Origin of the sequence: Brevundimonas mediterranea, assembly GCF_014196125.1 — a bacterium.
GTDB classification, from domain to species: domain Bacteria; phylum Pseudomonadota; class Alphaproteobacteria; order Caulobacterales; family Caulobacteraceae; genus Brevundimonas; species Brevundimonas mediterranea.
Window position 1 is genome coordinate 222,375 of the sequence record NZ_JACIDA010000002.1, and the last position, 55,374, is coordinate 277,748.

Genomic DNA, 55,374 nt, shown 5'->3' on the forward strand with positions numbered 1-55,374 from the left:
GGCGTCGACCGTGGGTACGGCGTCCGTCGGCGTGATCGCCATGGCGATCGGGGTTTCGCTGGAGGCGGAGGCGGGCGTCCGGGTCGAACCCGGCAGCCCCGGCAGTTCGAGATCGGGCAGTCCCGACCCGTCGGCTAGGGTCAGAGACGCATACGCCCCGCCGGTCAGGGCCACAGCCGTGACCGAGGCCAGGAAGGCCTTCTTGACCGTCGACCCGTCCCTGGCCGCCTGCTTGTCCAGCCGCTCCTGAAGCTTGGACTTGCCGCCGCGCTTGGGCATCAGGCCGAAGCCCTGGCGGGGCGCTTCCTCGGGCGCCGCCGGCGTCGTCATGGCCGCCCGGGCGGCGTCGATGGTGCTGCGGGTCGAGGCCGCGCGACCGGCGGCGGCGGCGGCGCCCATGCTGGCGCGCAGACGGCGGGGATCGACGAATTCGGTGTCGTCGGCGAAGTCGTCGTCGCCATCCAGCAAGGCGTCGCTCCGGCCTTGAACGGGGCCTTGAACGGCGTCCTGATCCGGAGCCTGACCGTTCGGACGCGGCTCCGACCGGGTCGAGAAACCGGATGCGGTGGCCTCCAGCGCGTCATCGACGTCGGCGCCGCCGAAACCGCCGAAGGGCTGGATCCGGGCTTCGCTTTCGACCGACGCCGCAGAAACCGGAGCCGGATCAGGCTCGGGCCGGAGCGGCTCCGACGCCAGTGTAGCGGGCGTCGACGCCGTCGGCATCGACGGGAAGGGCGTCGCCATGGCCGCATCCGGCGACACCGGGTCGATCGACCAGTCATCCTCGACGTCGAAGGATTCTTCGGGGAAGACGGCGGCACGCCAGTCCGGCTCGACCGGCGCCGAGACGGCGGCGACCGCTGCGCGCTCGGCGACGGCGCGGGGCGCGGGCGCGGGCGCAGGCTCGGCCTCAGGGATGTCCAGCTGCAGGTCGCGAGCCGCGACCGGCTTGCGCGTATCCATGCTCTCGCGGGCCTCGGCCAGCAGGCGGGCGGTGCGCTCCTCGCTCATCCGCATCCGCTCGGCCAGTTCGCCGGAGGCGCGGTCGTAGCGCTGTTCGATCTTGTCCGAGCTTTCGGACAGGCGGCGGGCGATGTCGTCCAGCGCCTGCTGCGAGCGGCGTTCGGACTGGGCGATCCGGTCGCTCAGCTGGTCCGAAATCCGGGTGATCTCGCCGCCCAGCTTCTCGAGCGCCAGGGCGTGACGGTCGTCGCTGGCGGTCAGGCGTTGATCGACGCGATCGACGTGGCGCGCGAACTCCTGGTCCATTCTGGCCGCGTGACGCGACAGATCGGCCTCGACCTTGCGGCCGACCAGGTCGGTGACGCTGCGGGTGACGGCCTCGGCGCGGCCGATGGCCTCGCGTTCGACCGTCTGGACCCGGGCGTTCAGGTTCTGGGCGATCTTCAGGACTTCGCGGCCCATGGCCTCCAGCCCCTGGGCGCCCTTGCGCTCGGATGCGTTCAGCTGGTCGCCCACGCTGCGGACCGCCTGTTCGATCCGGTCGATGCGCGCGCCGGTCTCGGCGGCGTCGAGCCGCTGCATCATCTCGGCGCGGTTGAACTCGATCTGGCGCGACAGGGTCTCGGCCAGCTTCTCGAACCGGGCGGCGTCGCGCACGCCCTCGGGCTCGACCCGCCCCTCGGCCGCGCGCATGCGCTGGTCCAGCTCGGCGAAGGAGCGCTCGAGGGTCTTCAGCGCCTCGGTGGTGCGGCTCTGGGCCTGGTCCAGACGCGCGCCGACCTGGGCCAGCAGGTCCGTGCCGACGCCGGGACCGGCGGCCTTCTCGACCGCCTCCATGCGCTGACGCAGTTCCGAGACGCCCGACCTCTGGCGCTCCTCGATGTCGTACAGGCGGCCGGCCAGGGCGCCCAGCGACTGCTCGACCTTCCCGAAGGTCTCCTGGGTCTGGGGGCCGGTGTCGCGTTCGAAGGCGCGCAGGCGACGATGGCCCTCACGCAGTTCCTCGGCGATGTCGTCGATACGGCGGGCCTGCCCCTTGGTCTGGGCGTCCTGGCCGTCCAGCCGGCGCACCAGGCCGGACACGGCCTGGTCCACGCCCTGAATGGCGACAGTCGAGCGACGTTCGGCGGCCTCCAGCCGGGCGGCGATGGCGTCGATCGAGGCGCTGACCCGCTGCCAGCCTTCGTCCGAAGCGTCGTAGGCGTCGTCGAGACGGCGGCTGCGACCGCGACGTTCGAACATCTCGGGGCCGGCCGAGCGACGCGGCAGGGTGGCGTAACCCTCGTCCTCGTCTTCCATGATCATGGAGTTCAGCCATTCGCCCAGGGTCATGCCCGAGCGGCGCGCAAGATCCTTGGCGACCTCGCGGGCCTTCGGATCAATACCCTTCACGCTCCAAGGCGCCGCTGCGCTCACTGATTCGGCTCCCGACCCATGGGATGGAGGCTATAACGCCAATATCGAGGGTGTAAACGTGTGGTTAACCGCAAGATGTTGCGCCGACTCGTCAGCCTGTGGACATCTCGTCGGATGGGAGGCTTTTGGGCGCGACGTGGTTAATGACGGATTAAGATTAAGGACCTGGTAACCGGTTCGGCTTGCGTCCCTGCTCCGGCTGCGCCAACTGCGGCCCATGAGCCTGACAACCACTCTGATCCTGCTGGGCGCGGCCCTGGCCGTCATGGTCTTCGCCGGCTGGCGCGGCGCGCGGCCGCCCGACCCGTTCAAGGGGCCGCGCATGGTCCCCTGGCGCTTCATCATGCTGGGCGCCGCGGCCCTGGCCATGCTGCTGCTGATCCACCTGGCCACCCTGTTCGGCGCAGAACGGCCGCCCTGGGTGCCCGGTGTTTAGGAACCCGAGCGAGGCCTGACGGTTGATCCTGCGAACCCCAGACAGGAGACGCATCATGGCCGACAAACTGACCCCCGCCGAGGCGGAAAAGGAATTCTGGAACAGCCTGAAGGAGTCCAACACCGGCATGCTGGGCCTGGATCAGGCCGGCTATCACCATCAGCCCATGACCGGTTTCGGCGAGCCGGAGACCGGAACCATCTGGTTCTTCACCCGTGACGACACCGATTTCGCCCGCGACGTGGCGGTCGGCGGGCAGCAGGGCATGTTCTGCTATCAGGCCAAGGACCAGAAGGTTCAGGCCTGTATCCACGGCGACCTGTCGATCGACCAGGACCGCGCCCGGATCGACAAATACTGGAACCCCGTCGTCGCCGCCTGGTATCCGGACGGCAAGGACGACCCGCACCTGACCCTGATCCGCTTCAACGCCGAGGACGGCCGGGTCTGGGTCTCGGACAAGGGCGCGCTGGGCTTCGGCTATCAGGTCATGAAGGCCAATCTGACCAAAACGACGCCCGACGTCGGCGGCGTTTCGGACGTGAACCTGCAATAGGCGGGCGTCTCGACCGAGGTCATCTCCGGCGTCAGACTGAATTTGCGCGCGTCGGAGGCTCCGGCGCGCGCATTTATGCGCGCGTTTCGGCGACGGCCTGTTGTCCGTCCCTCGACGGCGTCCAGCTGTTCAGCGCCTGCTGAAACAGCCGGGCGGCCAAGGCGTCGCTCATCGGGGCGGCGGCGATGCGGGCCGCTTCGGCCGCTCTCAGGCCTTCGATCTCGCGGCTGAGGAAGCGAGCGGTTCCGGCGGGCCCGGAGGCGCGCTCGGCCCGGTCGGCCGCGATCTGTTCCGGAGAGGCCAGGGGTTCATCGTCTGCGGGGGGCGCCTGAGCGGGGTCAGAGCGGAGGCTTTCCATCAACTGTCGGATCTCGGCCTGGCGCTCGGGGGACAGGCTGGAGACCTGGGTCGGCTGAAGCGTTCGCATTCGGCCAGCGACAAAATCGTCGATGGACAGCGGCTGATCGCGATCCGAACCCAACCGGGCCATGACGACGCGGTCGCTCCTATAGCCGGCGTCATAGGCCGCCGCACGGCGCAGATCCGCCGCAGCCTCGCGTTCCGACCTCGACACCAGACCGTCGCTGTCTGTGTCGGTCTGGGCGAACCAGTCGGCAAGATATTCCTGATCGGAAATGGATTCCGACCCGGACTGGGCCTGGATCAGGGCGTTCAGGGTGTCGGCGCCGAAGGTGTCGGCGGGGGTCATCTCGGCGCGGGTGACGCGACCGTCCGCATCGGCGTCGAAGGTTTCGAAAGCCTTTGAAACCTTGGTGTTTCCAGCATCGACGGCGCTGATTTCGTCGAGGGTCAGGGCGTCGTCGCCGTCGATGTTCAGGCGGTCGAACAGCTTCTGATAGAGCTGTTGCGTGAGGGTGGAACCCGCAGCGGAAATCGTGGTCATGGCCTCAGCCTCCCCAGGGCGCGACAAGCGTGACCGTAAGGAAGCAAGAGCCGGACCGCCCGCAGGGCGGTCTCGACGACACTCAGAACAGCGGCGTCAGCCCGCGAAACACCAGGCCAGAACCGCCTTCTGGGCGTGGATGCGGTTTTCGGCCTCGTCCCAGACCAGGGAGCGGGGGCCGTCGATGACGGCGTCGGTGACTTCCTCGCCCCGGTGGGCGGGCAGACAGTGCAGGAAGACCGCATCCGGATCGGCCAGGGCCATCAGGGCCTCATCGACGGTGTAATCCTCAAACGCGGCCAGACGCGCCTCATAGTCCTGGTCGCCCATCGAGACCCAGGTGTCGGTGACGACGACGTCGGCGCCCTTGACCGCCTCGCGCGGGTCGCTGGTCAGGGTCACGGCGTTTCCGCCCTTGGCCAGGTCGCGCAGGTCGGGGTGATATTCCGCCGGACAGGCGACATTCAGGTGGAAGCTGAACCTGGGCGCCGCGTGCATGAAGCTGTGGCAGACGTTGTTGCCGTCGCCGATCCAGGCGATGGTCTTGCCCGAGACGGGGCCGGAATGTTCCTCGATCGTCTGCAGGTCAGCCAGGATCTGGCACGGATGCGACCGGTCGGTCAGGCCGTTGATCACCGGCACGGTCGAGACCCGGGCGAAGCGCTCGACGTCCTCGTGGCTATTGGCGCGGATCATGACGGCGTCGACCATGCGCGACAGGACACGGGCCGTGTCCTCGACCGGCTCGCCCCGGCCCAATTGCATGTCGGAAGCGGTGGCGATGATGGCGGCCCCGCCCAGCTGGCGGATGGCCGCGTCGAAGCTGAAGCGGGTGCGGGTCGAGTTCTTCTCGAAGATCATGGCCAGGACCCGGTCCTTGGCCGGCGCATCGGCGTCAGGACGACCCTGGGGCCAGCCCTTGCGGGCGGCCTTGCGGGCGTGGGCGTCGTCCAGGATGGCGCGCAGATCGGCGGCGTCCAACAGATGGATGTCGAGGAAGTGCCGGACCATCGCCTAACTCCGCTCCTCCCCGCGAAAGCGGGGACCTGATGCTTTGGGCGACAGGCGCCCGATGTCTGCTACGTCCGCCGGTCCCGCCTATCGCAAGGCCTGGGGCCCCGCTTCCGAGGGGATAAGCGATCTGAAGGATCAGGCCGCCAGCTTTTCGCGCGCCGCTTCACAGGCGCCTTCGAAGCGGACGATGGCCTCGCGGGCCTCGTCCAGCGTCAGGTTCAGCGGCGGCAACAGGCGCACGCAATTGTCGCCGCCGCCGGCGATCAACAGCTGTTGCGTATCGCGCGCCAGGGCCATGAACTCGCGATTGTTCGGAACCATCTTGACCCCGATCAACAGCCCCTTGCCGCGCACGTCAGCGATCACGTCCGGGAAGCGGGCCTGAAGGCCGGCCAGCTGCTGCTTCAGATAGCCGGCGATGTCGTTGACGTTGGCCAGGGTCTCTGGCGTGTTGATCAAGGACAGCGCCTTCAGACCCACAGCCATGGCCAGGGGATTGCCGCCGAAGGTCGAGCCGTGGACGCCGACCGTCATGCCCGAGGCCGCCTTGGCCGACGCCAGGCAGGCGCCGATGGGGAAGCCGCCGCCCAGGGCCTTGGCCACCGCCATGATGTCGGGCGACATGCCGGCCCATTCGTGGGCCCACAGCTTGCCGGTCCGGCCCATGCCGCACTGGACCTCGTCGAAGATGATCAGCACGCCGTGTTCGTCGCACAGCTCGCGCAGGCCGCGCAGGCACTGCTCCGGCATGGCGCGGCAGCCGCCCTCGCCCTGGACCGGTTCGACGATGATGGCGGCGGTCGTGGGATTGGCGATGGCGGCCTTGATGGCGTCGTGGTCGCCCCACTTCAGCTGGTGAAAGCCTTGCATCGGCGGGCCGAAGCCCTCGGTGTAGCTGGGGTTCGCAGCGGCGTTGATGGCGCCATAGGTGCGGCCGTGGAACGAGCCGTCAAAGCCGTAGATGTCGATCCGCTCGGGCGCGCCGTTGGCGGCGTGATATTTGCGCGCCGTCTTCAGCGCGCACTCGACCGCTTCCGTGCCCGAGTTGGTGAAGAAGACCACGTCGGCGAAGCTCGACTCGCACAGGGCGTCTGCCAGGGCTTCCTGGCCCGGGATGCGGAAGATGTTGGACACGTGCCACAGCTTCTCGGCCTGGTCCTTGACCGCCTGGACCAGTTCGGGGTGGGCGTGGCCCAGGCCGTTGGTCGAGATGCCGGCGACGCAGTCCAGATACTCGGTCCCGTCGGTCGACCACAGGCGAGCGCCTCGGCCGCGTTCCACTTCCAGCGGCGCGCGATTGTAGACACCCATCAGATGGTTCGTGGACACGGGACTAAGACCTCCAAAAGCGATACGGCCCCGTCGCACGCGCGACGGAGCCGGATTTATACGGACAAGCCTTGTCGGATGAGTGACAGGCTTAGTCAACACCGGCGCCGAGGACGCCCCGCGCGCGAACATCGGCGACGATGGCGCGCACCGTCGTGATCTGATGCGCATCCAGAACCCGCAGCGGCAGGATGAAGTTGGTGTTGGGCGAGGCGGCGAAGATCAACCGGTCTTTTTCCTCCACCACCGCGACCACGCTGCGCCAGCCGACCCGGCTGTCGAAGTCCGCGCTCGAGACTGTCACCGCCTGATTGTCGATGCGCCAATCGACGGGCCGTCGTGAAATCGGGACGGCCCGGCTCATGGCCATGACCTTGCCGTGAGCGAGGGCGGACAGGCCAATGAACCCGTACAGAGCGATCAACTGCAGGGCGAAAATCCAAGCCATGCGGTCGGACGGAACCTGCAGGCTCAACCCCGCCGTCGCCAGCATCACTACGACGAAGAACAGCATCGGCAGATTCGCCCAGCGCCGGACGGCCGGCCAAGCCTTGAAGGCGGCCCGGCCTTCCCTGGGTGTCGGCTGGACGCCGCGAACCTCGACAACGGCGGTCATTGACTTTCGGTTTCAGCCTTGAGCGCGGCTTCGGCGGCCTGGATCTCGACCAGTCGCTTGTCCAACGCCAGCCCCAGGTCGGCGAGGAACAGACCGAAGCGGGCCACATCGACGCCGTTGATGTAGGACAGCCTGTCTTCGGTCGAATGGATGCGCTGGAAGACCGGCGGGACGAAACCCTCCTTCAGGCCGTTGTCCTTGCCGCCGTTGAAGGCCAGCCACATCTGATGGGCGCCCACCGCGTCCTGTGTCCCCATCGACACGACCGGCACGCCCGCCGCCGAGAAGACGCGGTCGTCGCTGGGCGGATAGTTCGGATAGGGCATGCAGTCGAAGCCGCGCTCGGCGCACAGGCTGCGCAGGGTCTCCAGCACGAAACCGGACTGATCGCCGTTGTTCTCGCCGTACATGACCGTCTCGCCATAGGCCGCGACGTCGGCGTTGACGACAGCGGCGATCCGGTCCTTGCCGTGCTTTTCCAGGAAGGCCTTGGCCCCCAGCAGGCCCAGTTCCTCCTGATCGGTGAAAACGAAGACGAAGCGGTGGGCGACCGGCTGTCCCTCCAGCCCCATCTCCAAGGTCTTGGCCGCCTCCATCATGGCCATGACCGATCCCACATTGTCGACGACGCCCTGGGACAGGGTTCCGTCGCGCAGCTTCACCGCATCATAGTGGGCGGTCAGCACGATGTCCTTCGCGCCCTCGCCCACCGTCACGACGAGGTTCGCGCCCTCCATCGGACCGGTGGCCTGATTGCCGCCGGCGAAGACCTGGATCTCTGGCGTGAAGCCCAGGCGGGTCAGCATGTCGACCAGGACCTGGGTCCGTTCGGCGTTGGTGGGCTTGATGAACTGGGCTGCGCCGGCGGCGATGTCGGGGCGGTCGCCGGCCTGGGGCGTGGCTTCCTGGGCCAAGGCCGGGGCAAGGCCTGGAACGGCGGCGAACAGCGCCGCAGCGGCGACGAGCGAACGGAACAGCATGGCGGACCTCTCAGGGAGCGATCCCCCAGAGTTAGCCGCTGATCCAGCCGTGCGCCAGCGACGCCTGCGCCGCCAGACCGCTCCCTCGGCGACGACAGCGATCAATGATCGGCGCCGGCCATGTGACGGACCCGCACCCTCACCGCCATGATCTGGATGCGCTGAATGTCGATTCGTCCTAGGAAACGGGCATGAACGACCGTCTCCACGCCTTCGAGGCCATCGACAACTTCCGGGACTATGGCGACTACGCCACGGCGGCCGGGCGACGCGTGCGCGCGGGCCGTCTGCTGCGTTCGGGCCATCACGCCCGCGCCAGCGACGCGGATCTGGAGCGGCTGAAGGGGTTCGACCTGGGGGCGGTGATCGATCTGCGACGGCCGGGCGAGCGACGGGACCAGCCGTCGCGGCGGCCCGACGGCTTCGACGCCCTGGTGATCGAGGGCGGGATCGACGACGGGGCCGACGCGCCCCACAGCGCCTTCCTGAAGACCGAGGACCTGACGCCCGCCTCCGGCCGCCGCTTCATGGAGCGGACCTATCGGTCCCTGCCCTTCGACGCCTCGCACATCGACGTCTTCAGCCGCTACTTCCATAGCCTGGGCGACCAGGACCGGCCGGTGCTGGTCCATTGCGCGGCGGGCAAGGACCGGACGGGGTTCCTGGCCGCCCTGACCCATCATCTGCTGGGCGTGCATCGCGACGACATGGTCGAGGACTATCTGCTGACCAACACCGCCGTCGATCTGGTCGGCCGCGCCCCGTCCATCGCGCGGCAGCTGCACAAGATGACCGGCCGCGTCGCCTCTGATGACGCTGTCGTGGCCTTCCTGGGGGTCGAGCCCGCCTATCTGGAGGCCGCCTTCGCCGAGGTCGAGGCGCGGCACGGATCGCTGGACGCCTATCTGGACCAGGTCCTGGGCGTCGACGCCGCCCTGCGGGCGCGGATCGAGGCGCGGCTGTCGGCGTGAGCGACGCCCTGTCCCATGTCGCCGTCCAGGATCATCCGTGGACGGATCCTCTGGATGTGGCGGCCGGGATCGGCGGGGCTGACGGCGCCCTGGCCCTGCTGTCCGATGGAGGACCGGGCGGACGCTGGTCCCACGTGGCGACGGCGCCGGACCGTATTCACTTGGGCGCGGTCGAGGCCGATCTGTTCGACCCTTTGCGCGATCCGGCCTGGGGCGCGGGGACGGTAGGGCTGGCCGCCTATGACGCCGGGGCGCGGGCGGCGACGGGCGACCGGCCTCAGGTCTGGCCCGACCTGATCCTGGCCCGCTACCCGGCGATGCTCAGCTTCGACCATTTTCAGCGCCGGGTTTGCGCCATCGGCCGGGGGGCGACGGCATCACAAGCCGAGGCCGCCGCCGCGCGCGCCGCCGGGTGGCTGGCGGTGGCGATCACGCCCAAAACCCCCGCCGCCCCTGCCGAAGCCTTCGTGGCCGAGGCGGATGGCCAAGCCTATCGCGACGCCGTCGCCGAGGTCGTGGCCCGCATCGCCGCCGGCGAGCTGTTCCAGGCCAATATAGCCCGCGCCTGGGGCGGAGAACTCAAGCCCCAAGCGGATCCGTTCGACGTCTTCCTGCGGCTGCAACCGGGACGGGCCTCGCCCTATGGCGCCTTCTGGCGGATCGGCGACCGGGCCCTGGTGTCCAACTCGCCCGAACTGTTCCTGGCCTTCGACGGCGAAAGCCGGCGCATCGAGGCGCGGCCGATCAAGGGCACCCGCGCCCGGTCGGCCGACCCTGTCGAAGACGCGGCCCTGGCCGCCCAGCTTCAGGCCAGCGCCAAGGACCGCGCCGAGAACCTGATGATCGTCGATCTGATGCGCAACGACCTGGCCCGCGCCTCGCGCGTGGGATCGGTGGCGGTCGAGCGGCTGTTCGCGATCGAGAGCCATCCGACCGTCCATCATCTGGTCTCGACCGTCGTCGGCCGGGCCGAGCCGGGGGTGACGCCGGCCGATCTGCTGGAGGCGACCTTCCCGCCCGGTTCGATCACCGGCGCGCCCAAGCATCAGGCCATGAAGGTGATCGCCGACCTGGAGCCGCCGCGCGGCGCCTGGTGCGGGTCCCTGTTCATTCTGGAAGAAGACGGGGGCCTGACCGCCTCGGTCCTGATCCGCACGGCCGCCTTCGAACGCCGAGACGGGCGCTGGAGCTTCCGCACCCTTGCGGGGGCCGGGATCGTGGCCGACAGCGACCCGCAAGCGGAACTGGCCGAAACCGAGGTGAAGATTTCAGCGTTGAAGCGCGCCCTGGTCGGTCAGCAATCCGAACAGGTGATGACGGTCGTCTCGCGCGGGTTCAGATAGGCCCGACGGGTGAACTCCGCCGCCGGCATGAACTGCTGGAAGGGCGAAGAATATTTGTAATAGGCCTCGGCGACGATGATCGAGTCCCCGTCGGCCGGGAACATGTCGGCCGGAATACCGGCGTCGGCGATGACCAGAGGCTTGTTCATCTTCGTGCCGGCGGCGCCGTCGGGAGTCCAGCTTCGGCTCCAGTTCAACGTATATTTGTTGGCGGAAACACGGGTCACGCTGCTGACGCGCTGTTCCATGGAGGTTGAGGCGAACGGCGTCATGATCGCCGGCCCGACCTCGAAGATGCTGTTTATGTCAGCCTTGGTGATGGTTCGCGACTGGGAGACCAGGTCCGCCACGGCCGAGGCGGCGTGGCTGGTGCGCTTCAGGGCCATATAGCCTTGGCACAGGTCCACCATGCCTGCGTAGAACAGGAGCATGACGGGTGCGATCAGGGCGAACTCCACCGCCGATACGCCGCTTTCATCGCCGGCCAACCGCCGGATCAAGGATCGGGACATCAGAAGGGCTCGTTGCGGAAGGCCGTGGTCGAGGAGATCATGATCTGTCCGGGTCCCGCGCTGCTGACCGCCTGGGTCAGGGCTGGAACGATCATGGGCTGCTTGTACCAGAGCCGAACGATGATCAGATTCTGGCCGACCCCGCCCTTGAAGTCCATTTGGGACAGGTCCACCACCCCGTCCTTGTCCCTGGGCGGATCGATGTCGTCGGAAAAGCTTGTGACGACGCGCACGTCGATCGTCGCCCGATCCGCGCAGTCGCTCTTGAACACGCTCATCTGATCGCAAACGGCCTGTTTGAAGGCGGCCTTGTCGAATTTCTTGGTCTGGGCCTCGCCCGTCCGCACCAACCGGCTCGCTTCCAGCACGGCGTTTTCCGCCACCGCGTCGATCATGAACACCAGGCCCAGTTGGAAGATCGAGAACAGGAGCAGAAAGAAGGGTGTGGCCACCAGGGCGAACTCGACCGCCGCCGCGCCTTCGCGCGACCTGCGGGCCGGGCCCGCCTTGAACCGACGACGATGAGGCATGTCCACGAAGGTCAGGGCGTGGGCGTGGCGCCGGCCGTCGAGGCGGTGGCGCGGACACTGGGAGCGCAGGAGGCGCTGCAGGCCATTTCCGTCGCCTGACCGCCGCGCCAGACGCGAACCGAACCGGTCGAGCCGCCCGTGACGACGATCTCGCGCTGGAACAGGGTGCGGCCCACGCCGTCCACCGCCACCACTTCGGTGACGCCGTACCCCTTGCCGACGATGAAGAGGGTGTTGGCGTCGACCACGGTGACGTCGGCGATCTGCGGATTGCCGACGATGACGGACGAGGCCGCCCCGTTGAGCTGGACGCGGGCCGAGCGATCAATCTCGACATTAAGGGCGCCGCTCTGGGCCTGGGCCGGAGCGGCGGCGAGCGGCGCGACCATCACGGCGGCGGCCAATACGGCGATGGAAAGGCGGGACATCGGCGGCTCTGAACAACAACGCGCATGAACGCGGACGCGCGCATGATGTCCCAAGGAGTCTCAACAAAGGCTGAAGCGGTTTGAATCGAATTTTCTTTGGTAAATCCAAGGGTAACCAAAACTCGTGACTCAGCCTTAACGAGCGTCAGGCATCTTCATCCTGCGTTTGGGGGTCAAGCGGGCTACCGGCTCCCCCCGCCAAGTTGCTCGCTAGACATTTTATCAAAAGGGAACACTCCATGACCAAGTTCATCTCGCGTTTCGCCAAAGACGAATCGGGCGCCACCGCCATCGAATACGGCCTGATCGCCGCCCTGATCGCCGTCGTGATCATCACCGTGCTCGGCACCATCGGCACCAACCTGAACACCAAGCTTCAAGCCGTCGCCACCGGCCTGGAAACCAAGAAGTAAGACGGTAAACGTCTTGAAATCGGGAAAGGGCCGGAGCGCAAGCTCCGGCCCTTTTTCTTTGTCCGATGGCAACGCGGCTTTAACAGGCGATGTGCCACAGATGCCCGCATGGACCTTCTGAGCCTTATCTGCCTCGCCGTCTTTCCGATCCTGATGATCGCAACCGGCCTGCACGATCTGACGACGATGCGGATTCCGAACTGGATCTCCCTGGTCCTGCTGGCGACCTTCTTTCCGGCGGCGCTGCTGGTCGGTCTGTCGCCGGTCGAGGTCGCGATCCATGTCGGTGTCGGCTTCGCCGCCCTGATCGTGGGCATGATCATGTTCGCCCTGCGCTGGATCGGCGGCGGAGACGCGAAGGCCCTGGCGGCCGCCTGTCTGTGGATGGGCCTTACGGGTCTGGCCCCCCTGTTGCTATGGACGGCGATCGTCGGCGGCGGCTTCTGTCTGCTGCTGCTGCTCGTCCGCCAGTATTATCCGATGGTCGCGCCTGCCGCGTCCCGCATCGGGTGGCTCGCCCGGCTGATGGAGCCGAAGGGCGACATTCCCTATGGCGTCGCCATCGCCATCGGCGCCCTGATCGCCTTTCCCGAGGGGGATCTGGTGGTTCGCTTTCTGACGGCGCGGTAGAGGCGTCGGCGCGCGGCTTCCTCGACGCTTAGGAAGCATTAACCCGCCGGCCTCATGATCGTTAACGGTAGGGCGTCGAGGATCGACTCCGGGTCGTCACGCCTGCCGGAGACCTCTGGATGAAGCCCGCCCGCATCGCCGTCATCTGTATCGCCGCCGTGTCGGCCCTGGGCCTGGCGCTGGTCGTCCGCGCCATGGGGAACGGCGAGCCCGCCGCCCCCGCCGCCGCCGCGCCCGTCGAGACCCGGCCGATGGCCAAGATCCTGGTCGCGGCGAAGAATCTGGAGCCGGGCAAACGCCTGGCGGAGTCGGACCTGGCCTGGAAGGACTGGCCGGTCGACGAGGTCAATCCGGCCTTCATCACCGACGGCTCCACACCCATTCCGGCCAAGCCCGCCCCTGAAGGCGCCGGCGAAAAGGCCGGCGCCGCCGTCGAGCGCGTGGCCGAGGCCGCCGGCCAGATGGCCGGCCCCGGCGCCAAGTCCGACTATATCGGCTCGGTGGTGCGCGAACCCATCCTGGCCGGCGAGCCCATCGTCGGCCGCAAGATCGTGCGCGCCGGCGACAGCGGCTATCTGGCCGCCTATCTGGAGCCCGGCATGCGGGCCATGGCCATCGCCGTGACGGTGGAATCCGCCGCCGGCGGCTTCATCCTGCCCGGCGACCGGGTCGATGTGGTCCTGACGGTGCAGAACGAAGGCGGAAGCTCGGCCGTCGAGGGCGGCGGCGTAACGGCCAAATATTCCTCAGCCACCGTGATGCAGAACGTCAAGGTTCTGGCCATCGACCAGTCCACGCGGGCCGGCGACGACGCCCAGGCCGTGGTCGGCGCGACCGCCACCCTGGAGGTCCGCCCCCAGGACGCCGTGCTCCTGGCCCAGGCCAAGTCCGAGGGCGAACTGTCGCTGTCGCTGCGCTCCTATGCGGACACGGCCGGGCCCTCGGGCGCGACCCGTGCGCCCCGGGCCGTCGCCAGCGCTTCCCGCAGCGTCCGCGTCTATCGCGGCGGCGAACCGGAAGTGGTGAACACCCCATGAGGAAGACGCCCGTGCGCAAGACCGTCGCCCTGGCCTGCGTCCTGCTGGCCGGCCTGGGGGCCGCCCCGGTCGCCGGCCTGGCCCAGACGCGCGCCGCCGTGTCCATGGGCGCCGCGCCGCAACTGATCAATCTGCCGCGCGGGACGTCCTTCGCGGTCGATCTGCCGGCCGACGCCCGCGACGTTATCGTCGCCAATCCGCAGGTGGCCGAGGCCATGCTGCATTCCCCGCGCCGCATCACCGTGATCGGGATTGCGCCTGGCGAGACCGACGCCGTCTTTCTGGACGCCGCCGGCCGCACCATCCTGAGCCTGCGGGTGCGGGTCGATGCGGGAACCAGCGCGCTGCAGGACACGCTCAGCCGGCTGGTGCCGGGCAGCCAGATCCGCGCCGAGGCGGTCAACGACAGCGTGATCCTGAGCGGGGTCGCCGATTCTCCGGCCCAGGCCGTCCAGGCCGCTCAGGTGGCCCGCGCCTTCGTGTCCGCGCCGGAAAAGGTGCTGAACATGATCAGCATCGCCGGATCCGATCAGGTGACCCTGAAGGTCCGGGTGGTCGAGGTTCAGCGCAGCAGCCTGAAGCAACTGGGATTCAACGCCGACATCCTGAAGGGATCCGGCATCCATTCCTACGGCTTCACCCGGCCCAACACCTATGGCGTCAACGGCGCGGCGACCGGCGGCAACTCGCTTTGCTATAATCAGACTGGCGGTCGAACGACGAACGTCTCGAATTCCAATTCGGCGACGAGCAACGTCAACAACTCAAACAGCACTGTCGATGTGGTCCAAACCAATAACGGCGATGATCTGAATTTTGATCGCAGCACCACGACCAACAGTTCGGGCAGTTCGCTGTCCAACGTGATTTCCAATGTTGCATCCACGGCCTTCCGGACGATGACGGGCACCAACGCGACGGGGTGCCTGGAAGCCTTCGAACGCGTGGGCTTGGCCCGCACCCTGGCCGAGCCGAACCTGACCTCGGTCAACGGCGAATCCGCCAACTTCCTGGCGGGCGGCGAGTTTCCGCTGCCGACGGGTCGCGACAAGGACGGCAATATCACCGTCACCTACAAGCCCTACGGCGTGGGTCTGGCCTTCCGCCCGATCGTGTTGTCGGGAGGACGGATCTCGTTGCAGGTCAAGGTCGAGGTGTCGGAACTGACCGACCAGGGCGGCTTCACCATCGGCGCCGGCACCCCCTCGTCGATTACCCTGCCAGGCCTGACGGTTCGCCGCAGCGAGAATACGGTCGAACTGCCTTCGGGCGGCTCGATGATGATCGCCGGCCTGCTTCAGGAAAGCACGCGTCAGACGGTGGATTCTTTGCCCGGGGTCACCAATCTGCCGGTGCTCGGCTCGCTGTTCCGGTCGCGGGACTTCCTTAACGGCGAGACCGAGCTGGTCGTGATCGTCGAACCCTATATCGTCAGCCCGACCTCGCCCGATCGCATGCAGACGCCGGCCGACGGGCTGCGCATCGCCAGCGACTCGCAGACCATCCTGTTCGGGCAACTGAACCAGGTTTACGGATCGCCCGCCCCCTCCGCCCCGTCCGGCCCCACGTGGCAGGGCGCGGCTGGCTATGTGATCGAGTGAGCTCATGATCCGGACCCGCAAGCCGTTTCTCGCCCTGACCCTTTCGACCGCCGTGGTCGGCCTGACCGGGTGTGTGGGCGGTCCCGCCAGCCTGGGCGGGCCGGCCCCGCTGACGCCGACGTCGCGCTATTCACTTCAGGTCGAGGCCGGCCTGGACCGCATCGCCCTGGCCGTGCACGACGACGGGCTGTCGGCCAATCAGAACGCCGCCCTGCGCGACCTGGCCCAGCGGTTCGCCGCTTCCGGCGCGGGAACCGTGGTGATCGAGGCGCCGGCCGGCGGGGATCCCGTTTCCGCCCAGGCCGCCCACGAAGCCAGAACCGCCCTTGAGCGGATCGGTCTGCCTTCGGAGCGTCTTCGTCTCGTCAGCTATGTCGGGCCGGATCCGCGCGCCCCGGTGCTCGTCGGTTTTGAGACGGTCCAGGCGGCCGTGCCGCGCTGCGGCGCGGCCTGGGGCAATCTCAGCCGGACGGGCGACAACATGTCCGGGGCGAACTTCGGCTGCGCCGTCACCGCCAACCTGGCCGCCCAGATCGCCGATCCGCGCGACATCGTGGCGCCCCGGCCCATGACGCCCGTCGATGCGACGCGTCGCTCGGTGGTGTTCGACAAGTATCGCGCCGGCCAGCCTACGGCCGCGCCCCAAGAAACCCTGGTGGCAGGCGCACGCGTCTCCACGGCCGTGGATTGAGGCTCATGAGCACCGCCACGCCCCGCCCCCTCTCGAGCTTCGACGACGGCTTTGACGTCGATATGGACTTCTCGGAGCCGACCGCCTTCCCGGCCGAGCCGGAGCGGTCACCGCTGCAGTTCACCGCCCCGGCGCCCATCCAGCCGTCCGTCCAGCCTGCCCCCCCGGGGTTCAATCCCGTAGGCGAAATGGTCGCCCAGGCGCAATCCACCCTGGCGCCGGCTCCCGCGCCCGTAGCGCCGGAAGCGGCCGCCACTCCGTCCGGCGTCGTCCCGGCCGAAATGGCCGGCGGTCTCGCGGCCGTCGGATCCATCGGCGAAGTGTCGGTGCCGCGGATCGCCATCCATGTCTTCGCCGAACGCCAGGACACCCTGGCGGCGGCCGAGCGCGCCGCCCAGGACCGACGCCTGTCGCGCGCCACCACCCAGATCCGCATCGGCGGGATCATGGCCGCCGTCGAGACCTATCAGCACGAACCGACCCCGCCGCTGATCATCGTCGAATGCCTGAAGGATCCCCAGACTCTGTTGTGGGAAGTGGATCAGCTGGCCGAGGTCTGCGACGCCGGCACCAAGGTCGTCGTCGTGGGGCCGACCAACGACATCCTGCTGTTCCGCGAACTGATGCGTCGCGGGGTCAGCGAATATCTGGTGGGCCCGCTCCAGCCGCTGCAACTGATCGCGGCCATCGGCGGCCTGTTCAACGACCCGGCCCAGCCCTTCGTCGGCCGGTCCATCGCCTTCGTCGGCGCGCGGGGCGGGGCCGGAGCCTCGGCCGTGGCCCACAACACCGCCTATGCGATCTCGGAACGGATCGGCGCCAACACCGTCATCGTCGATTACGACCTGCCGTTCGGCACCGCCGGCCTGGACTTCAACCAGGATCCGCTGAGCGGCGTCGCCGACGCCCTGGGCCAGCCGGACCGACTGGACTCGACCCTGCTGGACCGGATGATGGTCCGCTGCACCGACAAGCTCAGCCTGTTCGCGGCGCCCGCCACCCTGGACACCGACTGGGACATCTCGACCGAGGCCTTCGAGGAGGTGACGACGCGCATCCGCTCGACCGCGCCCTTCGTGGTCCTGGACCTGCCGCACCTGTGGTCGCCGTGGATGCGCCGCACCCTGATCAGCGCCGACGAGGTGGTGATCGTGGCGACGCCGGACCTGGCGGCCCTGCGCAACGCCAAGAACATGATGGACCTGATCCGTTCGGGCCGCCCGAACGACGCCCCGCCGCGCCTGGTGCTGAATCAGGTCGGGGTGCCCGGTCGTCCCGAGATCCCGGCCAAGGATTTCGGCGCCGCCCTGGGCGTTCATCCCAGCCTGATCATCCCCTTCGACGCCAAGACCTTCGGCGCGGCCGCCAACAACGGCCAGATGATCCTGGACGCCGGCGCCAAGACCAAGGCGGCCGAGGCCTTCCAGACCCTGGCCCAGATCGTGTCGCGCCGGGAAATCCCCGTGATCGCCGGACCCAAGTCCAAGCCCGGGAAGGCGGCTTCGACCGAGTCGAAATCCCTTTTCGCCTCCATGTTCAAGAAGCGCTGAGGGGTGTTCGGCAAGCGCACAGGTCAGCCCGGCGTCGTTCCGGCTCCGATGCGTCCCGCCCCTGCGGGCGTCGCCGGCGCCGCGCCCGAGTTCGCCCCGCGACAGCCCGCGCCGGGCGTCCAGACCGAGGCCTTCGCCTTCGGCGGCGCGGCCGACCTCGAGCCCGCTGTCGAGGCCTTCGCCCCGGCCGCTTCGGGGCAGGCCCAGGCTCAGCCGGCCGCCAAGGCCGACCGTCTTGACGCCCTGGCGTCCCGCCCGACCCCCGAGGCCGCGCCCCCCGCCGCGCCGGGCGGCAAGCCCGCGCCCGGCCCCAAGGCTACGGCCGGGTTCGAACAGCTGAAGAAGGCCCAGGCGGTCGCCGAGATCGTCCGGGAACAGAGCGACTATTATCACGCCACGAAGACCACCATCTTCAATGCGTTGATGAACACCATCGACCTGGCCCAGCTGGCCCAGCTGGACACCAAGGCGGCGTCGGAAGAGATCCGCGACATCGTCGCCGAACTGGTGGCGATCAAGAACGTCTCCATGTCGGTCGCCGAACAGGAGCACCTGGTCCAGGACATCGTCAACGACGTCCTGGGCTACGGCCCGCTGGAGCCGCTGCTGGCCCGCGACGACATCGCCGACATCATGGTCAACGGCGCCGGCCGGGTCTTCATCGAGGTCGGGGGCAAGGTCCAGCTGACCAATGTCCGCTTCCGCGACAACGCCCAGCTGATGAACATCTGCCAGCGGATCGTCTCCCAGGTCGGCCGCCGCGTGGACGAGTCGAGCCCGATCTGCGACGCCCGCCTGCCGGACGGTTCGCGCGTCAACGTCATCGCCCCGCCCCTGGCGCTGGACGGGCCGACGCTGACGATCCGGAAGTTCAAGAAGGACAAGCTGACGATGAAGAATCTGGTGGAGTACGCCTCCATCAGTCCCGAGGGCGCACGCGTCCTGGGCGTCATCGGCGCCTCGCGATGCAATCTGGTCATTTCGGGCGGCACGGGCTCGGGCAAGACGACCCTGCTGAACACCCTGACGGCCTTCATCGACCCCACCGAACGGGTCATCACCTGCGAGGACGCGGCCGAACTGCAGCTGCAGCAGCCGCATGTGGTGCGTCTGGAGACGCGCCCGCCGAACCTCGAAGGCCAGGGCATGATCACCATGCGCGACCTGGTGAAGAACTGCCTGCGGATGCGTCCTGAACGGATCATCGTCGGCGAGGTGCGCGGACCCGAGGCCTTCGACCTGCTTCAGGCCATGAACACTGGCCACGACGGCTCCATGGGCACGCTGCACGCCAACTCCCCGCGCGAGGCCATCAGCAGGATGGAGTCGATGATCACCATGGGCGGCTACGGCCTGCCGTCCAGGACCATCCGCGAGATGATCGTCGGCTCGGTCGACGTCATCATCCAGGCGGCCCGGCTGCGCGACGGCTCGCGCCGCATCACCCACATCACCGAGGTCGTGGGCCTGGAAGGCGATGTGATCGTCACCCAGGACCTGTTCGTCTACGACATCACCGGCGAGGACGAGAACGGCAAGATCGTCGGCCGCCACCGTTCGACCGGCATCGCCCGTCCACGCTTCTGGGACCGCGCCCGCTACTATGGCCTGGAGCGCGAACTGGCGGACGCCCTGGACGCGGCGGAGTAAGGACATGTTGCCGATCCTCGCCGCCGTTCTGGCCTTCATCACCATCGGCGGCCTGGGCTGGGTCTTCGTCGGCGGCGACGATTCGTCCGGCCAGGCGGTCAAACGGGCGCAGAACCTGGGCGAGGGAAAGCGCAACGCCGCCACGGCGCGCAAGGCCGCAGCCGCCGCCAACACCCCCGAGGCGCGCCGCAAACAGATCATGGTGCAGCTCCAGGAAGCCGAGCGCCGCGAGCGCAAGGCGCGCGCCAATATGGCGGCCAAGCTGAAACAGGCCGGACTGACGATCAGTGTACGCACCTTCTACATCATCAGCGGCGGGGTGGGCCTGATCGCCGCCGTCGCCGCCCTGGCGTTCGGCCTGCATATCCTGATCGTTCTCGGCCTCGCGATCGTCGTCGGCCTGGGCCTGCCGCGGTGGATCGTCGGCTTCCTGGCCAAGGCGCGGATGAAAAAATTCTCGCTGGAGTTTCCCAATGCGGTGGACGTCATCGTTCGCGGCATCAAGTCGGGCCTGCCGGTCCACGAATGTTTCAAGATCATCGCCCGCGAAAGCCCCGCCCCACTCGGCCCGGCGTTCAAGAAGCTCGTGGAGGCGCTGGGCGTCGGCATGACCCTGGAACAGGCTCTGGACAAGATGTTCGAACAGATGCCGACCCCGGAACTGAGGTTCTTCACCATCGTCATCGCCATCCAGCAGAAGACGGGCGGCAATCTGGCTGAGGCGCTCAGCAATCTGTCGACCGTGTTGCGCGCGCGCCGGATGATGCGCGAGAAGGTCAAGGCCCTGTCTTCGGAAGCCCTGGCGTCCGCAGGCATCATCGCCTCCCTGCCGCCGGCCGTCATGACGATGGTGATGTTCACCAGCCCCGGCTACATGATGGCCCTGTTCACCGACATCCGCGGCAACGCGCTGCTGCTCCTAGCGGGCGCATTGATGGGGACGGGGGTCTTCGTCATGAAGCGCATGATCTCGTTCAAGATCTGAGGTCGGGACCGTGGACGCCTTCATTCGCTTCATCACCGACCCGCAGAACCTGCTCAGCCTCGGCGTGGGCGTGCTCGTCTTCGCCACCGTCCTGACCCTGCTGTCGTCGATGACGGGCGGGGTGAAGCTGGACCAGCGGATGAAGGCGGTGTCGGAACGCCGCGACGAACTGAAGCGCCGCTCCCGGGCCGCCATCCACGCGGGGCCGGGCGGATTGCGCCATACGGACGATGAGGGGTTCAAGAAGCGGGTCGTGGACCGGCTGAACCTGACCCAGCTGCTGGAAGATCCCAAGGTCGCCAACCAGATGGCCCAGGCCGGCTATCGCGGCCCGCGCCCTTTGACCACCTTCTACTTCTTCCGCTTCGCCTCGCCCTTCATCTTCCTGATGGTGGTCGCCTTCTACATGTTCGTGATCAAGGTCGTAGACTGGCCCACGATGCAGAAGGTCACCGCCTGCATGGCCGCCGCCGTCGCGGGCTTCTATGCGCCCAACCTGTTTCTGACCAATCGGATCACCAAGCGCCGCACCTCGATCATGCAGGCCTTCCCCGACGCCCTCGACCTGTTGCTGATCTGCGTCGAGGCAGGGATGTCGATCGAGGCGGCGATCGCCAAGGTCAGCCAGGAGATCGGCACATCGTCCATCGAACTGGCCGAGGAGCTGTCCCTGCTGTCCGCCGAACTCAGCTATCTGCCGGACCGGCGCATGGCCTACGAGAACCTGGGCAAGCGGACCAATCATCCCGGCGTCAAATCCGTCGCCGTGGCCATGACCCAGGCCGAGACCTACGGCACGCCCCTGTCCTCGGCCCTGCGGGTGATGGCCAAGGAAAACCGCGACCTGCGGCTGTCGGCGGCGGAGAAGAAGGCCGCCGCCCTGCCGGCTCAGCTGACCGTGCCGATGATCCTGTTCTTCCTGCCGGTCCTGTTCATCGTCATCCTGGGCCCGGCGATCCTGAACATCATGGACACGATGGCCAAGGGCTGATCCGGCGGCGCTTCAGGCCTCGGCTGCGGCCTTGAGATTGTCGACGATGGCCTGATGCGCGTCGCGCAGGGCGATCCGGTGCTTGTCGTGGAACAGCTCGCCCCTCAGCCCCGCGAACTTGTGAGCCGACGAGACGATGCAGCTGCCCTTTTCCAGCTCCTCGATGTCGATGTAGCGCAGGGTGCGGAACAGGAAGCCCCGGTTCTCGGTCCAGACCAGCCGCACATAGGGCCGCCAGTCGGCGATGCGGGCCACGACCGCGCGCTCCGGCTGACCGGGAAAGGCCTCGGTCAGGGTCAACTGGCCGCCGAAGGCGATGGCGCCCGAGACCTCGGTCTCGTGCGGATTCCATTCGTTCCAGCGCGACAGGTCGGAGACCAGCTCCCAGATCCGGTCGGAGGTCGCCCGCACGCCGGCGCGTTTCTCGATCTTGGTGTCGTCCATGCCGCCGATCTGGCACGACTGGGCGGCGGAAGAAAGACGTCTCAGTCGGGCGTTACCACCTTCAGCCGCCGGCCGTCGTCCAGCCCCAGCCGCGTCTTGACCTCGAACAGGTCGGCGCCGGCCGGGATGATCAGCAGTTTCTTGGGATGGGCGGCGTTGACCGCCACCACGCCGCCCTTGGGGCAGATGTCGAAACAGTCGGTCCCCGCCACCGTCAGCTCGCCCTTGCGCCCCTTCTTGCCCTTCTTCAGGTGCAGATATTTCCGCAGGGCCTTCTTCAGCGTCAGATCGCCGTCCGGCCCGAAGCCGCCGTCCAGCTTCTTCGAGCATTTGCGGCACACCAGCACGACGTCGCGCCACTCGGTCGTCGTGCTCTTGATCGGCTTGGCCATGATTCGATTTTCGCCGAGCGATGGTCGTTGCACAAGCGGCCCCGGCGCCCTCATCCTGCGGCTTCTCCGATTTCACGGGATATCCACATGCGTCGCCTGTTCGCCGTCTCCACCCTGGCGCTGCTGCTCGCGGCCGGCTCCGCCCAGGCCCAGGCCGTCGATGCGGCCAGCGTGAACGCCGCCGTCCAGCGTGTGACGCCCCGGGTGGTCGAATGGCGCCGCGACTTCCACCAGCATCCCGAACTGGGCTTCGCCGAGACCCGCTCGGCCGCCGTCATCGCCGATCACCTGCGGTCCCTGGGGCTGGAGGTCCGCACCGGCGTCGGCAAGACCGGGGTGGTCGGCGTCCTGCACGGCGCCCGTCCGGGCCGGGTCGTGGCCCTGCGCGCCGACATGGACGCCCTGCCGGTGCAGGAGGCGACGGGCCTGGCCTTCGCCTCCACCGCCACGGGCACATACATGGGCAATACGGTTCCCGTGGCCCACGCCTGCGGCCACGATATGCACATGGCCATGTTGATGGGGGCGGCCCAGGTCCTGGCCGGGATGAAGGACCAGATCGCCGGCACGGTGGTCTTCGTCTTCCAGCCGGCGGAAGAGGGCGCCCCTCCCGGCGAACCCAAGGGCGGCGCCGCCCTGATGATCGCCGAGGGCGCGCTGAACGATCCCAAGCCCGAGGCCATCTTCGGCCTGCACGTCGTGCCCGGCCGTCCGGGCAGCGTCTTCTACCGGCCAGAAGGTTTCATGGCCGCCTCGGACCGGGTGGATATCGTGCTGAAGGGCAAACAGACCCACGGCGCCTGGCCCTGGCGCGGCGTGGACGTGATCGCGGTGGCGGGCCAGGTGATCGAGACGGTCAACACCCTGACCGCCCGAACGGTCGATCCGACCACCACCCCGACGGTCTTCACCATCGCCACCCTGAGCGCCGGCGTCCGCTACAATATCATCCCCGACAGCGCGACCCTGTCGGGCACCCTGCGCACCTTCGATACAGCCCAGCGCGACGCCCTGGTCGCCCGCGCCGAGACCGCCATCGACCATGTCGCCGCCGCCTATGGCGCCACCGCCGAGTTCGGCGTCAAACAGAACGCCGCCCTGGTCTTCAACGACCCCGGCCTGTCCGCCTGGCAGGCCCCGGTCCTGACCGAGGCGGCCGGCCCCGGCAACGTCAACCCCGCCACGCCCCCGACCACGGTGGCCGAGGACTTCAGCTATTTCCAGCAGGCCATCCCCGGCGTCTTCTACCATCTGGGCGCCAGTCCCGACGGCGTGGACCCGTCACAGTCGGCGCCCAACCATTCGCCGGAGTTCTCACCGAACGAAAAGGTCTTGCCGCTGGGCGTGAAGACGCATGTCCTGACGGCGCTGCGGTTTTTGGAGCGGAGTTAGGGGGAGGTGGGCAATCGGGAGGCGTAACCCGTCACTTTGGGTGCTTGTAGTGCGCGCGTCTGTTCTTAATTCATAACCAGGTTGTCCTCGGGCCGATTCAGGCCTTTTAAAAGGTTGAACATGCCGACCCGGCCAGCGCATGCTTCACATGAGCTTAATACAACGTCAGCATTCTCAAGCTGCGCGAGGGGAGGCGAGAATGGCTGAAATCCGTGAGCAATATGCAGCGGTGGTTCTGCTCGGCCATATGAACCCTCTGATCTTCCAGCCCGAGTGGCTCCGCGCCAATAACATTATTGGTGAGTCGGAGGCCAAAGCGGCAGTGGAAAATGGCGGTGATGACGTAATTCATAAGGAAATCACACAGCTTTCGTTGGCAAAAAAGAGTATCTTAGTCGAGCAAGGCCGTTTCACGGTGACTGCACTAGAAGAGCCTTTGGTGTCAGCGAAGGATTTTGCTTTAGGTTGTTTTCGGCTTCTGCCTCATACGCCGATTTCTGCGATGGGTTTGAATTTTATAACCGTCTTTCGCCTGAGCGATCACGTGAAGTGGCATGCAATGGGCGATGGCCTTGTTCCGAAGGCGCCTTGGGATGCCCTGCTTGCTCCACCAGAGGGAAAACAAGGCGTTCGAGTAGGGGGCATGCGCAATCTAACGATTGAGCGCAGCCAGCGGCCGGACGAGCATTTAGGTTACATTCGAGTGATTGTTGAGGGGGTTGAGGGCAGCCAGCCGGACACCAAGTTTGGCGTCAACGACCACTATCAATTCGACCCCAAAAGCCCGAAGTCAGCGGGCGATGTAATGGACCTGTTGGAAGAGCAATGGGAAATCGCGCGTTTACGCGCTAAGAAAATCACAGATTCAATTATGGACTGGGCAGATGGCCTTTGACGGAACGCCACTTCAAACTGCTGTCAGAGTTGGGCGAGCCAATGTTTCCCTTCCGCAGAATCCGCTACCGACGGAGGTATACCGTACGCGCGGCGAAGAGAGGATCGCCGGCTCCTTTGAGACTGCACAGCTCGATGATGACGACCGGTTCAACTCGGCGCAGGAACATCCTGCCCTGCAGGTCCGGCTGCCTCGCGCCGATCTCGCAACGGTAAAACCGCTTTCCCTCGGCCGGCTGCAAGTGCTTCAGTCGTGGGAAGGTTTCGTAATGGAGATCAACGACACCGAAGGCACATTTGGCGCGCGGCTTGCCGATCTTACCGACGAAGAGAACACCGAAGAATACGCAGAGTTCGACCTCAGTGAAGTTGACTCTGACGATCAAGAGCTCCTGCGAGTTGGTGGCGTCTTTCGGTGGTTGATTGGTTATAGGGAGAACCAGTTCGGTCGTCGGGAGCGGGTTTCGTCTATCGTATTCCGTCGATTACCCGCGTGGACGGCTCGCGACCTAGAAGCGGCGAAGGCCGAGGGCGCTGCAGTTGCAAATGCTCTTCTCTGGGACTGATTATGACCTTGCGCCAGCCAAGGACGAAGTCGAGGTCACGATTATCGGTCCCGGCTATGGCGAAGCAATATGCATTCATATCGGCGACGGGCGCTGGATTCTCGTAGATAGCTGTCGCCCACAGGCGACAGATCTGCCATGCGCCTTGGCATATCTCGCAGATATAGGTGCCGACTTGTCGCTCGTTGCGGGAGTTGTAATTTCCCACTGGGACGATGATCACGTTCGAGGACTGGGTGATGTGATCGAAGCATGTCCGGATGCCCGGGTTATTGCTTCCAACGCGTTCAAGAAGGACGAGTTTCACGTTTACGCCGCCGCGCACAAGAACCCGCTCACTGCGAAGGTTAGGGCAGGCGTTAAAGAGTTGCGCAGAGTGTTTGAACTGCTCGGTGAGCGGCGCACTCCGCTGACCGGGGGGTATCCGGACAGGCAGATCTGGGCACCCGGAAGTATACCCCTTTCCCATGGGGCCGACTTTTCACTCTGGACGCTTTCACCCTCCGATGCGGAATACGAGAATTTCTTGACGTGGCTGTCGGAAGAAATTCCCGAGATAACCGAGACCCGTCGAGTTTCAGTTCCTCGGCTTCGCAACGATCTATCGACAGTCGTACTTCTGTCTGTGGGCGACATCGTAGTGCTCCTTGGAGGAGATCTGGAAGAACACCGAGGTAAGCCAGAATTCGGCTGGAGCGCCATCCTCTCCAGCACAGGGCGCCATCAATCTAAGGCCTCTCTATTCAAAATCGCCCATCACGGATCCCTGACTGGTCATCATGATGACATCTGGACGAAACTTCTAGAAAGCGAACCGGTAGCGGTTCTCGCTCCATGGAAGTTAGGCGGAGGGCAATTGCCCAAAAAGTCGGACGTTGAGCGCATTCTTGCTCTTACGCCGCACGCGCATTCTACTGCTACAGTGCACACAAGGGCGGCGAAGCTGCGGGACTCCATCGTCAAAAGAGAAATCAAGGCGACGACGAAATCGTTCAGGAGCGCTGCTCAGATACCCGGAATGGTGCGGTTTCGCCGGAACGTTTCGGCCAGCGCCTGGTCAACCGAGCATTTTGGAGCCGCAGTACCACTAGCGCGTGCTCACGGTTAGTCTCGGTTCGGCCGAACGTGATCGAGACGTTTGGACGTGTCTGCAGGCCAAGCCTTACCGACTTCGTCGTCCGCTCGGGAGCGTCAGGGCTGGCATCCCATCCCAATTCTTTAACGAAACCCCCACCTTTTCAACCCCCTACCGCCCGCAAACACCCCTCAATCCATCACGCCCCAAAACCGTGCGACACTTCCCGTCCGGTCTTTGACAACCCAATCCCCCACACCCCCACGCCCCGGCCTCGCCGCGCGCGAAATAGACAAATTAGACGAAATAGACTCTCTTTTTTTCGCAGTGGATCCGTCTATTTCCCCGGCCTCACAACCGCTCGAACACCGTCTCGATCACCCGCCGATAGACCGCCGTCAGGGTCTCCAGCTCCGCCGTCGGCACCCGTTCGTCGATCTGGTGCATGGTCTGGCCGACCAGGCCCAGCTCCAGCACCGGGCACAGGGCGCGGATGAAGCGGGCGTCGGAGGTGCCGCCGGTGGTCGAGGCCTCGGGCCGGCGGCCGGCGACGGCCTCGACCGCGTCCTGCACCGCTGCGACGAAGACCCCCGGCTCGGTCAGGAAGGCCTCGCCCGAACACAGGTGGTCCAGGGTGATCTGCAGCCCGGTCTCGCCCTGGATGGCGCCAGCCTCGCGGTTCAGCCAGTCGATCAGCCCGTCCCCCGTATGGCTGGGGTTGAAGCGGATGTTCAACCGCGCCTTCGCCTCGGCCGGAATGATGTTGGTCGCCGGATTGCCGATGTCGATAGTAGTGATCTCCAGGTTCGACGGGGGGAAACCTTCGTATCCGTCGTCCAGCACATGGTCGTTGAGCCGGCTCATCAGCCTGGCGATCACCGGCGCCGGATTGGCCGCCCGTTCCGGATAGGCGACGTGGCCCTGTTTGCCCGTGACCGTGATCCAGGTGTTCAGCGAGCCGCGCCGCCCGACCTTGATCATGTCGCCCAGGTGCTGCGACGACGACGGTTCCCCCACCACGCAGGCGTCGATCACTTCGCCCTCGGCCGCCAGGGTCTCGACCACCCGTTTGGTGCCGTGAAGCGCCGGGCCTTCCTCGTCCCCGGTGATCAGGAAGGAGAGGGAGCCTTCGGGTTCGCCCTCGGCGATGACCTGGGACACGGCGGCGACCCAGGCGGCGATCCCGCCCTTCATGTCCACGGCGCCGCGTCCGTACAGGACGCCGTCCTTGACCTCGGCGGTGAAGGGTTGCGACGACCACTGTTCGGACGGCCCGGTCGGCACCACGTCCGTATGGCCGGCGAAGCACAGGTTGGGCGAGGCGGTCCCGCGCCGCGCGTACAGGTTCTCGATCCGCGCATGGACCCCTTCGCCCCCCGGCCCCTCGAAGGCCAGGCGGCGGCAGTGGAAGCCCAGGGCCGTCAGATGCCGTTCCAGCACGCCCATCGCCCCCTCATCGGCGGGGGTGACGGACGGAATACGGATCAGGTCGCGGGTCAGTTCGACAGGATCGATCACAGGAGTTGATGCGCGGCTCATGCGCCTATGCTTTACGGACATCGCGTCACGGCGAGAAGGCCCATGCCCAAGATCGACATCGACGCCGCGCCCGGAGGCGACGGCACGACCTATCCGGACGAATTCGCCGGCCCCTGCCTGTCGCGCCGCCGCTGGAAGCTGGGCGATGCGGCGGGCCTGAGCCAGTTCGGCGTCAACCTGCTGCGCCTGCCCGACGGCGCCTGGTCCAGCCAGCGGCATTGGCACGAAGCCGAGGACGAGTTCGTCATGGTGGTCGAGGGCGAGGTCGTCCTGATCGAGGACGACGGCGAGACGGTGCTGCGCGCCGGCGACTGCGCCGGCTTCAAGGCCGGCGTCCCCAACGGCCACAGGATCGAGAACCGATCCGGCCGCGAGGCGGTTCTGCTCGAGGTCGGCACGCGCAGCCCGACCGTAACGGCCTGCGACTACCCCGACATCGACATGGTCCTGCCTGCGGGCGCGGACCGCTACTTCCACCGCGACGGTTCGCCCTATCCGAAACAGCCCAGACGCACGTGACCACAGACTCCCCCGACACCGCCCCCTCCAGTCCCTGGGGCATCCGCGACTTCCGCCTGCTGTGGTTCGGCCGCGTGGTCGCCGTCCTGGCGATCCAGATCCAGTCCTCGGCCCTGTTGTGGCAGGTCTATGAGATCGCCCGGCGCGACCATCCGATCGAGCAGGCCAGCCTGTATCTGGGCCTGGTCGGCCTGTGTCAGTTCCTGCCGCTGCTGGCCTTCACCCTGCCGGCCGGGGCCATGGCCGACCGGCGCGATCGCAAGCGCACGGTGTGGATCTCGATCCTGGTCGAGGCCGCTTGCGCCGGTTCCTTCCTGGCCATGGCCCTGCACGGCAACCCGCCCCTGTGGGGGCTGCTGGCGGTCGCGGCCCTGTTCGGCGCCGCGCGAGCCTTCCTGGCGCCGGCCAGCCAGGCCTTCCTGCCGATGGTGGTGGGCCGCAAGGCCCTGCCGCCCGCCATCGCCGCCCAGTCCATCGCCTTCCAGACCGGCGCCATCGCCGGCCCGGCCCTGGGCGGGGTGATCGTCGGGGTCAATGTGCCCCTGGCCTATGCCGTGTCCCTGGGCATGTTCCTGCTGGCGGTCGCGGCCTTCATCCTGATTCGCACCAGCGGCAAGCCCGCGCCCCAGGCCAATCCTCTGTCGCCGATCGACTCGGTCAAGGAGGGGCTGGCCTATGTGTGGAAGACCAAGATCGTCCTGGGCGCCATCTCCCTGGACCTGGTCGTGGTGCTGTTCGCCGGGGTGGCCCTGCTGACGCCGATCTTCGCGCGCGACATCCTCCACGTCGGCCCCCAGGGGTTCGGCCTGTTGCGGGCTTCGTTCGGGGTCGGCGCCATGGCGGTGGCCATCTATCTGAGCCGTTACCCCATCGTGCGGCACGGCGGCCGGTGGATGTTTGCGGCGGTGGCGGTGTTCGGCCTGTGCACCCTGACCTTCGGCCTGTCCAAGATCGTCTGGCTCAGCGCCCTGGCCCTGTTGATCGGCGGCGGCGCCGACATGATCAGCGTCAACATCCGCCAGACCCTGATCCAGCTGGCCACGCCCGACCATATGCGCGGACGGGTGTCGTCGGTCTCCATGCTGTTCATCGGCGCCTCGAACGAACTGGGCGAGGCCTATTCCGGGGTGATGGTCCGGCTGCTGGGCGCTGTCGGGGCGGCGGTGTTCGGCGGTTTCGGCGCGCTGGCGGCCACGGGCGCCTGGTCGGCGATGTTCCCCGGGCTGAGGAAGGCGGACAGGCTGACGTGAGCTTCTCCCTCCCCTTCATGGGGAGGGGCGGCGCAGCGCAGCGAAGCCGGGGTGGGGCAGTCAGGACCTCGCTCGCGCCCCTTCGGACCCCACCCTGATCGCTACGCGATCGTCCCTCCCCATGAAGGGGAGGGAGAGGTCACCACACCCTGAAATGCTTCGACAGCTTCAGGCCCTGGTTCTGATAATGGCTGCCGCTTTCGCCATACAGGCGGCTGGGGCGTTCGGTCAGGGGTTCGTAGACCAGGCGGGCGACGATCTGGCCGTGTTCCAGCAGGAAGGGGGTGTCGTGGGTGCGGACCTCCAGCACGCCTTTCGACCCCGCGCCATGCGCCTCGTCCGTACCGAAGCCGGGGTCGAAGAAGCCGGCGTAGTGGACGCGGAACTCGCCCACCGACGGGTCGATGGGGGTCATTTCGGCGGCTTGGTCGACCGGGATCTCGACATCGTCGGACGAGGCCAGGATGTAGAACTCGCCCGGATCCAGCAGCAGTTCGCCGCGCCGCAGGCTCAGCGGCTCCCAGAAGTCGCGCGGGTCATGGCCGTCGATATGGTCCAGATCGACCACCCCCGCATGACGCCGGCCCCGGAAGCCGACGATGTCGCCGCCCTGAAGATCGACGCCGACCGAGCGGGTCTCCAGCTTGGGCGGATCGCCGGCCTTGAGCCGCAACTGGTTCAGGCGCGTGCCGGGGCGGACCAGGATGGAGAAGGTCTGGGGCGCGACCTCCAGATAGAGGGGGCCGTCATAACCTTCGGCCACGTCGTCGAAACTGGCGCCCTGATCGGTCAGCAGGCGCACGAAGACGTCCACCCGGCCGGTCGAGGACTTGGGATTGGCCCGGGCGATCAGGCCCTTGGGCAGGTTCAGCCGCTCCTGAAGGCGCACGATATAGACGCAGCCCTTTTCCAGAACGACGCCGGCGTCGGTGATCTCGATCCGGTGCATGGCCACGTCGGCGATCCGCTCCTCGACCTTGCGGCGGCCGGGCAGGAAGGAGGCGCGCACGCGCCAGGCTTGGTCCGACAGGCGCAGGTCCAGGCTGGCCGGCTGGACCTGGTCGTGATCGAACGGGGTGTCGGACGTGATGGCGCCCGTGGCGATCAGCGTCTCGATGGACTGGGCGGGCAGGATGCCGGGACGGGGCGCTTGGAAGGAGCTCATGGCGTCTGTCTCACACGGTTTTCACGACTTGTCTCCAAGTCGCGCTTGCAGCCCGCGCGCGGCGGGGCGAGCATATAGCCCATGCACGATGGTCCTGCCTATACCGCCGAAACGAACGGCATCCTGATCCGGGTCCGGCCCAGCTATCTGGCGGGCCAGTCGGACCCCGATGAGGGGCGCTGGGTCTGGGCCTATCAGATCGAGATCGTGAACCTGAGCGGATCTACGGTGCAGCTGATGGCGCGTCGCTGGACCATCACCGACGGTCACGGCCATGTCGAGGAGGTGCGCGGACCCGGCGTGGTGGGCGAACAGCCGGTGATCGAACCGGGCGGCAGCTACGCCTACGCCTCGGGCTGTCCGCTGAGCACCGACAGCGGGTCGATGGTCGGGGCCTATTATATGACGGATGCGGACGGGCGCAGTTTCGAGGCGGAGATTCCGGCGTTTTCGCTGGACACGCCCGATGCGCGGCGGGTGTTGAACTGATCGAAAAGCGGATGGGGCTGCGTCAACCCGGATGAACCGCAGCCCCGCCCCCTGAAGTCTCGCCGGCCGCTTGCGCAGGCCGGCGAGGGGGAAGTCGGCTCCATAAGGAGCATCTTTGACGCGGGGATGACCCGCGCGAAGCGCCGCGCTCAAGTAGCGCGAAGCGCGATAGCGCCCTTAAATATATCTACGCAGACTGCGGGCCAGGTCCGAACCGCTTTCCTTGCTGCCGCGGCGGACTTGCGGCTGGTAGGCGACGCGGGCGTGTTCGACGCAATAGACGCCTTCCGAGGCGCGGCGGCCGCAGAAGCTGAACTCGCGCGACGACGGGTCGCCGATCGGCCATTTGCACATGTGCGCGCCCAGGGTCATGACCGTGGCCGTCCCCGGCAGGTCCGGGATCGGGGCGGCCGGGGGCGTCGGCGGGACCGGCTTGGACGAGACGGCTTCCAGGCGGCGCGGAGCCGAAGGCTGGGGCGCCTGGGCCGGGGTCGCGGCCGCGGCGGCCGGACGCGGGCGGGTGGTGCGGAAGCTGGTCGCGGTGCGCGCCGGCTGCGACGGAGCGGCCCGGCCCGACAGGCCCAGACGGTGCACCTTGCCGATCACGGCGTTGCGGGTGACCCCGCCGCCCAATTGTTTGGCGATCTGGCTCGCGGACTGGCCCTCGAGCCAGAGCTTCTTCAGCGCGCCTACGCGGTCGTCGGTCCAGCCTGCGGTCATGCCACCCTCAGCGAGTTTGGATTCAATATCTAGGTCCAGATTCCCCCTCCGGGGTCTTGACCTACCACTAATCGTAAACCAGCCGTTAAGAGACGCAAGATGTGCGAATCAACCGTCCACAGAAACCAGATATTGAATCATCGTTAAGGTTAAGACTGGTTCGTCAGGCATGACGCGTGAATCGTGAGTCAGCGAAGGTCACGATTCACCAATCACGGGTCACCACGCCCTTGCGAAGCCACGTCTCAAAGCGCATCTGGCGGCCCATGACCGAGACGCCCGACCTGATCTCCACCCGCCCCGCCGGCCTGCCGCAGCCGCGGCGTTATCCGGGGGTCAACTGGATCGGGGTGCAGACCCTGTATCTGCGCGAGGTGCGGCGGTTCTGGAAGGTGGGGGCTCAGACGGTGGCGGCGCCGGTGGTGACGACTCTGCTATATATGCTGGTCTTCGTAGTCGCGCTTCAGGGCGCCCGGCCGCCGCTGCACGGCACGCCCTTCGCCCTGTTCGTGGCGCCCGGCCTGATCATGATGGCGGTGCTGAACAACGCCTTCGCCAACGCCTCGTCCAGCCTGATCCAGGCCAAGATCATGGGCACAGCCACCGACTTCCTGACCCCGCCCCTCAGCCCGCTGGAGCTGACCCTGGGCTTCACCCTGGGCGCCGCCACGCGCGGGGCGGTGGTCGGTCTGGTCACGGCCCTGTGCGTCCTGCCGTTCGCGCCGCTCGGCGTGGCCAATATCTTCGCCATCGTCTGGTTCGCCCTGGCGGCCAGTTTCATCATGGGCATGACCGGGATTCTGGCGGGCCTTTGGAGCGAGAAGTTCGACCATCTGTCGGCGGTCCAGAACTTCATCGTCATGCCCATGACCTTCCTGTCGGGCACTTTCTATCTGGTCGACAATCTGCCCGAGCCGTTCCGCTCGTTCAGCCGCTACAATCCCTTCTTCTATCTGATCGACGGCTTCCGCTACGGCTTCATCGGCCATGCCGAGAGCAACCTGACGATCGGCGTGATCGGTTCGGCCGTGCTGATGGTCGTCATGGGAGTCGTCTGCTGGCTGGTGTTCCGCTCGGGCTGGCGTCTGAAGAGCTAGCGCGCCGGAAGCAGCCCCGCCATGGCGTCCAGATAGGCGACGAAGGCGGTCCGGCCCTCTTCGGTCAGCCGGGCCTCGGTCAGGGGCTTGCGGCCGACGAAGCTCTTGGTCACGGCGACGAAGCCCGCCTCCTCCAGCTTTCGCAGATGGACCGACAGATTGCCGTCGGTCGTCTGCAGCCGGGCCTTCAGCGTATTGAAATCCGCCGCCTCGGCCCCCGACAGATAGGCCATGATGCCCAGCCGGATCCGCCCGTGGATCACCTCGTCGATCCGGCTGATATCGAAATCATCCGCCATTAGACGATCTCCGACGGTTCCTGCCGCATCAGGATCAGGCCGGGGAGCAACGCGACGGCGACGAGGACGACCGTGAAGATCAGATAGATGGCCGGAGTGTCGATGAACCAGGCCACGCCGACAGCGCCCGCATAGGACAGCAGGGCGGTCAGGGACATCCAGCGCGCCCCGCTCATGGCCGCGCCGACCATCCAGGCCGAACCATAGGCCACCAGCACCACGGTCGGCATGACCGACATCCAGCCCCAGTCCCCGCTCTTCACCGAAAGCGCGACCAGTCCCAGCCAGGTGACGAAAATGCCGTAGCCCACGCCCGACCAAGCCGCGCCCACCGCGCGATTGCCGGAAGACTGGCTGCCCGGCCGACCCTTCTGTTGGCCGATCAGCACGACTAGGGCGATGGCGAAGACAATCCCCGCCCCGATCCACAGCCAGAGCTGCGCCCACGGATTGACGTCGATCACCCCAGATTGAATGGCCCACTGGCCGATGTTCGCCGTGCCGAAGATAAGAGCCGCGGCGACGAGAAACCGTCCCGCCAGCAACGGCGCGTGCCGCCCCTCGTGGGCCAAGGCCCGCATATAGGCGATGTCGTCCTGAATAGTCTGTGCGTCGCGCGCCATGGCGCCCTCCTCCTGAAATCCGATGATCACAGGATGCACAATGCACTTTGGTTTGTAAAGTTCTTTCTCGTTATTAGGCCCTTCCCCATACATGGGGAAGGGGCGCGGCGGTCCCCCTCCCCGCAAGGGCGGGGAGGAGACAAGCGGCGATCACCGGAACGGCGGCTCGTCGAAGGCGCGGAGTTTGCGGGAGTGCAGGCGCGAACCCTCATTCCGCATCAGGTCCACCGCCTGAATGCCGATCTGCAAATGCTCAGAGATCGAGCCTTCGTAGAAGCGGTTGGCCTGGCCCGGCAGTTTGATCTCGCCGTGCAGCGGCTTGTCCGAGACGCACAACAGGGTGCCGTAGGGGACACGGAACCGGTAGCCCTGGGCGGCGATGGTGGCGCTTTCCATGTCGATGGCCACGGCGCGGCTCTGGTTGAAGCGCAGGGCCGACTTGGAATAGCGCAGCTCCCAGTTCCGGTCGTCGGTGGTGACCACCGTGCCGGTCCGCAGACGCAGTTTGACCTCGTCGCCCGGCATGCCGCTGACCGACTTGGTGGCGTCGTACAGGGCGCGCTGGACCTCGGCGATGGAGGGGATGGGGATGTCCGGCGGCAGGACCGCGTCCAGCACATGGTCGTCGCGCAGATAGGCGTGGGCCAGGACATAGTCGCCGATGGTCTGGCTGGCGCGCAGGCCGCCGCAGTGCCCGATCATCAGCCAGACGTGCGGGCGGGTGACGGCGAGGTGATCGGTGATGGTCTTGGCGTTCGACGGGCCGACGCCGATATTGACCAGGGTCACGCCCTTATGGCCCGGCGCGGTCAGGTGGTAGGCCGGCATCTGGTGCTTCTTCCAGGCCGTGTCGCTGATCGCCGCTTCGGGGTTGGCCGTCTCGCGCGTGATGACGACGCCGCCGGCGCAGGACAGGGTCTCATAGGGGGTGCCCGGCGTCTGAAGCTGTTCGATGGCCCAGCGCACGAACTCGTCGACGTAGCGATTGTAGTTGGTGAACAGGACATAGGACTGAACATCATCCACCGGCGTGCCGGTGTAGTGGCGCAGTCGCGCCAGCGAGAAGTCGGTCCTCAGCCCGTCGAAATGCGACAGAGGGAAGTCGCCGCCCATGTCGAACAGGCCGTCGGCGATCTCGTCGCCGATATGGGCCAGGTCCGTGGTCGGGAACCAGCGCGCCAGGGCCGCCGTCATCGACCGGTCCAGCGCGACCTCCAGTCCGTCCGTCACATAGGGGAAGGGGATTTCCTGCTTCGAGATCCCGACCTCGAAGGTCGCGGCGTACTCCTGTTCCAGCAGGCCCAGCTGTTCGGTCAGATAGGGGCGGAACAGGTCCGGCCGCGTGATCGTGGTGGCGTAGGTTCCCTGTTTCGACAGCCGGGCGTAGGCGCGCGGCTCCAGGTCCTGGGGACGATCCCCGTCCCAGCGGATGCGAAGTTCCGGATAGGCGAACACCCCTTCGGCGCGTTTCAGCGGATCGGGCCGCGCGCCGGTGTTGACGAAATCCCGCACGGCGTCGCGCAGGTTGGTCACGGATTGGGTGTAGAGGGTTTCGAGGCGGTCCAGCGCCGCCTGTGCTGTCATCTGTTCTGTCATGACTTCCTCTAGCGAAGCTTCTTGGCTTTGGCGAGGCGCCAAGCGGTCAACCTCGGTATCGCTGCATTGCAGCAATTTATGACAGGGCGACGGTTGCGGATCGGGGCGTGACAGCGCATCTGGCCCAAATGTCTTCTTCCCCTGCGTCAGCCCCCGCCAAGAAGGAGCTCGGCTTCGTCGAGTTCGTCTGCCTGATCGCCCTGATGATGGCGCTGAACGCCCTGGCCATCGACTCCATGCTGCCCGCCCTGCCGCATATCGGCGCCGACCTGAACGTGGCGACCGACAACGACCGTCAGTGGGTCGTGACCGCCTATCTGCTTGGATTCGGCGGCGCGCAGTTGTTCTACGGCCCGCTGGCGGATCGGTTCGGAAGAAAACCCGTCCTGCTGTTCGGCGTGGGCGTCTATGTGGTGTTCAGCCTGCTGGCCACCCTGGCTCCGAGCTTCGACATGCTGATCCTGGCGCGGATCGGCCAGGGCCTGGGCAGCGCCTGCACCCGCGTGCTGGCCGTCTCCATCGTGCGCGACCGCTACGAAGGCCGCACCATGGCCCGGGTCATGTCCTTCAGCTTCCTGGTCTTCCTGGGCGTGCCCATCCTGGCGCCGTCGCTGGGGCAGTTGATCATGCTGGTCGGACCGTGGCGCTGGATCTTCGCGGGCCTGGGCCTGATCGGCGTGGCGTTGATCGTCTGGGCGACCCTGCGCCTGCCCGAGACGCTGAAGCCCGAGGATCGCCTGCCGATCCAGTTCAAGCGTCTGACGGCGGCCTACAAGATCGCCCTGACCGACCGCACGGCCGTCGGCTACACCCTGGCGATGACGGCCATCACCGGGGCCCTGTTCGGCTTCGTCAACTCGTCGCAGCAGATCTTCGCCGATGTCTTCCATGCCGAGGCGGCGTTTCCGGCCATCTTCGCCCTGATCGCGGGCGGCATCGCTGTGGCCTCGATCGTCAATGCGCGGCTGGTGGTGAAGCTGGGATCGCGCAAGATCTCGCACACGGCTCTGATCGGCTTCACCGGCATTTCTGCGATCCACGCACTCGTCGCCCTGAGCGGTCATGAGACGATCTGGACCTTCGCGATCCTTCAGACCCTGACCATGTTCTGCTTCGGCCTGATCGCCGGAAATTTCGGGGCCATGGCCATGGAGACGATGGGCCATATCGCTGGCACCGCCGCCTCGATCCAGGGCTTCATCTCCACCATCTTCGGCTCCCTGCTGGGTTTTGCGGTGGGCCAACAGTTCAACGGCACCACCGTACCCATGGTGCTGGGCTTCACCGTCTTCGGCCTGATCGCCCTGGCCTGGGTCCTGTTCGCCGAACGCGGCCGGCTGTTCCGATCGCATCACGCGCCCGGCGCGACGGCGCACTGAGGCTTTACCGACCGCAGGCTTGATCTTTTCGACGTTTCCGCGCGTTCTCCGGCCAACCCCTCTGGTCAGCCCCGGAAAGCCTCGATGAAGCGCAAAGCCTTCGGTCTCGTCTCCACCCTCGCCCTTGCTTCGGTTCTCGGCCTCGGCGCCTGTTCCACCCCGACCGGAGGAACCGCGTCGATGACGCCGCCCCCCATAGCGCCCGCCCCAGGCCCCGATGCGGTCGACAGCCACACCTACGCCCGGCCCGAGATCGCCCGCGTCGTCGACGTCGCCCTGGACCTGACCGCCGACTTCAACGCCAAGACCCTGTCGGGCACGGCGACCCTGGACATCCTGGCCGTCCCCGGCGCCAATGAGGTGATCCTGGACATTCGCAATCTGGACATCCAGGACGTGCGCGACGCATCAGGTCAGCCGCTGCGCTATGTCGTCGGCGACAATGACGCCATCAAGGGCCAGCCCCTGACCGTCTATTTCCCGGCCTTCGCCGCCAATGAGCGGCGCAAGATCACCGTCCGCTATTCGACGCGTCCCGACGCGGCGGCGCTGCAGTGGCTGAGCCCGACCCAGACGGCGGGCGGTCAGAAGCCCTATCTGTTCAGTCAGGGCCAGGCCATCCTGACCCGGACCTGGGTTCCGACCCAGGACAGCCCCGGCATCCGCCAGACCTATTCGGCCCGCATCACCGCCCCCGCCGAACTGACCGTGGTCATGAGCGCCGACCAGCTGACGCCCAAGGGCGAAGCCGCCGCAAATGGAATGAAGTCCTGGCGCTTCCGGATGGACAATCCGATCCCGCCCTATCTGATCGCCATCGGCGTCGGCGACATCGCCTTCGCGCCCTTCGACGAGCGGACCGGGGTCTGGACCGAGCCCAGCCGCCTGCGCGCCGCCGCCGCCGAACTGGAGCCGACCGCCGAAATGGTGGACGCGGCCGAGAAACTGTACGGCCCCTATCGCTGGGGCCGGTACGACCTGCTGGTCCTGCCGCCGTCCTTCCCGTTCGGCGGGATGGAAAACCCCAAACTGACCTTCGCCACCCCGACCATCATCGCCGGGGACCAGTCGCTGGTCTCGCTGGTGGCGCACGAACTGGCGCACTCCTGGTCGGGCAATCTGGTCACCAACGCCACCTGGAACGACTTCTGGCTGAACGAGGGCTTCACCACCTATTTCGAGAACCGGATCATGGAGTCGATCTACGGCCATGACCGCGCGGTGCAGGAACAGGTGCTGAGCTGGGACGGGCTGCAGGACGAGCTGAAATCCCTGCCCGCCGCCGACACCCGCCTGCATCTGGACCTGACCGGCCGCGACCCCGACGACGGCATGAACACCATCGCCTATGACAAGGGTTCGGCCTTTCTGCGCACCATCGAGCGGATCGCTGGCCGCGAGAAGTTCGACGCCTGGCTGCGCGGCTATTTCGACCGCAACGCCTATCGGCCGATGACCACGGCCATGTTCCTGGAGGACATCCGCACCCATCTGGTGAAGGGCGACGCGACGCTGGAATCCGAACTGCAGCTGGACGCCTGGGTCTATCAGCCCGGCTTGCCGTCCAACGCCGTGGCCCCGGTGTCGAACGCCTTCACCCCGGTCGATGCGGCCGCCGTGGCCTTCTTCAAGGACAAGGGACCGGCCTCGGCCATTCCCTGGGCGGAGTGGAACACCCAGCAGCGCCAGCGCTTCCTGGGCTGGCGTCCCGAAGGCCTAGCGGCGAACGCCGACTGGCTGACCGCCGCCCAACTGGCCGATCTGGAGCGCACCCTGAACCTGGCGAACGAGGGCAACAGCGAACTGACCTTCGCCTGGCTGCAGATCGCCCTGGCCCACCGCTATCAGCCGGCGGTCGCGACGGCGGAGAAATTCCTGACCAGCCAGGGACGGCGCAAATTCGTCCTGCCCCTGTTCCAGACCCTGTGGAACGAGGGCGACTGGGGCCGATCCATCGCCCGCCGCATCTACGCCGAGGCCCGGCCTCTGTATCACCCGGTCACCAGCGGTTCGGTCGATCAGTTGGTGGGACGGCCTTAAGGCAAAAGACCCTCTCCCGCTTGCGGGAGAGGTGGCCCGGCGTTCGCGAAGCGAACCAGGGTCGGAGAGGGGAGTCTTATTTTAGAAGAAGAACTTCCCCCATCGTCAGGCGTGCCGCTTCGCGCCATGACCTGACACTTCCCCCGCAAGCGGGGGAAGGTGGGCCTCGCCTCCGCCCTTAAAGATTCACCACCGCCGCGCCGGCCTCGTCCGACAGCCGCTCGGCCAGGACGGCGCGGTGGCAGCCGGCGTGATCGGCCTCGAAGCACAGCAGGGCCACGCGCTTCTCGCCCGCCAGCGCCTTCAACCGCTCATATTCCATCTGGGCCTGGGGCTCGGCCAGATGGTCGGCGAAGATGGCGCGCATTTCGGCGACATGACCCTTGCGGGCCGCATCCCGCCCCGCCTTGGGCGTGCCGAGGCCGCGCAGATGCAGATAGTCGATCCCCTCGGCCTTCAGGCTCTCGCCCAGAATCGTCTTGGAAAACCCGGCGCGGCGCGAGGCGGCGACGGCGCGGACATCGACCAGAAGATCGACCCCGGCCGCCTTCAGCCGGTCGATCACCTGGGCCTGGGTCGCGCCCTCGTAGCCGATTGTGAAGACTTTCATGGGTCGCAGATAGGGGCGGCGGCCACGATCGCCAGCTTGACAGTCCAACGCCGCGTTGCGGTGCGGCGCCCTATCGTTTATCCCGCCGACACGGATTTCGACTGGAGCTTTCCCCATGGCTGACCTCGCCCCCGGCGTCGTGACCCTCTTCGGAGGATCCGGCTTCATCGGATCGCAGGCGGTGCGCGCCCTGGCCCGTCGCGGCTGGCGCATCCGCGTGGCGGTGCGCAACCCGGTTCTGGCCATCGAGGTCCAGCCCCTGGGCGATCCGGGCCAGATCCAGTTCATGCGCTGCGACGTGACCAATGCCGAGGATGTGGCGGCGGCCGTGCGCGGCTCGCACGCCGTGGTCAATCTGGTCGGCGTCCTGCACGACGGCGGCGGCAAGCGCGGCTTCAAGAGCGCCCATGTCGAGGCCGCCAGGAATATCGCCCAGGCGTCCAAGGCCGCCGGGGTGGAACGCGTCGTCCAGATCTCGGCCATCGGCGCCGACGCGAACAGCCGCTCCGCCTACGCCCGCACCAAGGGCGAGGCCGAAAACGAGATCCGCGCCGTCTATCCCGACGCCGTCATCCTGCGTCCGTCGCTGGTGTTCGGCGCCAGCGACGGATTCCTGAACCGGTTCGCCGCCATGGCGGTCTCGGCCCCCGCCCTGCCGCTGATCGGCGGCGGCAAGACCCGGTTCCAGCCGGTCTATGTCGGCGACGTGGCCGAGGCCGTGGCCCGCGCCGCGACCCGCGGCGACGCGGCCGGCCGCACCTACGAACTGGGCGGGCCGGACATCTACAGCTTCCGCGAAGTGCTGGAGCTGGTGTGCCGCGAGACCGGCCGCAATCGGCCGCTTCTGCCCATCCCCTTCCCCGTCGCCCGTCTGATGGGTTCGGTGTTCCAGACCGTCGCCCTTCTGGGCCTGACCCCGCCCCTGACCCGCGATCAGGTCGTCATGCTTCAGTCCGACAACATCGTCTCGCCGGACGCCGCCGGCCTGACCGACCTGGGCATGGTTCATCCGACCAGCATGGGCTCCATCGCCCCCTCCTATCTGTGGCGCTATCGCGACGGCGGCCAGTTCGCCGTTTCGCCCGCCCACTGACACGTCTTTCGCCGGCCTGACGCCCGGCCGTGAAAACGGCCGGGCGATCTTCGCATGGCGGAACAAATAGTGCACAACCTTCGGATGCCCGCCACGCAAACCCAGTTCCGCCCCGCCCAGGACCCGACGCTGGACGACGCCCGGTCCCTGCTGTCGCGCGTCTGGGGCCATGGCGACTTCCGGGGGCTGCAAAGCCAGGTGGTGGCAGAGATCCTGGCCGGGCGCGACGTCCTGGCCGTCCTGCCCACCGGCGGCGGCAAGAGCGTCTGCTATCAGATCCCGGCCATCCTGCGCCCCGGCCTGGGGCTGGTGGTCTCGCCCCTGATCGCCCTGATGACCGACCAGGTCGAGGCCCTGAAACAGCAGGGGGTCGCCGCCGCCCGGCTGGATTCCGGCGTCTCGCTGGACGAGCGGTCGGCGATCTGGGCCGCGGCCCGGTCCGGCGATCTGGACCTGCTGTATGTCTCGCCCGAAGGCCTGGCGGCGGGGGCCATGATGGACCGGCTGGCCGAACTGCCGCTCAGCCTGATCGCCATCGACGAGGCCCACTGCGTAAGCCAGTGGGGCCACGACTTCCGCCCCGACTATCGCAACCTGGGTCTGCTGGCCGAGCGGTTCCCGAACGTCCCGCGCATCGCCGTCACCGCCACCGCCGACGCCCGCACCCGCGACGACATCCTGCGCTCGCTGCGGCTGGAACAGGCCAAGGTCTTCGTCGACAGTTTCGCCCGCCCCAACCTGCAGCTGTCGGCCGAGCGCAAGGAGAGCGCCTCGCGCGCCAAGACCGACGCCCGCGTCATCGAACTGGTGCGCGAACGCCGGGGCAAGTCGGGCGTGGTCTATTGCGGCAGCCGCGACGGCTGCGACCGCGTGGCCCAGGCGCTGCGCGACGCCGGGACCAACGCCATCGCCTATCACGCGGGCATGGACACCAAGGAGCGGGACCGCCGGCTGGAGCGTTTCCTGGCCGAGGACGGGGCCGTCATGGTCGCCACCATCGCCTTCGGCATGGGGGTGGACAAGGCCGACGTCCGTTTCGTCATCCACGCCGATCCGCCGGGCAGTCTCGAGGCCTATTGGCAGGAGATCGGCCGGGGCGGCCGCGACGGCGAACCGGCCGAGGGCATCACCCTGTACGGCCCCTCCGACATCGCCTGGACCCTGCGCCGGCTGGACAGCCGCCCGATGGCCGAGGAGGTCAAACAGGTTCAGGTGCGCAAGGCCCGCCAGCTGTTCGCCATGCTGGACGGCGCCGTCTGCCGCGCCCAGGCCGTGCGCCGCTATTTCGGGGAGACCGAAGCCCAACCCTGCGGCGTCTGCGACATCTGCGGCGACCCGCCGCTTCTCTATGACGCCACCGTCCCCGCGCAAAAGGCCCTGGCGGCGGTCCAGCGTCTGGGCGGCCGCTTCGGCCGGGGCCGGATCGTCGATCACCTGACCGGCCGGACCAAGGCGGTCCAGCCTTGGGAGCAACAGCTGTCCACCTGGGGCATAGGGGCCGACATCTCGCCCAACGGCTGGCGCGACATCGTCGACCACCTGTTGTTCGTGGGCCTGTTGGTCGAGGATCCGAACGACGGCAAGCCCCTGGTCGGTCTGGGCGACGGCGAGGCGGTGCGCGCCGTCTACAAGGCCGAACGCCGGATCGAGGTGCGTCGCGTGCCCGCCGGCTACGACGCCGGCACGCGCTCGGGCAATCCGCGCAATCGCCGCGACCGCACCGGCGAGGGCCGCAATGCCGCGCTGGAGACCATGGACGCCGACGTCCGCGCCCGATTCGAGGCCCTGCGGGCCTGGCGCCGCGACCGCGCCTCGGAACAACATGTCCCGCCCTATGTCATCTTCCAGGACAAGACCCTGCTGGAAATCGCCCACGCCGAACCCGGCGACCTGACCGCCCTGGGCGCACTGCCCGGCGTCGGCCAGTCCAAGCTGGACCGCTACGGCAAGGGCGTGCTGGAGACGTTGGCCGCCATCCACTGACCCTCTCCCGCCGGGAGAGGGCTTGAGCACACGGCGGCGCAGCCGTCGTCCTTGTGCGAAAGGGTGAGGGGCTCGGTGGTGCGAGTTGGCCCACCGGCGGACCCCTCATCCGGCCCTTCGGGCCACCTTCTCCCGCAAGGGGAGAAGGAAGATTTACGCCCTACCCCAAAAACCGATCCACCGCCGCCTGAAACCGCGCCGGCTGGTCGATCATCACCTGATGGTCGGCGCCTTCGATGCGGACGAATTGTGCGGGCCGGCGCAGGTTGGAGAAGCCGTAGCGATACAGGCCCTCCAGCCGGTTACGCGGATTGTTCGTGTCCCGCGTCCAGCCATAGACCACCGTCACCGGAGCGGTGACATCGCGCAGCCGTTGGCGCAGATCGACCGTCAGGGCCTCGTACAGGCCCTGGGCCAACACCCGCCGGTCGCCGCCCTGCAGGCCCAGGCCGTCGAACACCATGTCCCCCGCCAGGCCCAGATCGCCGCCCAGGGCCGAAACCTGGCCCTTCAGCGCCTGGTCCCCAAACAGCATCAGGGCCTGATAACCCAGCCGCGCCAGGGGCTCAACCTCGCGGGCGGTGACGCGGGAATCGACCAGGGCCGGAAAGAAGGGCGCGGAATCGACCACCATCACCCGGCCGATCCGGTCCCGCATGTCCGCCGCGACCCGCAGCGCGATCTGGCCGCCCAGCGAATGGCCGATCAGGGCGGGGCGCTGTAGGCGCTGCTCGCGGATGTAGCGTTCGATCTCCAGAGCGGCGGGCGCGGCCAGGGCGCCGCCGGCGTTGGCGCCGATATCCGTCTGGCCGAAGCCCCGGATGGTGACCAGATGGACCCGATACCGGCCCTCCAGCTTGTCCGCCGTCGACCGCCAAGCCGCCCCGGTCGAGCCCAGGCCCGGTATAAAGACGATGTCCGGCCCCGCGCCCCGCGTCTCGACGATGATCCGGTCGGAACGGAAGGCGGGGGCGAGAGACGCCGATACTGTTGTCTGGGCGGTCGCTACGCCGGGCAGGACGACAAACAGGATCGCGAAAAACGGAGCAAGAAGACGGCGCATGACCCGCTCCTAACGCCTGATCACGGCGATCGGTTGACGGCCGCGACCGTTAGTCACCGCCCCTTGAAGTCCGGCTTCCGTTTGTCGACGAAGGCGGCCATGCCTTCCTTCTGGTCCTCGAAGGCGAACAGGGAGTGGAACAGGCGGCGCTCGAACCGCACGCCCTCGGTCAGGGTCGTCTCAAGGGCGACATTGACCAGTTCCTTGTTCATCATCACCGCCAGCGGGCTCTGGGCCGCGATCTTGGCGGCGGCGGCGCGGGCTTCGTCCAGCAGGGCGTCGGGGGCGACGACGCGGCTGACAAGGCCGGCGCGTTCGGCTTCGGCGGCGTCCATCATCCGGGCGGTCAGGATCATGTCCATAGCCTTGGACTTGCCGACCAGCCGCGTCAGCCGCTGCGAGCCGCCGATGCCGGGGGCCACGCCCAGATTGATCTCGGGCTGACCGAACTTGGCGGTCTCGGACGCGATGATGAAGTCGCACAACATGGCCAGTTCGCACCCGCCGCCGAGCGCATAGCCCGACACCGCCGCGATGATCGGCTTCCTGAACCGCATGATCCGGTCGTGGCCCAGGGCGAAGAAATTGCCCTTGAACATGTCGGCGTAGGACTGGTCCGCCATCTCCTTGATATCGGCCCCGGCGGCGAAGGCCTTGGCCGAGCCGGTCAGGATCAGGCAGCGCACGCTGTCGTCGGTCTCGACCGCATCCAGGAAGGCCGCCAGTTCGCCGAACAGGGTCGAGTTCAGGGCGTTCAGCGCCTCGGGCCGGTTCAGGGTCACGACGGCATAGCCGTCGGCGTGGCGTTCGATCAGCAGGGTGGAATAGGCGTCAGCCATGGTCGATCTCCTCGTTCTGTCGTCGATCTAGCGTCTGGCGCGCAGCAGGGCGAGGGTCATCGCGAAACGGATCAGCTCCGACACGACGACACAGCCCATCAAGCCATTGGCGATCAGCACCAGAAGATTGGCCGGCGTCATCACCTTCAGCAGGGACGACAGGACCGGCTGGTCGATCCAGCCGGCAATGAACAGGGAGGCCGCGACCACGGTGATCATGGCGATCAGCGCCATCAGCGAGACATGGCTGGCCTGAAGCGCCGCCTTGCGCTCGGCCGCGCCCTCGTGCGCGTCGGCATGGGGCAGGAGGCGGGCGACCAGAGTCAGCGCCCCCTCCGCGATCCCGATCAGCAACAGGCCGAACAGGAACAGCCCACCCATCTCGCCCGCGAACCCCGGCGTCGCTAGGTCGCCGACCCGGATCCGTTCGATCATCTGCCAGACATAGAGGCCCCAGACGCCCACCGTCGTGACGATGGCGATCCACAGATGACGTTCGCGTAGGCTCATCCGGCGATCTGGCACGAAAGCGGCGGCGAGATGAAGGCCTAAAGACCAGCCATTTCGGCCAGTTTCAGCACGGTGCTCCAGTTGCGGCCTGTGCCCATGCCCAGCATGCGCGCCCCCGCCTTCTTGAAGACGGCCGACTGAGCCTGGCCGTTCGGAAACCAGAAATAGAGCACCTCGCCGACGGCCTCGACTCGCTCGCCGCCTTTGGCCAGGGCGCCGGCGGCCTCGACGGCGCCGTCCTTGATTCCGGCCTTCATCACCATGGCCAGAACCTTGGCGGGATGCGCGGCGGCCTCTTCCACGAAGGGATTGGCGCCTATCACCGCGCCCCACTGATCCGGCGTCCGAACCATGGCGGAGATAGCCAGATCGAAGCGGCGCTTCATCTCCGCCTCCACGGCGGTTTCTATATCGCCGGGCTCACGATCGCTTTCGACCACCAGATTGCCGCTGGCCTGGAGGGTACGCGGATTCTTCAGCCCCATCGCCTCGGCCATGGCCCGCTGCTCGCCGACCGGCGCTCGGACGCCGCCGGTGTTCATGCCGCGAAACAGGATGATGCGCTGGCTCACCGGCCTCACCGCTTCTGGCAGGACGGGCAGTAGAAGGTCGAGCGACCGCCTTGGACGATGCGAGCCACGACGCCGGTGCAGCCCTCGCCGCGACACGGTTCGCCCTCGCGGCCGTAGACGTCGAAGCGGTGCTGGAAATAGCCCTGGCCGCCCTCGGCGTTGGCGAAGTCCTTCAGGGTCGATCCGCCCGCGGCGATGGCGTCGTTCAGCACGTCGCGGACGACCGAAGCCAGGGTCTCCAGCCGCGCCTTCGACACCGACCCGGCCGCGACCAGGGGCGAGATGCGGGCGCGGTAAAGCGCCTCGCAGACATAGATATTGCCCAGGCCGGCCACGATCCGCTGGTCCAGCAGGGAGACCTTGATGTTCTGTTTCTTGCCAGCGAAGGTTTCGACCAGATGCGCGCCGGAAAAGCCGTTGCCGAGCGGCTCGGGCCCCAGGCCGGCGAACCAGGGATGGGCCTCGACTTGGGCGGTGCGGATCAGGCCCATGAAGCCGAAGCGGCGGGCGTCGGCGTAGCCGATGCGGGTGGCGGCGCCGTCGCGGACGGCGCAGCCGCTGAAATGCTCGTGCTTGCCGGCGATGGGGGCGGCCTCATCGAACTCGCCCAGCAGGGTCCCGTCCAGGGTGAAGCGGCCGGTCATGCCCAGATGGGTGATCCAGGTCTCGCCGGTGGACAGGGGCAGGAGCAGATATTTGGCGCGGCGGTCGACCCGCTCGACCGTCGCCCCCTCCAGCCGCTCGACGAATCGTTCCGGGAACGGAAAACGCAGATCCGGCCGGTTGATCCGCACCCGCGACAGACGCGCGCCCGCCAGCACCGGCGTCAGGCCGCGTCGGACGGTTTCGACCTCGGGGAGTTCAGGCATGGGCCGGTCCTAGCGCCTCGACACGGCCGGGCCAAGCGGATCGTCCGCCCCCGCGACAATCGTCGGAAAACATTGTTCGAACCGACGCTGGAGCGACACGCCGGTCTGTCATCCAATATAGGCGCAGTCCGGGGGGAACGTGTCTCAATCGATCATCATCGGCCGGCCCGGCTTCCGCGTCCCGAACCTGATCCGTTCGACCGGTCTGACGCGTGACGATGTCGCGATCCTGGCGGCGACGGCCGTGCTGGCGGTCAGCCTCTATTTTCTGACCTTTCCCGGCGTCGACATCGCCGTCAGCCGTCTGTTCTACCGCCCCGAGGCCGGCTTCTTCCTGGCCGACAACCCCCTGCTGAAGGCGCTGCGCAAAAGCTCCTCCCTCGTACTGGCCCTTTTGCTGCTCGGTGTGATCGGACGACTGGCGTGGCGCGCCCTGCATCGCCGGCCTCTCGGCGCCGCCGCGCGCCGGACGGCCTTTGTCCTGGCGGCCCTGGCGGTCGGGCCGGGCCTGGTTGTCAATCTGGTGCTGAAGGGGCTGTGGGGACGCGCCCGCCCGATCCAGATCGACCAGTTCGGCGGCGATGCGGCCTTCACCCCCGCCTGGGTGGTCAGCGACGCCTGCCAATCCAATTGTTCCTTCGTCTCGGGCGAGGGCTCCAGCGCGGCCTGGATGGTCGGGGTCCTGCTGGTGCTGACGCCGGCGAAATGGCGGCCGGTCGTCCTGCCGCTCGGCGTCGTCTACGCCTTCGCCCTGTCGATGAACCGGCTCGCCTTCGGCGGGCATTTCCTGTCGGATATCCTGCTGTCCTGGGCCCTGACGGCCCTGGTCATGACGGGGGTCTATCGGGTGACGGTGGCCTCGCCCGGCCTGGTTCGCCGGGCGCGTCGGCGGTTCCGCGGACTGCAACCCTTCCCCGCCTGAGCGTGACCGGTTGCCGCAGGCGGCGTTATGGGCTTACGTCCGCGTCGAACGTGGGAACCGATCTCGATGACTGACGCCGTCGCTGCGCCTAAAGGCCGGCTTGAACTGACCCTTCGCGCCCTTGTGCTGGGCTGTCTGCTGGCCGTGATCTTCACCGCCGCCAACACCTATCTGGGCCTGCTGGTCGGCCTGACCTTCGCCTCGGCCATTCCGGCGGCGGTGATCTCGATGGCGGTGCTGCGGGCCTTCCGCACCTCGACCATCTGGGAAAACATGACCGTCCAGACCGTGGCCTCGGTCGGCGGCGCCATGAGTTCGATCATCTTCGTCCTGCCTGGCCTGGTGATGATCGGCTGGTGGCTGGAGTTTCCCTTCTGGCAGTCGGTGGCCATCTGCATCCTGGGCGGCGTGCTGGGGGTGACCTTCTCCATCCCGCTGCGCCGCGCCCTGGTGACCAACGGCGGCCTGCCCTACCCCGAAGGCGTCGCCGCCGCCGAGGTGCTGAAGGTCGGCTCGCGCGGGGCCGAACAGACCGAAAGCGCGGTGCGCGAGAACAAGTCCGGCCTGTGGATCGTGGTCGCCGGCGCCGTCGTCTCGTCCGGCTACGCCCTGCTGGTCGCCGGCCGCGTCTTCGCCGGTGAGGCCGCTCGGTTCTTCAAGCTTCCGGCCGCCCTGGGCGGCGGGGCCACCGGCATGGGCTTCGGCATGCAGTTCGCGCTTCTCGGCGCCGGCCATCTGATCGGTCTGACGGTGGGCCTGGCCCAGCTGTTCGGCCTGATCCTGGCCTGGGCGATCGCCGTGCCGATCCTGACCAGCCCCGACACCGTGGCCTGGCTGACGGCGCACGGGATCCCCTCCATCGCCGCTTCCCTGCCCGCCGGCGCGCCGGCCGAGGAGCTGGCGGCGACCGTCTGGAGCCGTGAAGTCCGCTTCATGGGCGCCGGCGTCATCGGCGTCGCCGCCATCTGGACCCTGGTCAAACTGGCCGGCCCGCTCATCGGCGGCCTGACTTCGGCCCTGGCCGCCAACGCCAAGCGCGCCCACGGCGAGGTGCTGGAGCGGACCGAACAGGATCTGCCCATCAAACTGGTCGGCGGGATTTCGGTCGTCTGCCTGATCGGCATCGCCGGCCTGCTGGCCTGGTTCGCCCAGAGCGCCCCGGCCCTGGCGGGATCGACCCCGCTGCTGGTCATCGGCGGCCTGGTCTATGTCGTCCTGATCGGTTTCGCCGTCGCCGCCATCTGCGGCTATATGGCGGGCCTGATCGGCTCGTCGAACAGCCCGGTCTCGGGCGTCGGCATCCTGGCGGTCGTGATCGCCTCGCTGCTGATGCTGGGCGTCATGGCCATAGCGGGCGTGCCGGCCGATCCCTCGATCATCGCCTTCGCCCTGATCGTCACCGCCGTGGTCTTCGCCGTCGCCGTTATCGCCAATGACAATCTTCAGGACCTGAAGACCGGCCAGCTGGTCGAGGCCACGCCCTGGCGCCAGCAGGTCGCCCTGATCGTCGGCGTCGGCGCCGGCGCCGTCGTCATTCCTCTGATCCTGAACCTGCTGAACCAGGCCTTCGGCTTCGAGGGCGGCCCGCCGGCTATCGTCGAGGGCGCCAAGACCCTGGCGGCGCCCCAGGCCACCCTAATCTCGGCCCTGGCGCGCGGCGTCATCGGCGGCGATCTGCGCTGGGACCTGATCGGCCTGGGCGCGGTGATCGGCGTGATCATCATCGTGCTGGACGCCGTCGTGTCCAGGGCCACGAACGGCAAGGTCAAGCTGCCGCCGCTCGCCGTCGGCATCGGCTTCTATCTGCCCGCCGCCGTCACGACCATGCTGGTCATCGGCGCCGTCTGCGGCTGGATCTACGACAAGGCCGTGTCCAGCACCCGTTACGCCGACGTGGCGCGCCGCATGGGCGTGCTGCTGGCCTCGGGCCTGATCGTCGGTGAGAGCCTGTTCGGGGTCTTCACCGCCGGCGTGATCGTCGCCACCCGCGACGACGCGCCGTTCGCCATGCTGCCCGAGGGCTCGGCCTGGCCGGCCATGCTGGCGGGGATCATCGGCTTCGCCGTCGCGGTGTTCGGACTTTACGCCTGGACCCGGAGCCGGGCCGAGAAAGTCTAGGGCAAGCCCGCGTCAAGCTGATCCAAAACGAAGGCGACCCGCTCGGCGAGGGTCGCCTTCGGCAATTCTACGAGCTCGTATCCGTAGCTTGGATAGACGGCGGCCATGGCGGCGAAGGTCCGTTCGGCCTCATCGAAGTCCTGCCGACGTTCCGCATCCTGGCCGAAGATTTCGGTCCAGGGCGGGGCGATGAAGACCCTGCGATGATAGCGCAACTCACGAGCGGCCCGATCCATGTCCTCCGGGATCGGCAGATCGCAAAGGGTCAGATAACCGACCACATCCGGCACGCCGCGATCATGAAAGGTCAGCCTGCCGCTTGTCTGGCTGCGACCGTGGGCGGCGATGTCGTGGTCCAGCATTTTTCGGGCGAACAGGGCGCGATCCCGCCAAGGCAGGGCGTCGCCGCCCCTGTCCTTTTCCTCGCGGATGATAGCCCGCCCGGCCTCGGGTTCGACCGCAAATCCCGCCTGCGCCAAGGCCTCCAGCAAGGTGGTCTTGCCCGAGCCTGGACCGCCGGTCAGAACCACGCCGGTCATGCGTTTCTGGTCGCGACCATCATATAATTGATGCCCGCGTCGTCGGTCTGGCTCCATCGGTCGTGAAGCGGGTCGTAGTTCAGGCCGTAGGGCCCCTCGACCGTCACAGCCTCGGCCGCCAGCATCGCCCGGATCTCGTCGGGCTTCAGGAACTGGCGCCAGTCGTGCGTGCCCGCCGGCACCCAGCGCAGAATATATTCCGCCGCCACCTTGCCCAGGGCCAGGGACTTCAATGTTCTGTTCAGGGTGGCGACCATCATCACCCCGCCCGGTCGGACCAGCCGCGAACAGGCGCGCACGAAGGCTTCCGGGTCGGCGACGTGCTCGATCACCTCCATGGTCAGGACCACGTCGAACGGCCCCGCCCCCTCGGCCTCGATCTGTTCGACGGTGGCGGCGCGATAGGCGATGTCCAGCCCGACCATCTCGGCGTGGGCCCGCGCCGTGCCGATGTTCTCGGACGAGGCGTCGATGGCGGTGACAGAAAAACCCATCCGCCGCATCGGCTCGGCGATCAGCCCGCCGCCACAGCCGACGTCCAGAAGGGTCAGCCCCTCGAACGGGCGACGCGCCTTCGGATCCCGCCCCAGACGGGCGCACAATTGCTCGCGGATCAAGGCCAGCCGGGCCGGATTGAACCGGTGCAGCGGGGCGAACGGCCCGTGCGCGTCCCACCATTCGGCCGCCTGGGCCGAGAAGCGGGCCACGTCGGCCGGGTCGATCGATGCGCCAAACGCACCCTCGGACGAATTTTGCGGAAAACCATGCCCTTCGCGGGGTAGGCGAGACGGTGCGGCGTCGCTAGAAGCGGTCATGGCGCGAGGGATGAACCTTCGCGCCCTTTCACGCAAGCAGGGGGCGGAACGCCACGATGACGCGGCCCGATTCTTCACGATCCGACACCACGCGACTGGTGATGAAGTTCGGCGGCACCTCGATGGGCGACCTCGAGCGCATCCGTCGCGCCGCGCGGATCGTCGCCGCCGAGGCCGCCTCGGGCAAGAAGATCGCCGTCGTGGTCTCCGCCATGGCCGGCAAGACCAACGAACTGGTCGCCTGGACCGACGGCGCCGGTCCGGCCGCCGCGGGCCTGCCGCTCAGCGACGACGAATATGACGTGGTGGTCGCCTCGGGCGAACAGGTGACGGCCGGGCTCCTGGCCCTGACCCTGCGCAACATGGGGCTGAACGCCCGGTCGTGGATGGGCTGGCAGGTGCCGATCATCACCGACGACGCCCACGCCCGCGCCCGCATCATCGACATCCCCGGCGAGAAGCTCGGCGCCGCCGTCGACAGCGGCGAGATCGCCATTGTCCCCGGCTTCCAGGGAGTGACCCCCGAGGGCAAGATCACCACCCTGGGCCGCGGCGGCTCCGACACCTCGGCCGTGGCCGTGGCCGCCGCCCTGTCCTGCCCCTGCGACATCTATACCGACGTGGACGGCGTCTATACGACCGACCCGCGCATCGAGAGCCGCGCCCGGCGCCTGGCCAAGGTCTCCTATGAGGAGATGCTGGAAATGGCCTCATTGGGGGCCAAGGTGCTGCAGACCCGCTCGGTCGAGCTCGCCATGGCCAAGCAGGTGCCTGTGCGGGTCCTGTCCAGCTTCATCGAACCGGACGAATCCGGCCAAATGCCCGACAAGGGCGGAACCCTGATCTGCGACGAGGAGGAGATCTTGGAAAAGCGCATCGTGTCCGGTGTGACCATGAGCCGTGACGAAGCCCGCATCACCCTGCTGGGCCTGTCCGACCGCGTGGACGCCCCCGCCGACGTCTTCACCCGCCTGGCCGAGGCCAACGTCAATGTGGACATGATCGTCCAGAGCCAGGCCCGCACCGCCAATACGGTCAACCTGACCTTCACGACCGGCCGCCGCGACGCGGTGCGCGCCGCCGAACTGATGACGGCCGGCCAGGATCATCTGGGCTTCGAGGAAATCCGCGTCGATGAGGACGTCGCCAAGGTGTCCGTCGTCGGGGTCGGCATGCGCAGCCACGCCGGCGTGGCCCAGACCATGTTCAAGGCCCTGGCCGACAAGGGGGTCAAGTTCCAGGCCATCTCGACCTCGGAAATCAAGATCAGCGTCCTGATCGACGCGGCCTACGCCGAACTGGCCGTGCGCGCATTGCATTCGGCTTATGGCCTGGACGCGATATAGGGTGATTTGAACAGGCGCCTCGGCGCCACAGCGCGGGAGCCATGATGCCGGCAGGCGGCGCGATGACCAGGGGACCTCGGATCCTCCTGCGCCAGATCCGCGAGGCTCTGGGCGGGGCCGGCGCGGGCGCGACCCCGGCGCAGGACCGCCTGAACATGGTGGTGCGGATCATCGCCCGGTCCATGGTCGCCGAGGTCTGCTCCATCTATCTGCGCCGCGGCTCGGGCGAGCTGGAGCTGTTCGCCACCGAGGGCCTGAACCCCGCCGCCGTCCACAACACCCGCCTTCGCCCCGGCGAGGGTCTGGTGGGCGAGGTGGCCCGGATGGCCCAGCCGATCAGCCTGTCGGACGCGCCCTCCCACCCCTCCTTCTCCTACCGGCCGGAAACGGGCGAAGACCCCTATCACGCCTTCTTGGGCGCCCCCCTGCTGCGCGGCGGCCGGGCCATCGGCGTCCTGGTCGTCCAGAACCGGACCGAGCGGCGCTATGACGAGGACGAGGTCGAGGACATCCAGACCATCGCCATGGTCCTGTCCGAGACGGTCTCCTCCGGCGAACTGCTGGAACAGGACGAACTGCGCGACGTCGAACTGGCGCCCCATCGCCCCGAACGGCTGAAGGGCCAGAAGTTCGGCGACGGTCTGGCGGTCGGCCGGGTCGTCCTGCACGAGGCGCCTCTGCCGCCCGAGAAACTGCTGGCCGAAGACCCGGCGATGGAGGAGGCCCGGCTGAAGCTAGCCCTGGCCTCGCTGAAGACCGGCCTGGACGCCATGCTGGACAAGGGCCAGGGCCTGGCCGGCCCCTCGTTCGAGGTGCTGGAGACCTATCGGATGTTCGCCGACGACCGGGGCTGGAACCGGTCGCTGGAAGAGGCCGTGCGCAACGGCCTGACCGCCGAGGCGGCGGTGGACCGGGTCCGGAACGAGCACCGCGCCCGCTTCGCCCAGGCGCGCGACCCCTATATCCGCGAACGGCTGCACGATTTCGAGGACCTGGCCAACCGGCTGCTGCGGGTGCTGGCGGGCGACAAGCCGGGCGAGCGCGAGCTGCCCGACGACGCCATTCTGGTGGCGCGCAACCTGGGTCCGGCGGACCTGCTGGAATATCCGCGCGACAAGCTGAAGGGCCTGTTGCTGGAAGAAGGCTCGGCCGCCAGCCACGCCGCCATCGTGGCCCGCGCGCTGCAGATTCCGTGCGTCGGCCGCCTGATGGGCCTGCGCGACCGGCTGTCGGAAGGCGACGTCGTCATCGCCGACGGCGAGACCGGCGAGGCCTATCTGCGGCCCCGCCCCGACATGATCGAGGCGGTCCAGTCGCGTATGGCCGTGCGGGACCAGCGCCAGGCCCAGTTCGCCCAGTTGCGCGACACCCCCGCCGTCACCCTGGACGGCCAGCGCATCACCCTGCTGACCAACGCCGGCCTGGCGGTGGACCTGGAGAACCTGAACGAGACGGGGGCCGAGGGCATCGGCCTGTTCCGCACCGAGTTCCAGTTCATGGTCTCGGACGAACTGCCCCGACTGGACGCCCAGACGGCCCTGTACAAGCTGGTGCTGGACGCCGCCGGCGACCGGCCCGTCACCTTCCGCACCCTGGACATCGGCGGCGACAAGGTCCTGCCCTATCTGGAGGCCGAGCGGGAGGAGAACCCCGCCCTGGGCCGTCGCGCCATCCGCCTGGGCCTGGACCGGCCGTCCCTGTTACGGATGCAACTTCGGGCCCTGCTGACGGCGGCGGCGGGTCGCGAGCTGCGCGTCATGTTCCCGATGATCGCCACGGTGGACGAGTTCCGGGCCGCGCGCGAACTGGTCGACGTCGAATGCGCCTGGGCCAAGCGTCGCGGCCGCGCCCTGCCCGCCCTGCTGCGCGTCGGGGCCATGGTCGAATGCCCGTCGCTGCTGTGGCACCTCGACGCGCTTCTGCCCCTGACCGACTTCGTCTCGATCGGGACCAACGACCTGTTCCAGTACATGTACGCCGCCGACCGGACCAATCCCCTGGTCTCGGACCGCTACGATCCCCTGTCGCCCCCGACCCTGCGCGCCTTACAGACCATCCAGAAGGCCTGCGCCGACACCGGCACCCCGGTCTCGATCTGCGGCGAACTGGCGGGCCGGCCGCTGGAGGCCTTCGCCCTGATCACCCTGGGCTTCACCCGCCTGTCGGCTCCGGCCGGCGGCGTCGGCCCGGTCAAGCGGATGATCCTGTCCGCAGACCTGACGGCGGCGCGCCGGGGCATGAACAATCTGCTGAATCTCTCGACCGGCTCGGTGCGCAACGAGATCGAATCCCTGGCGCGGAAGTTGAACATCGCCGTCTGAGAGTCTTCGCGCGCGTTCCGTTTTGGGAATCGCCGTTGATGGGGCGGGCATTATGGTTTATCCACAGGACGCATCAGGACTGCCTCCGGGGGGAGGCGAGTCCAGTCAAGAAGACATGCTACCGGACGGGTCCGTTTCGAGTACGGAGCGGCTTCAAGCCGTTCCGAGTGTGGGGTCAGGCGTCATGGCGCTGGATGCGGGGCAAGCCCCCGACGAGTTCAAGGCTCATCCTGATTGGAAGGACATTGCGCCCTCCATCGCAGAGTCCGTGACTCTGGGCGACGGCCTGCGCCGGGCGCGCGAGTCTTCCGGCAAGTCCCTGGCCGATCTGTCCGCCGAAACCAAGGTCCATTCGCGGTTCCTGACTGCTCTGGAGCAGAACGACTGGTCGTCCCTGCCCTCTCGGGTTTTCGCCATCGGCTATGTGCGTGGCTATGCAGCGGCCCTGGGCCTCGACGAGCAGTTGGCCGTCGAAAGGTTCAAGCGCGACAGCCCCGACACCTCGGCCCCGTTGAAGGCGCCCATCGGCATCGCCTTTGAGGATGTGAAACGCTATTCGCCGCGCATCATCGCGGTCGTCGCCGTGGCCGCCCTGGCCATCGTCGGATGGAATGTCTTCCAGCGCATCAATCTGATGAAGGCGCCGCGCGCCTCCGACATCGCCGCCGTGCCCGAGAGCTGGACCCTGGGGGACGTGCCCGGTCAGAACGGTCTGATCGACCTCAGCGCGCCCCGCGCCGCACCGCTGG

At 67.5% G+C, this 55,374-nt stretch carries 55 protein-coding genes (2 of these 55 running past the window's edge); 30 read left to right on the forward strand and 25 right to left on the reverse strand.

Annotated elements, in window-relative coordinates:
* A protein-coding gene (locus tag GGR11_RS09990) for a hypothetical protein (protein WP_343051118.1) crosses the window boundary here: on the reverse strand, window positions 1–2,379 show its 5' portion. It extends 552 nt beyond the left edge of the window; only the first 2,379 of its 2,931 coding nucleotides appear in the window; the start codon lies at window positions 2,377–2,379; the stop codon falls past the left edge of the window.
* Window positions 2,380–2,596: 217 nt separating this feature from the next.
* Between GGR11_RS09990 and GGR11_RS09995 the strand changes: the two genes are divergently transcribed.
* Together GGR11_RS09995 and GGR11_RS10000 are read left to right on the forward strand one after the other, a co-directional pair.
* Complete coding sequence (locus GGR11_RS09995; RefSeq protein ID WP_035308724.1) at window positions 2,597–2,815, forward strand: hypothetical protein; 219 nt, start codon at window positions 2,597–2,599, stop codon at window positions 2,813–2,815.
* Between the two features lie 55 nt (window positions 2,816–2,870).
* Window positions 2,871–3,371 carry a pyridoxamine 5'-phosphate oxidase family protein gene (locus tag GGR11_RS10000; protein WP_183196622.1) on the forward strand — a complete coding sequence of 167 codons (501 nt, stop codon included), beginning with the start codon at window positions 2,871–2,873 and terminating at the stop codon, window positions 3,369–3,371.
* Between the two features lie 73 nt (window positions 3,372–3,444).
* On the opposite strand, the gene GGR11_RS10005 is transcribed toward GGR11_RS10000, so the two are convergent.
* The 5 genes from GGR11_RS10005 to GGR11_RS10025 all read right to left on the reverse strand — a co-directional run bounded on the left by GGR11_RS10005 (window position 3,445) and on the right by GGR11_RS10025 (window position 8,214).
* Window positions 3,445–4,275, reverse strand: a complete 831-nt coding sequence (locus GGR11_RS10005) for an EF-hand domain-containing protein (protein ID WP_183196624.1) — start codon at window positions 4,273–4,275, stop codon at window positions 3,445–3,447.
* 96 nt (window positions 4,276–4,371) lie between these two features.
* Window positions 4,372–5,286, reverse strand: a complete 915-nt coding sequence (gene argF / locus GGR11_RS10010; RefSeq protein WP_183196626.1) for an ornithine carbamoyltransferase — start codon at window positions 5,284–5,286, stop codon at window positions 4,372–4,374.
* Window positions 5,287–5,424: 138 nt separating this feature from the next.
* Window positions 5,425–6,642 carry an aspartate aminotransferase family protein gene (locus GGR11_RS10015; RefSeq protein WP_343051145.1) on the reverse strand — a complete coding sequence of 406 codons (1,218 nt, stop codon included), beginning with the start codon at window positions 6,640–6,642 and terminating at the stop codon, window positions 5,425–5,427.
* Window positions 6,643–6,709: 67 nt separating this feature from the next.
* Window positions 6,710–7,234, reverse strand: coding sequence for a YcxB family protein (locus GGR11_RS10020; protein ID WP_183196630.1), 525 nt, complete (start codon window positions 7,232–7,234; stop codon window positions 6,710–6,712).
* The gene (locus GGR11_RS10025; RefSeq protein ID WP_183196632.1) at window positions 7,231–8,214 is read right to left on the reverse strand and encodes a M28 family metallopeptidase; all 984 of its coding nucleotides are present in this window, start codon (window positions 8,212–8,214) and stop codon (window positions 7,231–7,233) included. Before GGR11_RS10025 ends, GGR11_RS10020 begins: the two co-directional genes overlap by 4 nt.
* 191 nt (window positions 8,215–8,405) lie before the next feature.
* Here GGR11_RS10025 and GGR11_RS10030 point away from each other — a divergent pair, with 191 nt between their 5' ends.
* Window positions 8,406–9,185 (forward strand): tyrosine-protein phosphatase, encoded by a 780-nt coding sequence (locus tag GGR11_RS10030; protein ID WP_183196635.1) that lies wholly within the window; start codon window positions 8,406–8,408, stop codon window positions 9,183–9,185.
* On the forward strand, window positions 9,182–10,528 hold the full coding sequence (locus GGR11_RS10035; protein ID WP_183196637.1) for a chorismate-binding protein: 1,347 nt from the start codon (window positions 9,182–9,184) through the stop codon (window positions 10,526–10,528). The genes GGR11_RS10030 and GGR11_RS10035 overlap by 4 nt, the downstream gene beginning before the upstream one ends.
* On the opposite strand, the gene GGR11_RS10040 is transcribed toward GGR11_RS10035, so the two are convergent.
* The 3 genes from GGR11_RS10040 to GGR11_RS10050 are packed head-to-tail and all read right to left on the reverse strand — an operon-like array spanning window position 10,480 to window position 11,998.
* A complete protein-coding gene (locus GGR11_RS10040) occupies window positions 10,480–11,040 on the reverse strand; it encodes a TadE/TadG family type IV pilus assembly protein (protein ID WP_183196639.1) in 561 nt (186 codons plus the stop codon). The genes GGR11_RS10035 and GGR11_RS10040 overlap by 49 nt on opposite strands.
* On the reverse strand, window positions 11,040–11,570 hold the full coding sequence (locus GGR11_RS10045) for a TadE/TadG family type IV pilus assembly protein (RefSeq protein WP_221205242.1): 531 nt from the start codon (window positions 11,568–11,570) through the stop codon (window positions 11,040–11,042). The genes GGR11_RS10040 and GGR11_RS10045 overlap by 1 nt, the downstream gene beginning before the upstream one ends.
* Window positions 11,571–11,581: 11 nt before the next feature.
* Complete coding sequence (locus tag GGR11_RS10050) at window positions 11,582–11,998, reverse strand: pilus assembly protein N-terminal domain-containing protein (RefSeq protein ID WP_183196643.1); 417 nt, start codon at window positions 11,996–11,998, stop codon at window positions 11,582–11,584.
* Window positions 11,999–12,237: 239 nt separating this feature from the next.
* Between GGR11_RS10050 and GGR11_RS10055 the strand changes: the two genes are divergently transcribed.
* From GGR11_RS10055 to GGR11_RS10095, 9 genes are all read left to right on the forward strand, one after another.
* Complete coding sequence (locus tag GGR11_RS10055; protein WP_183196646.1) at window positions 12,238–12,411, forward strand: Flp family type IVb pilin; 174 nt, start codon at window positions 12,238–12,240, stop codon at window positions 12,409–12,411.
* A gap of 108 nt (window positions 12,412–12,519) precedes the next feature.
* Complete coding sequence (locus GGR11_RS10060) at window positions 12,520–13,041, forward strand: A24 family peptidase (RefSeq protein WP_183196648.1); 522 nt, start codon at window positions 12,520–12,522, stop codon at window positions 13,039–13,041.
* Between the two features lie 119 nt (window positions 13,042–13,160).
* Window positions 13,161–14,078, forward strand: coding sequence for a Flp pilus assembly protein CpaB (cpaB, locus tag GGR11_RS10065; RefSeq protein ID WP_183196650.1), 918 nt, complete (start codon window positions 13,161–13,163; stop codon window positions 14,076–14,078).
* Entirely contained in the window at window positions 14,075–15,679 is a 1,605-nt protein-coding gene (locus GGR11_RS10070; RefSeq protein ID WP_183196652.1) for a type II and III secretion system protein family protein, read from the forward strand. Before cpaB ends, GGR11_RS10070 begins: the two co-directional genes overlap by 4 nt.
* Window positions 15,680–15,683: 4 nt before the next feature.
* Window positions 15,684–16,370, forward strand: coding sequence for a CpaD family pilus assembly protein (locus GGR11_RS10075; protein ID WP_183196654.1), 687 nt, complete (start codon window positions 15,684–15,686; stop codon window positions 16,368–16,370).
* 5 nt (window positions 16,371–16,375) lie between these two features.
* Window positions 16,376–17,920: a CpaE/TadZ family protein gene (locus GGR11_RS10080; protein WP_183196656.1), complete on the forward strand. Its 1,545-nt coding sequence runs from the start codon at window positions 16,376–16,378 to the stop codon at window positions 17,918–17,920.
* A gap of 3 nt (window positions 17,921–17,923) precedes the next feature.
* Window positions 17,924–19,570, forward strand: coding sequence for a TadA family conjugal transfer-associated ATPase (locus tag GGR11_RS10085; RefSeq protein ID WP_183196658.1), 1,647 nt, complete (start codon window positions 17,924–17,926; stop codon window positions 19,568–19,570).
* Window positions 19,571–19,574: 4 nt separating this feature from the next.
* On the forward strand, window positions 19,575–20,555 hold the full coding sequence (locus GGR11_RS10090; protein WP_183196660.1) for a type II secretion system F family protein: 981 nt from the start codon (window positions 19,575–19,577) through the stop codon (window positions 20,553–20,555).
* A gap of 10 nt (window positions 20,556–20,565) precedes the next feature.
* Window positions 20,566–21,546 carry a type II secretion system F family protein gene (locus GGR11_RS10095; RefSeq protein ID WP_183196662.1) on the forward strand — a complete coding sequence of 327 codons (981 nt, stop codon included), beginning with the start codon at window positions 20,566–20,568 and terminating at the stop codon, window positions 21,544–21,546.
* 12 nt (window positions 21,547–21,558) lie between these two features.
* Here GGR11_RS10095 and GGR11_RS10100 read toward each other — a convergent pair whose 3' ends face one another.
* Together GGR11_RS10100 and GGR11_RS10105 are read right to left on the reverse strand one after the other, a co-directional pair.
* Complete coding sequence (locus GGR11_RS10100; RefSeq protein WP_008261741.1) at window positions 21,559–21,990, reverse strand: SRPBCC domain-containing protein; 432 nt, start codon at window positions 21,988–21,990, stop codon at window positions 21,559–21,561.
* Window positions 21,991–22,031: 41 nt separating this feature from the next.
* Window positions 22,032–22,382, reverse strand: coding sequence for a hypothetical protein (locus GGR11_RS10105; protein ID WP_008260764.1), 351 nt, complete (start codon window positions 22,380–22,382; stop codon window positions 22,032–22,034).
* Window positions 22,383–22,469: 87 nt separating this feature from the next.
* On the opposite strand from GGR11_RS10105, the gene GGR11_RS10110 reads away from it, so the two are divergent.
* The 4 genes from GGR11_RS10110 (at window position 22,470) to GGR11_RS10125 (ending at window position 26,342) form a co-directional block, all read left to right on the forward strand.
* Window positions 22,470–23,774, forward strand: coding sequence for an amidohydrolase (locus tag GGR11_RS10110; protein WP_183196664.1), 1,305 nt, complete (start codon window positions 22,470–22,472; stop codon window positions 23,772–23,774).
* A gap of 199 nt (window positions 23,775–23,973) precedes the next feature.
* Entirely contained in the window at window positions 23,974–24,669 is a 696-nt protein-coding gene (locus tag GGR11_RS10115; protein ID WP_183196666.1) for a hypothetical protein, read from the forward strand.
* Complete coding sequence (locus GGR11_RS10120) at window positions 24,659–25,234, forward strand: hypothetical protein (protein ID WP_183196667.1); 576 nt, start codon at window positions 24,659–24,661, stop codon at window positions 25,232–25,234. The genes GGR11_RS10115 and GGR11_RS10120 overlap by 11 nt, the downstream gene beginning before the upstream one ends.
* Window positions 25,215–26,342 carry an MBL fold metallo-hydrolase gene (locus GGR11_RS10125; protein ID WP_246331826.1) on the forward strand — a complete coding sequence of 376 codons (1,128 nt, stop codon included), beginning with the start codon at window positions 25,215–25,217 and terminating at the stop codon, window positions 26,340–26,342. The genes GGR11_RS10120 and GGR11_RS10125 overlap by 20 nt, the downstream gene beginning before the upstream one ends.
* A gap of 318 nt (window positions 26,343–26,660) precedes the next feature.
* Here GGR11_RS10125 and dapE read toward each other — a convergent pair whose 3' ends face one another.
* The gene (dapE, locus tag GGR11_RS10130; RefSeq protein ID WP_183196671.1) at window positions 26,661–27,848 is read right to left on the reverse strand and encodes a succinyl-diaminopimelate desuccinylase; all 1,188 of its coding nucleotides are present in this window, start codon (window positions 27,846–27,848) and stop codon (window positions 26,661–26,663) included.
* A gap of 42 nt (window positions 27,849–27,890) precedes the next feature.
* On the opposite strand from dapE, the gene GGR11_RS10135 reads away from it, so the two are divergent.
* Window positions 27,891–28,367, forward strand: coding sequence for a cupin domain-containing protein (locus GGR11_RS10135; RefSeq protein WP_183196674.1), 477 nt, complete (start codon window positions 27,891–27,893; stop codon window positions 28,365–28,367).
* A complete protein-coding gene (locus tag GGR11_RS10140) occupies window positions 28,364–29,617 on the forward strand; it encodes an MFS transporter (RefSeq protein ID WP_183196676.1) in 1,254 nt (417 codons plus the stop codon). Before GGR11_RS10135 ends, GGR11_RS10140 begins: the two co-directional genes overlap by 4 nt.
* 139 nt (window positions 29,618–29,756) lie before the next feature.
* Here GGR11_RS10140 and GGR11_RS10145 read toward each other — a convergent pair whose 3' ends face one another.
* The gene (locus GGR11_RS10145) at window positions 29,757–30,782 is read right to left on the reverse strand and encodes a 2'-deoxycytidine 5'-triphosphate deaminase (protein ID WP_183196678.1); all 1,026 of its coding nucleotides are present in this window, start codon (window positions 30,780–30,782) and stop codon (window positions 29,757–29,759) included.
* An 81-nt stretch (window positions 30,783–30,863) separates the two neighbouring features.
* Between GGR11_RS10145 and apaG the strand changes: the two genes are divergently transcribed.
* Window positions 30,864–31,271 (forward strand): Co2+/Mg2+ efflux protein ApaG, encoded by a 408-nt coding sequence (apaG, locus tag GGR11_RS10150; RefSeq protein WP_183196680.1) that lies wholly within the window; start codon window positions 30,864–30,866, stop codon window positions 31,269–31,271.
* Between the two features lie 177 nt (window positions 31,272–31,448).
* Here apaG and gcrA read toward each other — a convergent pair whose 3' ends face one another.
* A complete protein-coding gene (gene gcrA, locus GGR11_RS10155) occupies window positions 31,449–31,991 on the reverse strand; it encodes a cell cycle sigma 70 cofactor GcrA (RefSeq protein ID WP_183196682.1) in 543 nt (180 codons plus the stop codon).
* 266 nt (window positions 31,992–32,257) lie between these two features.
* Here gcrA and GGR11_RS10160 point away from each other — a divergent pair, with 266 nt between their 5' ends.
* Window positions 32,258–33,088 carry an ABC transporter permease gene (locus GGR11_RS10160; RefSeq protein ID WP_183196684.1) on the forward strand — a complete coding sequence of 277 codons (831 nt, stop codon included), beginning with the start codon at window positions 32,258–32,260 and terminating at the stop codon, window positions 33,086–33,088.
* Here GGR11_RS10160 and GGR11_RS10165 read toward each other — a convergent pair.
* The 3 genes from GGR11_RS10165 to GGR11_RS10175 form a co-directional block, all read right to left on the reverse strand.
* On the reverse strand, window positions 33,085–33,387 hold the full coding sequence (locus GGR11_RS10165; RefSeq protein ID WP_154726070.1) for a winged helix-turn-helix domain-containing protein: 303 nt from the start codon (window positions 33,385–33,387) through the stop codon (window positions 33,085–33,087). The two genes, GGR11_RS10160 and GGR11_RS10165, sit on opposite strands and share 4 nt — an antisense overlap.
* Window positions 33,387–34,010, reverse strand: a complete 624-nt coding sequence (locus tag GGR11_RS10170) for a hypothetical protein (RefSeq protein ID WP_221205243.1) — start codon at window positions 34,008–34,010, stop codon at window positions 33,387–33,389. Before GGR11_RS10170 ends, GGR11_RS10165 begins: the two co-directional genes overlap by 1 nt.
* A gap of 150 nt (window positions 34,011–34,160) precedes the next feature.
* Entirely contained in the window at window positions 34,161–35,606 is a 1,446-nt protein-coding gene (locus GGR11_RS10175) for an AMP nucleosidase (RefSeq protein ID WP_183196688.1), read from the reverse strand.
* A gap of 128 nt (window positions 35,607–35,734) precedes the next feature.
* Between GGR11_RS10175 and GGR11_RS10180 the strand changes: the two genes are divergently transcribed.
* The gene (locus GGR11_RS10180) at window positions 35,735–36,985 is read left to right on the forward strand and encodes a multidrug effflux MFS transporter (RefSeq protein ID WP_183196690.1); all 1,251 of its coding nucleotides are present in this window, start codon (window positions 35,735–35,737) and stop codon (window positions 36,983–36,985) included.
* 84 nt (window positions 36,986–37,069) lie between these two features.
* Window positions 37,070–39,025 (forward strand): M1 family metallopeptidase, encoded by a 1,956-nt coding sequence (locus GGR11_RS10185; protein ID WP_183196692.1) that lies wholly within the window; start codon window positions 37,070–37,072, stop codon window positions 39,023–39,025.
* 178 nt (window positions 39,026–39,203) lie between these two features.
* Here the strand turns inward: GGR11_RS10185 and GGR11_RS10190 are convergent, their stop codons facing one another.
* Window positions 39,204–39,635: a DUF488 domain-containing protein gene (locus tag GGR11_RS10190; protein ID WP_183196694.1), complete on the reverse strand. Its 432-nt coding sequence runs from the start codon at window positions 39,633–39,635 to the stop codon at window positions 39,204–39,206.
* A 115-nt stretch (window positions 39,636–39,750) separates the two neighbouring features.
* Here GGR11_RS10190 and GGR11_RS10195 point away from each other — a divergent pair, with 115 nt between their 5' ends.
* Window positions 39,751–40,728 carry a complex I NDUFA9 subunit family protein gene (locus GGR11_RS10195; protein ID WP_183196697.1) on the forward strand — a complete coding sequence of 326 codons (978 nt, stop codon included), beginning with the start codon at window positions 39,751–39,753 and terminating at the stop codon, window positions 40,726–40,728.
* A gap of 84 nt (window positions 40,729–40,812) precedes the next feature.
* Window positions 40,813–42,711, forward strand: coding sequence for a DNA helicase RecQ (gene recQ / locus GGR11_RS10200; protein ID WP_183196699.1), 1,899 nt, complete (start codon window positions 40,813–40,815; stop codon window positions 42,709–42,711).
* Between the two features lie 160 nt (window positions 42,712–42,871).
* Here recQ and GGR11_RS10205 read toward each other — a convergent pair whose 3' ends face one another.
* The 5 genes from GGR11_RS10205 to mutM are packed head-to-tail and all read right to left on the reverse strand — an operon-like array spanning window position 42,872 to window position 46,564.
* Entirely contained in the window at window positions 42,872–43,774 is a 903-nt protein-coding gene (locus tag GGR11_RS10205; protein WP_183196701.1) for an alpha/beta fold hydrolase, read from the reverse strand.
* A gap of 53 nt (window positions 43,775–43,827) precedes the next feature.
* Window positions 43,828–44,613, reverse strand: a complete 786-nt coding sequence (locus tag GGR11_RS10210) for an enoyl-CoA hydratase (protein ID WP_183196703.1) — start codon at window positions 44,611–44,613, stop codon at window positions 43,828–43,830.
* A gap of 27 nt (window positions 44,614–44,640) precedes the next feature.
* Window positions 44,641–45,123, reverse strand: coding sequence for a hypothetical protein (locus tag GGR11_RS10215; protein WP_183196705.1), 483 nt, complete (start codon window positions 45,121–45,123; stop codon window positions 44,641–44,643).
* 38 nt (window positions 45,124–45,161) lie between these two features.
* Window positions 45,162–45,695: a DUF1697 domain-containing protein gene (locus GGR11_RS10220; RefSeq protein ID WP_183196707.1), complete on the reverse strand. Its 534-nt coding sequence runs from the start codon at window positions 45,693–45,695 to the stop codon at window positions 45,162–45,164.
* Between the two features lie 5 nt (window positions 45,696–45,700).
* Window positions 45,701–46,564, reverse strand: coding sequence for a bifunctional DNA-formamidopyrimidine glycosylase/DNA-(apurinic or apyrimidinic site) lyase (mutM, locus tag GGR11_RS10225; RefSeq protein ID WP_183196709.1), 864 nt, complete (start codon window positions 46,562–46,564; stop codon window positions 45,701–45,703).
* Window positions 46,565–46,703: 139 nt separating this feature from the next.
* Here mutM and GGR11_RS10230 point away from each other — a divergent pair, with 139 nt between their 5' ends.
* Together GGR11_RS10230 and GGR11_RS10235 are read left to right on the forward strand one after the other, a co-directional pair.
* Entirely contained in the window at window positions 46,704–47,486 is a 783-nt protein-coding gene (locus tag GGR11_RS10230) for a phosphatase PAP2 family protein (protein ID WP_183196711.1), read from the forward strand.
* A gap of 66 nt (window positions 47,487–47,552) precedes the next feature.
* Window positions 47,553–49,604, forward strand: coding sequence for an OPT family oligopeptide transporter (locus GGR11_RS10235; RefSeq protein ID WP_183196713.1), 2,052 nt, complete (start codon window positions 47,553–47,555; stop codon window positions 49,602–49,604).
* Here GGR11_RS10235 and GGR11_RS10240 read toward each other — a convergent pair.
* Together GGR11_RS10240 and ubiG are read right to left on the reverse strand one after the other, a co-directional pair.
* Window positions 49,601–50,143 (reverse strand): AAA family ATPase, encoded by a 543-nt coding sequence (locus GGR11_RS10240; protein WP_183196715.1) that lies wholly within the window; start codon window positions 50,141–50,143, stop codon window positions 49,601–49,603. The two genes, GGR11_RS10235 and GGR11_RS10240, sit on opposite strands and share 4 nt — an antisense overlap.
* On the reverse strand, window positions 50,140–50,958 hold the full coding sequence (ubiG, locus tag GGR11_RS10245; protein ID WP_183196716.1) for a bifunctional 2-polyprenyl-6-hydroxyphenol methylase/3-demethylubiquinol 3-O-methyltransferase UbiG: 819 nt from the start codon (window positions 50,956–50,958) through the stop codon (window positions 50,140–50,142). The genes GGR11_RS10240 and ubiG overlap by 4 nt, the downstream gene beginning before the upstream one ends.
* A gap of 56 nt (window positions 50,959–51,014) precedes the next feature.
* On the opposite strand from ubiG, the gene GGR11_RS10250 reads away from it, so the two are divergent.
* The 3 genes from GGR11_RS10250 to GGR11_RS10260 all read left to right on the forward strand — a co-directional run.
* Window positions 51,015–52,304 carry an aspartate kinase gene (locus GGR11_RS10250; protein ID WP_183196719.1) on the forward strand — a complete coding sequence of 430 codons (1,290 nt, stop codon included), beginning with the start codon at window positions 51,015–51,017 and terminating at the stop codon, window positions 52,302–52,304.
* A 62-nt stretch (window positions 52,305–52,366) separates the two neighbouring features.
* Window positions 52,367–54,625, forward strand: a complete 2,259-nt coding sequence (ptsP, locus tag GGR11_RS10255) for a phosphoenolpyruvate--protein phosphotransferase (protein WP_246331758.1) — start codon at window positions 52,367–52,369, stop codon at window positions 54,623–54,625.
* A gap of 184 nt (window positions 54,626–54,809) precedes the next feature.
* Window positions 54,810–55,374: the 5' portion of a helix-turn-helix domain-containing protein gene (locus GGR11_RS10260; protein WP_183196723.1), read on the forward strand. Its footprint extends 521 nt past the window's final position; 565 of the gene's 1,086 nt are visible here — the first part of the coding sequence; its start codon is at window positions 54,810–54,812; the stop codon falls past the right edge of the window.

Coding starts and splice junctions, on each gene's coding strand:
- GGR11_RS09995 (WP_035308724.1), top strand. CDS start 2,597: ATGAGCCTGACAACCACTCTGATCCTGCTGGGCGCGGCCCTGGCCGTC.
- GGR11_RS10000 (WP_183196622.1), top strand. CDS start 2,871: ATGGCCGACAAACTGACCCCCGCCGAGGCGGAAAAGGAATTCTGGAAC.
- GGR11_RS10005 (WP_183196624.1), bottom strand. CDS start 4,275: ATGACCACGATTTCCGCTGCGGGTTCCACCCTCACGCAACAGCTCTAT.
- argF (WP_183196626.1), bottom strand. CDS start 5,286: ATGGTCCGGCACTTCCTCGACATCCATCTGTTGGACGCCGCCGATCTG.
- GGR11_RS10020 (WP_183196630.1), bottom strand. CDS start 7,234: ATGACCGCCGTTGTCGAGGTTCGCGGCGTCCAGCCGACACCCAGGGAA.
- GGR11_RS10025 (WP_183196632.1), bottom strand. CDS start 8,214: ATGCTGTTCCGTTCGCTCGTCGCCGCTGCGGCGCTGTTCGCCGCCGTT.
- GGR11_RS10030 (WP_183196635.1), top strand. CDS start 8,406: ATGAACGACCGTCTCCACGCCTTCGAGGCCATCGACAACTTCCGGGAC.
- GGR11_RS10040 (WP_183196639.1), bottom strand. CDS start 11,040: ATGTCCCGATCCTTGATCCGGCGGTTGGCCGGCGATGAAAGCGGCGTA.
- GGR11_RS10045 (WP_221205242.1), bottom strand. CDS start 11,570: ATGCCTCATCGTCGTCGGTTCAAGGCGGGCCCGGCCCGCAGGTCGCGC.
- GGR11_RS10050 (WP_183196643.1), bottom strand. CDS start 11,998: ATGTCCCGCCTTTCCATCGCCGTATTGGCCGCCGCCGTGATGGTCGCG.
- GGR11_RS10055 (WP_183196646.1), top strand. CDS start 12,238: ATGACCAAGTTCATCTCGCGTTTCGCCAAAGACGAATCGGGCGCCACC.
- GGR11_RS10060 (WP_183196648.1), top strand. CDS start 12,520: ATGGACCTTCTGAGCCTTATCTGCCTCGCCGTCTTTCCGATCCTGATG.
- cpaB (WP_183196650.1), top strand. CDS start 13,161: ATGAAGCCCGCCCGCATCGCCGTCATCTGTATCGCCGCCGTGTCGGCC.
- GGR11_RS10070 (WP_183196652.1), top strand. CDS start 14,075: ATGAGGAAGACGCCCGTGCGCAAGACCGTCGCCCTGGCCTGCGTCCTG.
- GGR11_RS10075 (WP_183196654.1), top strand. CDS start 15,684: ATGATCCGGACCCGCAAGCCGTTTCTCGCCCTGACCCTTTCGACCGCC.
- GGR11_RS10080 (WP_183196656.1), top strand. CDS start 16,376: ATGAGCACCGCCACGCCCCGCCCCCTCTCGAGCTTCGACGACGGCTTT.
- GGR11_RS10090 (WP_183196660.1), top strand. CDS start 19,575: ATGTTGCCGATCCTCGCCGCCGTTCTGGCCTTCATCACCATCGGCGGC.
- GGR11_RS10100 (WP_008261741.1), bottom strand. CDS start 21,990: ATGGACGACACCAAGATCGAGAAACGCGCCGGCGTGCGGGCGACCTCC.
- GGR11_RS10105 (WP_008260764.1), bottom strand. CDS start 22,382: ATGGCCAAGCCGATCAAGAGCACGACGACCGAGTGGCGCGACGTCGTG.
- GGR11_RS10110 (WP_183196664.1), top strand. CDS start 22,470: ATGCGTCGCCTGTTCGCCGTCTCCACCCTGGCGCTGCTGCTCGCGGCC.
- GGR11_RS10115 (WP_183196666.1), top strand. CDS start 23,974: ATGGCTGAAATCCGTGAGCAATATGCAGCGGTGGTTCTGCTCGGCCAT.
- GGR11_RS10120 (WP_183196667.1), top strand. CDS start 24,659: ATGGCCTTTGACGGAACGCCACTTCAAACTGCTGTCAGAGTTGGGCGA.
- GGR11_RS10125 (WP_246331826.1), top strand. CDS start 25,215: ATGCTCTTCTCTGGGACTGATTATGACCTTGCGCCAGCCAAGGACGAA.
- dapE (WP_183196671.1), bottom strand. CDS start 27,848: ATGAGCCGCGCATCAACTCCTGTGATCGATCCTGTCGAACTGACCCGC.
- GGR11_RS10135 (WP_183196674.1), top strand. CDS start 27,891: ATGCCCAAGATCGACATCGACGCCGCGCCCGGAGGCGACGGCACGACC.
- GGR11_RS10145 (WP_183196678.1), bottom strand. CDS start 30,782: ATGAGCTCCTTCCAAGCGCCCCGTCCCGGCATCCTGCCCGCCCAGTCC.
- apaG (WP_183196680.1), top strand. CDS start 30,864: ATGCACGATGGTCCTGCCTATACCGCCGAAACGAACGGCATCCTGATC.
- gcrA (WP_183196682.1), bottom strand. CDS start 31,991: ATGACCGCAGGCTGGACCGACGACCGCGTAGGCGCGCTGAAGAAGCTC.
- GGR11_RS10160 (WP_183196684.1), top strand. CDS start 32,258: ATGACCGAGACGCCCGACCTGATCTCCACCCGCCCCGCCGGCCTGCCG.
- GGR11_RS10165 (WP_154726070.1), bottom strand. CDS start 33,387: ATGGCGGATGATTTCGATATCAGCCGGATCGACGAGGTGATCCACGGG.
- GGR11_RS10170 (WP_221205243.1), bottom strand. CDS start 34,010: ATGGCGCGCGACGCACAGACTATTCAGGACGACATCGCCTATATGCGG.
- GGR11_RS10175 (WP_183196688.1), bottom strand. CDS start 35,606: ATGACAGAACAGATGACAGCACAGGCGGCGCTGGACCGCCTCGAAACC.
- GGR11_RS10180 (WP_183196690.1), top strand. CDS start 35,735: ATGTCTTCTTCCCCTGCGTCAGCCCCCGCCAAGAAGGAGCTCGGCTTC.
- GGR11_RS10185 (WP_183196692.1), top strand. CDS start 37,070: ATGAAGCGCAAAGCCTTCGGTCTCGTCTCCACCCTCGCCCTTGCTTCG.
- GGR11_RS10190 (WP_183196694.1), bottom strand. CDS start 39,635: ATGAAAGTCTTCACAATCGGCTACGAGGGCGCGACCCAGGCCCAGGTG.
- GGR11_RS10195 (WP_183196697.1), top strand. CDS start 39,751: ATGGCTGACCTCGCCCCCGGCGTCGTGACCCTCTTCGGAGGATCCGGC.
- recQ (WP_183196699.1), top strand. CDS start 40,813: ATGCCCGCCACGCAAACCCAGTTCCGCCCCGCCCAGGACCCGACGCTG.
- GGR11_RS10205 (WP_183196701.1), bottom strand. CDS start 43,774: ATGCGCCGTCTTCTTGCTCCGTTTTTCGCGATCCTGTTTGTCGTCCTG.
- GGR11_RS10210 (WP_183196703.1), bottom strand. CDS start 44,613: ATGGCTGACGCCTATTCCACCCTGCTGATCGAACGCCACGCCGACGGC.
- GGR11_RS10215 (WP_183196705.1), bottom strand. CDS start 45,123: ATGAGCCTACGCGAACGTCATCTGTGGATCGCCATCGTCACGACGGTG.
- mutM (WP_183196709.1), bottom strand. CDS start 46,564: ATGCCTGAACTCCCCGAGGTCGAAACCGTCCGACGCGGCCTGACGCCG.
- GGR11_RS10235 (WP_183196713.1), top strand. CDS start 47,553: ATGACTGACGCCGTCGCTGCGCCTAAAGGCCGGCTTGAACTGACCCTT.
- GGR11_RS10240 (WP_183196715.1), bottom strand. CDS start 50,143: ATGACCGGCGTGGTTCTGACCGGCGGTCCAGGCTCGGGCAAGACCACC.
- ubiG (WP_183196716.1), bottom strand. CDS start 50,958: ATGACCGCTTCTAGCGACGCCGCACCGTCTCGCCTACCCCGCGAAGGG.
- GGR11_RS10250 (WP_183196719.1), top strand. CDS start 51,015: ATGACGCGGCCCGATTCTTCACGATCCGACACCACGCGACTGGTGATG.
- ptsP (WP_246331758.1), top strand. CDS start 52,367: ATGACCAGGGGACCTCGGATCCTCCTGCGCCAGATCCGCGAGGCTCTG.